Raw genomic sequence first — 57,129 nt, forward strand, 5'->3', positions numbered from 1 at the left:
CCCGAGCGCGGGCTGCGCGGAATTCAGCCGCGACGCGATCAGGAGCCCGGCGATCCCGCACACCGCGCCGCTGAACGTGTAGACGGCAATCTTCCACGCGTCGACGTTCACGCCGGACAGGCGCAGCGCTTCCTCGTTGCTGCCGAGCGCGAACGTGTAGCGGCCGAAGATGGTCCGGTTCAGCACGATCGACGCGCCGACCGCGACGAGGAACAGGATCAGCACGGCGTTCGGAATCGGCAACGCGGGAATCAGGCTGCCGATCAGCGAATCCTGCGCGATCGACGTGAAGCCCGGCGTGTCGTTGAAGTAGATCGGCCGCGTGCCCGAAATCACGAGCGACAGCCCCTTGAGCAGCATCATCATCCCGAGCGTCGCGATGAACGGGGGCACCTTCATCTTCGCGATCACGAAGCCCGACACGCTGCCCGACAGCGCGCCGAAGCACAGCGCGGCCAGGATGCCGAGCGGCAGCGGCATGCCCCAGTTCGTCAGCACGACGCCGGCCATCACCGCGCAGAACGTCATCAGCGTGCCGACCGACAGGTCGATGCCCGACGTGATGATCACGTAGGTACACGCGACGGCCAGCACGCCGTTCACGGCGGTGGCCTGCAGGATCGCCACGAGGTTGTCGACTTCGAGGAAGTTCGACGACGCGAAGCTGAAGAACACGATCAGCAGCACGAGGCTCGCGAACGCGAGCAGCTTCTGCCGCGCGGCCGGGTTGAAGAAGCGCGACTTCAGGCTCGATGCGGCGGCCGGCGAGTCGCCGGTGGCAAGGGGCGGGACGGGATGCGTATCGTTTGACATGGTCGGTAGGCCTAAGGATCGGCGTCTGAATCAGGACAATACGGTCGACTCGCGCTGCGTCGCGAGCTGCATGATCTTTTCCTGCGTGGCGTCGGCCGCGCGCAATTCGCCGGTCACGCGCCCTTCGCACATCACGAGAATCCGGTGGCTCATGCGCAGCACCTCGGGCAACTCCGACGAGATCATCACGATCGCCTTGCCGTCGGCGGCGAGCGCGTCGAGCAGCTTGTAGATCTCGCTTTTCGCGCCGACGTCGATGCCGCGCGTCGGCTCGTCGAAGAACAGGATGTCGCAGTCGCGCAGCAGCCACTTCGCGATCACGATCTTCTGCTGGTTGCCGCCCGACAGCAGGCGCGCCGGCTGCGCGACCGACGGCGTGCGGATCGCGAGCTGCCGCACGTACGACTGCGCGGTGTCGCGCATCCCGCGCGCATCGAGGAACATGCCGCGGCGCACGAAGCGCTGCATGCTCGACAGCGCGATGTTGTTCTGCACGTCCATCCCGACCGCGAGCCCGAAGTGCTTGCGGTCTTCCGACAGATAACCGATCCCGTGCGCGACCGCGTCGGCCGGCGTGCGGATCGTCACGGTCTTGCCGTGCACGCGAATCTCGCCCGCGTCGACCGGATCCGCGCCGAACACCGCGCGCGCGACCTCGGTGCGGCCCGCGCCCATCAGCCCCGCGAAGCCGAGAATCTCGCCGCGTCGCACCGTGAAGCCGACGTCGCGGATCGCGCGGCCGCGCGACAGCCCGCGCACTTCGAGCGCGACCTCGTTGGCCGACGTATCGGGCGGCGTGCGGAACGTCGTATCGAGCTGGCGGCCGACCATCATCGCGATGATCGCGTCCATCGACGTGTCCGCCATCGGCATGGTCGCGACGTACTTGCCGTCGCGCATCACTGTCACGCGATCGGCGATCTGGCGCAGTTCGTCCATCTTGTGCGAGATGTAGACGATGCCGACGCCGTGCGCGCGCAGGTCGCCGATGATGCGGAACAGCTCGGCGATCTCCGCGTTGTTCAGCGCGGCGGTCGGCTCGTCCATGATCAGCACGCGCGAGTCGAACGACAGCGCCTTCGCGATCTCGACCATCTGCTGCTTCGCGACCGTCAGCCGGCCGACCGGCGTGCGCGGATCGAGATCGAGCCGCATCCGCGCGAAGATCGCGGCCGCGTCGCGGTTGAGCTGGTCCTCGTCGACGAACACGCCGAAGCGGCCGCGCGGCTCGCGCCCGATGAAGATGTTCTGCGCGACGCTCAGGTGGTTCATCAGGTTCAGTTCCTGATGGATGATGCCGATGCCGAGCGCCTGCGCGGCGCGCGGATCGTCGATCTCCACCGCGCGGCCGTCCATCCGGATCTCGCCTTCGTCCTTCTGATAGACACCGGCGAGAATCTTCATCAGCGTCGACTTGCCGGCGCCGTTCTCGCCCATCAGCGCGTGGACTTCGCCGGCATGCAGGTCGAACCGGCAATCGTCGAGCGCCTGCACGCCCGGAAAACGCTTGCCGATGCCGGTCAGCGCAATCAGCGCGGCGGGTGCGGCGGTCGGGTTCAGATCGGGTTGCATGGCTCGATGCCCTCAGCCGATCGCGCGATCGAGATGCGTATAGCCGCCGTCGACGAACAGCCACTGGCCCGTCGTGTGCGACGCGCGGTCCGACAGCAGGAACACGGCCGTGTCGGCGATCTCGTCGGCGGTCGTGAAGCGCTTGCCGAGCGGCACCTTGCCGGCGATTTCCGCGAGCTTCGCTTCGGGATCGTCGAAACCGGCGATCCAGGTCTGGTAGAGCGGGGTCATCACCTCGGCCGGAATCACGGCGTTCACGCGCACGCCGTCGTCGCGCAATGCGACGGCCCATTCGCGCGTCAGGGCGAGTTGCGCGCCCTTCGATGCGCAATAGCCGCTCGTGTTGCCCTGCCCGGTGACGGCCGTCTTCGACGAGATGTTGACGATCGCGCCGCGCGTCGCCTTCAGATGCGGCACGCAGTAATGCGCCATCACGTAGTAGTGGACCAGGTTGCGTTCGAGCGATGCGACGAACGCGTCGCGCCCGGCATCGAGCCCGACGCCGTCGTTGATGCCCGCGTTGTTGACGAGGCCGTCGATGCGGCCGAAGCGCGCGATGGTTTGCGCAACCGCGTCGCGGCACTGCGCGTCGTCCTGAAGTTCGACGGACATGCACGCGGCGCGCGGCTGCTTGCGCGTGAGTTCGCGCCAGAAGCCGTCGTCCGGCGAGTGGCGCGCGAATACCACCGGAATCGCGCCTTCGCCGGCCAGCCGCATCGAGATCGCGGCGCCGATGCCCGACGCGCCGCCCGTCACGATCACGATCTTGTCTTGCAGATTCAAATCCACTTCGCGTCTCCGTCGTTCATGTTGTCGCCGCGCGGGCCGCGCGCGGTGCATCGCGCGTTCTCGTGCCGCATGCCGCGTGCCACGCGCTTCAGCCGCGGAATCGATACCGTTCCAGCGATTCGGGCTTCATCTCGATCGAAAAGCCGGGCGCCGTCGGCGGCAGGTACGCCGCGCCGCGCACGACGCACGGTTCGACGAAATGCTCGTGCAGGTGATCGACGTATTCGGTCACGCGCCCTTCCTTCGTGCCGGAGATGCACACGTAGTCGATCATCGACAGATGCTGCACGTATTCGCACAGCCCGACGCCGCCCGCATGCGGACACACCGCCAGCCCGTACTTCGCGGCCAGCAGCATCACCGCGAGAATCTCGTTCACGCCGCCGAGCCGGCATGCGTCGATCTGTACGACGTCGATCGCGCCGCGCGCGATGAACTGCTTGAACAGCACGCGGTTCTGGCACATCTCGCCGGTCGCGACCTGCACCGGCGCGATCGCCTCGCGGATCTTGCGATGCCCTTCGACGTCGTCGGGGCTCGTAGGCTCCTCGATGAACCACGGTTTCGCGAAGGCCAGCTCGCGCACCCAGTCGATCGCCTCGTCGACTTCCCACACCTGGTTCGCGTCGATCATCAGCTTGCGGTCCGGACCGATCACCTCGCGCGCGATCGTCACGCGACGGATGTCGTCCTCCAGGTTCGCGCCCACCTTCAGCTTCACGTAGTCGAAACCGGCGTCGACCGCCTCGCGGCACAACCGGCGCAGCTTGTCGTCGCTGTAGCCGAGCCAGCCCGCCGACGTCGTGTAGCACGGGTAGCCTTCGCGCTCGAGCGTCGCGATCCGCTCGGCCTTGCCCGGCGCCTGCCGACACAGCAGGTCGAGCGCCTCGTCCTGCGTCAGGCAGTCGGTCAGGTAGCGGAAATCGATCGCACGCACGATTTCCTCGGGGCTCATGTCCGCGACGAGCCGCCAGAGCGGTTTGCCGACCGCCTTCGCCCACAGGTCCCACACCGCGTTGACGACGGCGCCCGTCGCCAGATGGATCGCGCCCTTGTCGGGGCCGATCCAGCGCAACTGGCTGTCCGACGTCACGTGCCGCCAGAAGCGGCCCATGTCCTCGCGGATCCAGTCGAGGTCGAGGCCGACGACGAGGTGACGCATCGCGTCGATCGCCGCGCAGCAGATTTCGTTGCCGCGCCCGATGGTGAACGTGAGCCCGTGGCCTTCGAGCCCGTCGTGGTCGGTTTCCAGCACGACGTACGCGGCCGAATAGTCGGGGTCCGGATTCATCGCATCGGAGCCGTCGAGCTGCTGCGAGGTCGGGAAGCGCACGTCGAGGACGCGCATCGATCGAATGATAGGCATGACGAACGGTCCGTAAAAGGAAATCAGGCCTGCACGGTGCGCTGGCGCTGCTCGCCGAGCCCGTCGATGCCGAGCGTGATCACCTGCCCGGCGCGCAGATAGACCGGCGGCTTCTGCCCGAGGCCGACGCCCGGCGGCGTGCCGGTCGAGATCACGTCGCCCGGCTGCAGGCTCATGAAGCGGCTCAGATAGCTGATCAGATGCGGCACGCGGAACACCATCGTCGCGGTCGTGCCGTTCTGGTAGCGGTGGCCGTCCACCTCGAGCCACAGCCGCAGCGCGTGCGGATCGGGCACTTCGTCGGCCGTCACGAGCCAGGGCCCAAGCGGGCCGAACGTGTCGTTGCCCTTGCCCTTGTCCCACGTGCCGCCGCGCTCGAGCTGGTATTCGCGCTCCGACACGTCGTTCACCACGCAGTAGCCGGCGACGTGCGACAGCGCGTCGGCCTCGTCGATGTAGCGGCCGCCCTGGCCGATCACCACGCCGAGCTCGACTTCCCAGTCGGTCTTCTCCGAGCCGCGCGGAATCTCGACGTCGTCGTTCGGGCCCGAGATCGCGCTCGTCCATTTGCCGAACACGACCGGCTCCTTCGGGACTTCCATGCCCGATTCGGCCGCGTGGTCGGAATAGTTGAGCCCGATGCAGATGAACTTGCCGACGCGGCCGACGCACGCGCCGAGTCGCGGCGCGCCTTCGACGAGCGGCAGCGACGACGGGTCGATGTCACGCAGCCGCGCGAGCGACGCGGGTGTGAGCGCATCGCCGGCGATGTCGTCGATCACGCCCGACAGGTCGCGGATCTTTCCCTGCGCATCGAGCAAGCCGGGCTTTTCGTGGTGTTTGTCGCCAAATCTCAGCAGTTTCATGTCGTGTGAGGAAACGGAAAGTGAATGGAACGGCGCGGTCGGCCAGACGCGGTCAGTTCGACCAGCCGCCGTCGATCAGGTGAATCGCGCCGGTCGTGAACGACGCCTCGTCCGACGCGAGATACAACGCGAGCGCGGCCACTTCGTCCGCGGTGCCGATACGGCCCATCGGCTGGCGCGCGACGAACGCCTCGCGCACGGTGTCGGTCGACACCTGACGCGTGCGCGCCTGCTCGGCGATCCGCTGTTCCAGCGACGGCGACTCGATCGTGCCCGGGCAGATCGCGTTGCAGCGGATGCGCTGCTCGACGAAATCGGCGGCCACGGACTTGGTCAGGCCGATCACGGCCGCCTTGGTGGTGCCGTAGACGAAGCGGTTCGGCACGCCCTTCACGCTCGACGCGGCCGACGCCATGTTGATGATCGACGCGCCGCCCGCCGCCAGCATCGCCGGCAGCAGCGCGCGGATCAGCCGGTACATCGACGTGACGTTGAGGTTCAGCGAGAACGCCCACGCGGCATCGTCGCAATCGAGGATCGAGCCGTGGTGCACGAACCCCGCGCAGTTGAACAGCACGTCGAACGCACGCTCCTGCGCGGCGAGTGCCGACACGTCGCCCGCATCGGTCACGTCGAGCCGCCGCGTGGCCAGCCTGCCGCCCGCGCGTTCGGCGTCGGCCGCGAGTTGCGCGAGCGCGGCTTCGTTGATGTCGGTCGCCAGCACGTCGGCGCCCTCGCTTGCGAACCGCAGCGCGGTCGCGCGGCCGATACCCTGCCCGGCCGCCGTCACCAGCGCGCGCTTGCCCTGCAATCTCATAAGCACCACTCCTGTAGAAGCCGGCCGAGCCGACCAATTGGCACAAAGGACCAAAGGTCCAACCAATCATAGGAACAGATTCCGGATTTGTCACGATCGCGTGATTCAGTATTTTCCCGAACGGCAAAATCGGGCCGGCGGGCGGTGCGAGGTACTTCGGTTACCGTCTTTTTCCGATTCCGGAGCGCAATCACTTGCCCCGCAAAGCCAATGCCGGCGCGGGTTTGCGCCGGCCTCGGGCGCCTGTGTCGCGCCGCCGTCGCGGCGAAACTGACAAAAAAGTCATGTTCCCGTCAGGGTGTCAACGGGGGACGCGCGCGATCATGGCGTTGCCGGACCGCGCTGCCCGGACCACCGCACCCCGCCCGTCGCAGATCCCTGACGGGCACCTCCGTCCCCCGCGGTGTCCACGTGACTGAGCGAGCAGACATGGTGGCGCGGGCCGATTTTCCGCCCCGGGCGTTCGCGTCCGGGGCGCTTTTGTCGTTGGTTTTTCAAGAAAATGCGCGTCGATTGTTTCTAAATCGGCAAAAGGTAATTTGAGCCAGACAGGATGTTTTTTCCGGTCACAGACGCTTACATTTAGCGCACCACTCATGGAAACCGCTACGGAATCGCCGTTGGGTAGTGACATCCACTGCCACGGCCGAAACCGCACGAGCTTTAGGAAACGGCAAATGAAGGCCTCCAAATCCCTGCCTGTGCTCGATCCCGCCGACGTCCACGTCGAAATTCTGGAACGCTCCGATACGCTGCTCGTCGTCCGCTGGGTCGAACCCGGCCGCTGTCACTACGGCGAACAGCGCTGGCGCCGCCGCTTCGCGCAGCGCACCGGCACCTGCGCGCTGTCGCGCCAGGTCATCCAGCGCGGCGACGAAGTCTTCCGCCCGGCCGAGCGCCCGGCACCGGCAAACGCGGCCGCGATGATCTCCGCCGCCGAAGTGCTCGCCCTGGCCGGCAGCCGGTAACGCCCGTCGCGCGACGCGCAAGCCGGCCTAGAACCGCCGGTCTAGTTCCTCCGCTTGTCTGCCCCGCCCGCGCGGACTATCGTTACAGCATTCAATGTAACGATTACACGTCGTGGCGCACCGGCCACGCCGATGGAGGCAGACATGCATGCATGGAGCGCGCGCCACGTCCCGGCGCAAGGTGGCAAAGTCGCGGTCGTGACCGGCGCCAACAGCGGACTCGGCTGGCAGATCGCGGAAACGCTGGCCGCCAAGGGCGCGACGGTCGTGATGGGCTGCCGCGATGCCACGCGCGGCGCGCAGGCCGCCGATGCGATCCGCCGATTCCATCCCGCTGCCCGGGTCGAAGTCGATCCGCTCGACCTCGCCGATCTCGCGTCGATCCAGCGCTTCGCCGCCGACGTCTCCGACCGCCACGGCCGCGTCGACATCCTCTGCAACAACGCCGGCGTGATGTTCCTGCCGCTGCGACACACGCGAGACGGCTTCGAGATGCAGTTCGGCACCAATCACCTCGGCCATTTCGCGTTGACCGGGCATCTGCTGCCCGCGCTGCGCGCCGCGCGGCGCGCGCGGGTCGTGACGATGTCGAGCGGCTTCAACCGCGGCGGCCGGATCCGCGTCGACGACCTGCGGGCCGAGCGCGGTTACAACCGTTATCTCGCCTACTGCGACAGCAAGCTCGCGAACCTCGTGTTCGCGATCGAACTGCAGCGCCGCTTCCAGCGCGCGGCGTTCGCGGGCATCAGCGTCGCCGCGCATCCCGGCTATGCGGCGACCAATCTGCAGTTCGCGGGCCCCGCGATGGACAGTTCGCCCACGCGCGCCGCGTTGATGCGCGCGGCGAACCGTTATCTCGCGCAACCGGCCGATCAGGGTGCGCTTCCCGCGATTCACGCGGCGACGTCGCCCGACCTCACCGGCGGCTCGTACATCGGACCGTCCGGCTGGTTCGAGTCGCGCGGCCTGCCGGCGCCGGCGAGCGTGCCGCGCGCGGCGCGCGATGTGGCGACCGCCGCGCTGCTGTGGGAGGCCTCCGAAGCCGCAACGGGCGTGCATTTCCTGAGCTCCGGCGTGGCCGCGGGTCGCCCGCCCGCCACGCCGTTCGACACGGCGACCGAGGTGCGTTGAATCACGCGCAGTTCTCCTCAACATTTGCCATGCTTATTACACTCGCAGAAATGAAAGCTTGGTGAAAGCATGGTTGAACGGCTGACTGTTACCAGTCCGGAAACAATCTATCGTCAAAATCAGCGTTTACCCTGCACGACCCGGTGACTAAGATTTAGTCAATCGCTGCAGACATGGTGTCGAAAGCGAACCCAATAAAACACCGGAGGTCATCATGAAATCGCTCGTTTCCGCAGTCGTTGCCGCTGTCGCCCTGTCCGCTTCGTTCGGCGCTTTCGCACAAAGCACCGTGACCCGCGCGCAAGTCCGCAACGAACTGGTCCAGCTCGAACAAGCCGGCTACAAGCCGGGCGTGTCGAGCCCGTACTACCCGAACGACATCCAGTCGGCGGAAGCGCGTGTTCATGGTGCCGACGCCAGCGGCTACGGCGCGCAACCGGTTCCGGTCGTCCACTCGGGCGCCCCGGTCGCCGCAGCGTCGTCGAACGCGCGCGACTCGATCTTCTTCGGCCAGTAAGCCGACGCGCCCCTGGCAGGCGCATCGCGCATCGCGCGACGAAGCTGTACCCGGACGAGCCCCTGATGCGGGCTCGTCTTGTTTTGTGAAACGCATACCTCCGCCGCCCGGCAGCGGGTGGCTTCGCCCGGGCGCGCTGCGTCCGGGCGCTTTTTCCACGGCGAGGTATGCGTGGCGTTGCCGTATGCGCCGGTCAACGCCCCGCGGCGGCTGCAGGCGCCGCACGCGACAGCACACGCCAGCGCGACAGCAGTTCGTCGCGATCGACGTAGCAGCCCTGCAGATGCCGGCGGCCCGTCGACGGATCGAACTCGGTGCGCGCATGCAGCACGCGCCGGTTGTCGAACGCCCACATGTCGCCCGCCCGCAGGCGGCGCTGCACCCGGAAACGCGGCTCGCGCGCGAGCGCGAGAAACCGCCGGTACGCGCGATAGACGGCCGCGACCGATCCGGCCGGCGCATCGAGCGGCCCGCGCAGGAAGTTCGCGACGCGCACTTCCGTCACGTTGCCGTGTGCATCGAGGCCGATCACCGGCGCCGAGCAGCGGTAGTCGCTGTTCGCACTCTTGTTCCAGAACTCGAACGGCGTCGAGGCAAGGTATTCGAAATCGGCCGGATAGTCGCGCCGCAGTGCTTGCGCGAGCGCAAAGCCGTCGAGGAAGATGCTGTCTCCGCCCGTTGCGTCGTTCGCGAGGCAATGCAGGAACTGCACGCCCGGCTGCAATTCGCGCGTCGGCAGGTCGGTGTGCGGCGGCAGGTTGAGCGACGTATAGGCATTGCTGTCCGGTCGCGGCTTCGATTCGACATCGAACAGCACGCCGAAATTGCTTTCGCGGATCAGGCCGACACGACGCGCGATCTGGTCGACCCGGCCGCGTTCGGCCGGCACGCCCTCGACGAGCGTCAATCCCGTGCGCTGCAACGCGGCGAGCCACGCGCGCAACGCGCCGTCGTCCTCCATCACGTCACGCCACGCGAACACGCCGATCGCCGTCGCATCGTCGCCGGCCCATACGTGCCGCCCGTGCTCGGCCTGGCGTTCCGCGCGCGACGCATCGTCGTATGCATGCGCGCGCAACCATCCCGGCGACCAGGTGCTGCGATGCCCGTCATTCCACTCGACGTGCAGCGCGCCGTCGGTCTCGACATGCACGGCGAGCGCCGACAGATCCTCGCGCGCGTCGGCGATCTCGAACACCTGTTCGCGCGTGAGCGCGTGCACGCACGCGGAACACGCGCAGTTGTCGCGCAGCCAGTCGAAGTGAAACGGCGATCGTCGCGTGTCGCTCCACTCGACGTCCACCGTTCCATCGCCGATCGTCGCCGCCGCAATGGCCGCGTCGGCGGAAAAGGTCCGCCAGTCCTCGATACGGTGTTGCGCTGCCTGCATCGTTGCCTCCCGGAAACGCCCGCTACGCGTGTGGTGCGAGCAGAAACCCGCCGATCATCCGGTGCATCCGCGCCGCCTGCGGGCTCGTTCCGAGCGCGCGCCAGCAGCCGTGCACCAGCCCCTCTCCCCTCCAGTAACGCGCGGCGCCGCCGGCCGCAAGGGTCCGTTCGACGTAGACGCGCGCATCGTCGCGCAGCGGATCGTGTTCCGCGCCGATCGCGAGCACGGGCGGCAGCCCGTCGAAGCGCGACGCCGCGAGCGGCGCCGATGCGCGCAGCAGCGGATCGTCGTTCAGCGCGGTTTCATCCGCATCGCCCCAGTACAGCGCGCGATAGCGATGAACGTCGTCGAGCGTCAGCATCGGCGCGTGCGCTTCCGTCTCGCGCGCCGGCGCTTGCGGTTCGATGCCGAGCATCGGATACACGAGTGCGATCCCGTCGATGCCGCCTTCGCCCGCGTCGCGCAGCGCGGTCGCGACGGCCGCCGCGAGATTGCCGCCCGCACTGTCGCCCGCGAGCGTCAGCGGTCGTGCGCACGAGCCGAACGGCCAGCGGGTTGCATCGCGTGCGGCGCGCGTGACGGCCAGGCAATCCTCGAGCGCGGCCGGCGCACGATGCTCGGGCGCGAGCCGGTAGTCGACCGCGATCACGGCCAGCCCCGTGTCGGCCGCCAGTTGCGCGGTGATCAGCGCGTGACTGTCGAGCGAGCCGACGACGAAGCCGCCGCCATGAAAGAACAGCACGGTGCCGCGCGGCTCGCCGTGCGCAGGCGCGTAGCGCCGGAGTGCGATGGCGCGTCCGTCCGGCGCGTGCCACGCGGCGTCCTGCTGCACGATGCCGGGCGGCAGTTCGGCGGGCGTCCATGCGGCCGCGAAGCGGTCGTAGACGCGGCGTTGCTCGACGGGCGAGCGCGCCGCCGCGTCGGCCGGATACCACGCGTCGACGGCTGCAACGAACGCCGCGATTTCCGGTTCGAGCATCGTGTGCGCTCCGCGGTCGAAGAATGAACGCTGAAACTTGAACGTTGAACGTCGACGCTAGCGACGCGGCGGCAGTCCGATCACGCGCCCCGCATACGCGGGCGCCGCGCAATCGCGCTGCAACGCATGCAGTTCGGCCACGCGCGCGGCGACGTCGTCGTCGAACGGCGCCGATTTCGCGCCGTCGCGCGTATCGACGTGCAGCAGCATCTGCTCGCTCGCCGACACCGCGCCGTCATGGCCGTCCGCGAACAGCTCGAGATACAGGTGCAGCCGCTTCGCGTCATGCGCGAACACCCGCGCATCGACGCGCACGCGCGTGCCTTCCTTGATCTCCTGCAGATAGTTCACGTGCGCTTCGAGCGTATAGACCGAGCGGCACCGCTCGCGACGCGCGGCGTCGTCGAGACCGATGCGGTCGAGCAGCGCATCGGTCGCGAAGCTGAAGATCAGCAGATAGAACGCGTCGCGCAAATGGCCGTTGTAGTCGACCCACTCGGGCCGCACGACGTCGTGGTAAATCGTCAGCGGGGTATCGCCGGTCATGTTCGTTCAGTCCTCGAATCGCATCCCGTGCCGCGCCTTCACCGCGGCGATCGCCTTCAGCACCTCGGTGATGCACTCGTCGCGATAGCGTTCGAGTTCCTTGATGCTGCGCGTGCCCTGCTGCTCGCGCGTGCCTTCGACGACGCTGTCGATCAGTTCGTCGGTCAGTTTCGGCGCGACCAGCTTCGTCCATGGCAGTTCGAGCGCGGGGCCGAACTGCTGCATGAAGTGTCGCATGCCGGCATCGCCGCCGGCCAGCGTGTAGGTCAGGAACGTGCCCATGAACGACCAGCGGATGCCCGCGCCGAAGCGGATCGCATCGTCGATCTCGCCGGTCGTCGCGACGCCTTCGTTGACGAGATGCAACGCCTCGCGCCACAGCGCTTCGAGCAGCCGGTCCGCGATGAAGCCCGGCACCTCCTTGCGCACGTGCAGCGGCCGCATGCCGAGCTTGCGATAGATCGCCATCGCGGCCTCGACCGCTTCCGGCGACGTGCGCGCGCCGCCGAGCACCTCGACGAGCGGCAGCAGGTAGACCGGATTGAACGGATGGCCGACCACGCAGCGCTCCGGGTGCGTCGCACGCGCGTAGAAGTCGGTCGGCAGCAGCCCCGACGTCGACGACGCGATGATCGCGTCAGGCTTCGCCGCGCGGCTGATCTGTTCGTGCAGTTCGAGCTTCAGCGACTCGCGCTCGGGCGCGCTTTCCTGGATGAAATCCGCGTCGGCGACGCAGGCCTCGATCGTCGACTCGAAGCGCAGCCGCGCGGGATCGGCGCCCGGCGCGAGGCCGACGCGTTCGAGCGCGGGCCACGCATTCGCGACGTTCGCGCGCAACCGCTCCTCGGCGCCCGGCGCGGGGTCCCACACGACCACGTCGAGACCGTGCGCGAGCGCACGGCAAATCCATCCGCTGCCGATCACGCCGGTGCCGATCGCGGCGAACGTCTTGATGTCGGTCTTCACTGCCATGTCACGCATCCTTCAAATCGAGTGAAATCGGACGGCGACCGCGCCCGTGCGCGCCGCCGCATTGAATCGGAATCAGCCTTGCAAACTCACGCGAATTCGGTCACCGCGCGGCGTTCGAGCGGACGCTCGCCGCGCGCCGGCAAGCCGAGCTTGCGACGCCCTTCGGCCGGCGTCAGCACGCGGCCGCCGAGGCGTTCGACGATTTCCCGCGCACGCTCGACGAGCGTGCCGTTGGTCGCATGCACGCCGCGATCGAGCCAGATGTTGTCTTCGAGGCCGACGCGCACGTGACCGCCGAGCAGCATCGCCTGCGCGACCATCGGCATCTGCATGCGGCCGATCCCGAAGCCGGCCCAGTGCGCGCCCGGCGGCAGGTTGTCGACCATCGCCTTCATCGTGCCGGTGTCGGCCGGCGCGCCCCACGGAATGCCGAGGCACAGCTGGAACAGCGGCGGATCGTCGAGCAGCCCTTCCTTCAGCAACTGCTTCGCGAACCACAGATGGCCCGTATCGAAGATTTCCAGCTCCGGCTTCACGCCGAGTTCCTGGATGCGTTTCGCGCCGGCGCGCAGTTGCGCGGGCGTCGATACGTAGATGTAGTCGCCGTCGCCGAAATTCAGCGTGCCGCAGTCGAGCGTGCAGATTTCCGGCAGCAGTTCCTCGACGTGCGCGAGGCGCGTGAGGCCGCCGACGAGATCGGTGCCCTTGCCGAAGCGCATCGGGTCCTCGCCCGGGCCGATCTCCAGATCGCCGCCCATGCCGGCCGTCAGGTTGATGATCACGTCGACGTCCGCCGAGCGGATCCGGTCGACCACTTCGCGGTACAGGTTCGGGTCGCGGCTGCCGCGGCCCGTCTGCGGATCGCGCACGTGGCAGTGCGCAACCGTCGCGCCGGCCTTCGCCGCTTCGATCGCGGCGGCCGCGATTTCCTTCGGCGTGACCGGAATCGCCGGATGCTTGCCGACCGTGTCGCCCGCGCCGGTGACCGCGCAGGTGATGATGACTTCATGGTTCATGCTGAATGCCCTCGCTTGATGCTGTTCGTGTCGCTCGTTTTCCGTCGTACTGCAGATTATTTGTCGCTGCGCGCCGTCCGCTTGCGGCGCGCGCGGGCCGTTACAGGCCGAGATACGCCTTCACGGCAGGCAGGCCGTCCTTGCCGTCGAACGTCTTGACGCCGGCGAGCCAGGCATCGAGCACCTGCGGATTCTTCTTCAGGTACGCCTTCGCGGCGTCGGCCGGCTTCGTCTTGTTCATCACCGACTGCATCAGCTGGTTCTCGAGCTGCGTCGTGAAGCGCAGGTTCTCGACGAGCTTGCCCGCGTTCGGGCAGCGCGCGATGAAGTCGGGCGCCGTCAGCGTGTACACGCGCGCTTCGCCGTAGTTCGGGCCGAAACTCGCATCGCCGCCGGACAGGTAGTTCATGCTGATCTGGATGTTCATCGGATGCGGTTCCCAGCCGAGGAACACGACCCACTTCTTCTCGCGGATCGCGCGCTCGACCGTCACGAGCATCCCCGCCTCGCTCGATTCGACCAGCTTGAAGCCGCCCAGACCGTACTGGTTCGTGTCGATCATCTTCTGGATCGTCGCGTTCGCGCTGCTGCCCGGCTCGATCCCGTAGATCTTGCCGTCGAGTTCCGCGCGGTGTTTCGCGATGTCATCGAAGGTCTTCAGGCCGGCCTGGTATTCATAGCTCGGCACCGCGAGCGTCGCCTTCGCGCCCGACAAATTCGGCGTCTCGACCACGTTGATCGACTTGCTGTCGAGGAACGGCTGGAGCTGCTTTTGCTGCACCGGCCACCAATAGCCGAGCGAGATGTCGAGCTGCTTGCTCTTCAGGCCGGCGAACGAGATCGGCACCGATGCGATCGTCGTCGTCGGCTTGTAGCCGAGCCCTTCGAACACCGTCGACGCGAGCGCCGTGGTGGACGTGATGTCGGTCCAGCCGATGTCCGCGAAGCGTACGTTGCGGCAGGTCGCTGCTTCCGTTTCGGCGTGCGCCGCGGTCGCGAATGCGCCGGTCGCCAGCACGGCCGCGACGAACGCGGCGATCTTTGTCGACTTCATGGTTTCTCTCCCGATTGGACCGATGTCCGACGGGTTCGCGGAGTGCGTCCCGGCCTGCATCGTGGGAGTAAAAGTAACGAGCCATATTGGTCGAAAGACGACCGGCGGCGACCTTTTCTTGACTATTTGCGACTATGAGTGGAAACCACTATGCGCGAGCAATGGCTTGTGTGGCGGGGGTTTGAGGCGAATTTCGGTGAAGCGGGGGTTGTCCGGATGCGGCGTGACGGATGCCGACGGAGCGTGCTTCGGCGGTGGCGCCGGAACGCGCGTGATGTCGATTCCGGCCGGGCCGGTGCGGGCCGGCGCCCGACACGTCATCGCGGTACCTCGACATAGGTTTCCCTGCAGATCTCGCGCAACGCCTGGACCAGCAGATCCCGCGTCGGCGCATGCGATTCGGCGGCGCGCGTAAACAGCGCGATGGGCGGCAGCGTCCAGACCAGCGAGTAAGGCACGATCGCCACGCCGGCGATGCGCACCATTTCTTCGGCGATATCGGCCGGCACGATCGATACGGCGTCGTCGCTCGACGCGATCATTTCGCCGATCAGCTTCGACGAGTAGCTTTCGACGATCGGCACGGGCGGCGCGATGCCGGCCGACAGGAACAGGTCCGTCACCTGCTCCCGCATCGGCGTATGCGGCGCGCCGAGAATCCAGTCCAGTTCGCGCAGCTTCTCCCAGTCGAGCTTCATGCGCGCCAGCTTCGCGGCGAGGCGCCGGCTCGCGATCATCCGCGGCTGCTGCTGGTACAGAACTTCGAAGGAAACCTGCCCCAGATCGACCGCCGACGACGCCCGCCCGATCACGAGATCGACGCTGTGGTCCTTGAGCTGGAGCAGCAACTGGTCGCTGGTGCCTTCATGGATCGTCACGGTCAGGCGGCGTTCCATCCGGGATTGCAGCCGCTTGAGCGCCGCCGACAGCATCTGGCCCGAAATAAACGGAATCACGCCGATATGCAGGTGGGCCGCGTGGCCGGCGGCGACCGCCTCCATCTCGCGGGCGAGATGGTCGAGGTCCTTCAGCATCGCCCGGGCGCGCTCGAGCACGACCGAGCCGAGCGCGGTCGGCCGCATCCCGCGCGACGAGCGCTCGAACAGCGGCGTGCCGAACATGCTTTCCAGCTCGGACAGCGCGTTCGTCACGGCAGGCTGGCTGCTGGCCATGTGCTCCGCGACGCGTGTCAGCGACCCGTGCTGCTGGATCTGCAGCAACAGCATCAGGTGCCGCATCTTCAGGCGCGCACCGAGCCGCCGGACCACGTCGTTCGCGTCGAATGTCATTGCCGAACCGCCATACCATCATGAAAAAGTGATGGACCGATATTAAAACAGAATCATCTCCTTATGGCTGATCCCTAGAATCACCTCATGGATCGCGTCGGGACTGGCCTGGCGCGCACGCCCGGACCCAAAAACATGAAACAGACAGAGACTCAGCAGCAGGCCGCGTACGACTATCACGAGTTTCCGACCCCGGGGAAGATCTCCGTCGTCGCCAGCAAGCCGCTCGTGACGCAGCGCGATCTCGCGCTCGCCTACACGCCGGGCGTCGCCAGCGTGTGCGAATCGATCGCCGCCGAGCCGCTGAACGCGCATCGCTTCACGAGCCGCGGGAATCTGGTGGGCGTCATCACCAACGGCACCGCCGTGCTGGGTCTGGGCAACATCGGCGCGCTCGCGTCGAAGCCGGTCATGGAAGGCAAGGCCGTGCTGTTCAAGAAGTTCGCGGGGATCGACGTGTTCGACATCGAGATCAACGAGACCGATCCGGACAAGCTCGTCGACATCATCGCCGGCCTCGAGCCCACTTTCGGCGGGATCAATCTCGAAGACATCAAGGCGCCGGAGTGCTTCACCGTCGAGCGCAAGCTGCGCGAGCGCATGAAGATTCCGGTCTTCCACGACGACCAGCACGGCACCGCCATTACCGTGGCCGCCGCATTCATCAACGGGCTGAAGGTGGTCGGGAAGTCGATTTCCGAGGTGAAGGTCGTGACCTCGGGCGCCGGTGCCGCGGCGCTGGCCTGCCTGGACCTGCTCGTCGACCTCGGGCTGCCGGTCGCGAACATCTGGGCGACGGATATCGAAGGCGTCGTCTACCGCGGCCGCACCACGCTGATGGATCCCGCCAAGGAACGCTTCGCGCAGGAAACCGACGCGCGCACGCTGTCCGAAGTGATCGGCGACGCCGACGTGTTCCTCGGGCTGTCGGTCGGCGGCATTCTGAAACCGGAGATGCTGAAGGCGATGGCCGCGCGTCCGCTGATTCTCGCGCTCGCCAATCCGACGCCGGAAATCTTCCCGGAACTCGCGCATGCGACGCGCGACGACGTCGTGATCGCGACGGGCCGCTCGGATTTCCCGAACCAGGTCAACAACGTTCTCTGCTTCCCGTACATTTTCCGCGGCGCACTGGATGTGGGCGCAACGACGATCACCCGCGAAATGGAAATCGCCGCGGTTCACGCGATTGCCGGCCTCGCGCAGGAAGAGCAGAACGACATCGTCGCGGCGGCCTATGGCGGCGATGAAGTGTCCTTCGGTCCGCAATACCTGATTCCGAAGCCGTTCGATCCGCGCCTGATCGTTCGCATCGCGCCGGCCGTGGCCAAGGCCGCGATCGAAGGCGGCGTGGCGACGCGCCCGCTCGCGGATCTCGACGCGTACGTCGAGCAGCTGCAGCAGTTCGTCTACCACTCGGGCGCGTTCATGAAGCCGCTGTTCGCGACCGCGCGTCAGCTCGTGCGTGATGGCGGCAAGGCACGCATCGTGTTCACCGAGGGCGAGGACGAGCGTGTGCTGCGCGCGGTGCAGGTCATCGTCGACGAGAAGCTCGCGCGTCCGATCCTGGTCGGGCGTCCGGAAGTGCTGCTCGCGCGTATCGAGCGGTTCGGCCTGCGCCTGCGTCTCGGTCAGGATGTCGAAGTGACCAATCCGGAATATGACGAACGTTTCCCGCAATACTGGACGACGTATTGGGAATTGCGCTGCCGCGACGGCATCTCGAAGGAAATGGCGCGCGTCGAAATGCGGCGCCGCCTGACGCTGATCGGCGCGATGATGGTGCGGCTCGGCGATGCGGACGGGATGATCTGCGGGACGGTCGGCGAGTATCACAATCACCTGCGGTTCGTGGACGAAGTGATCGGCAGGAAGCCCGATGCGTCGACCTACGCCGCGATGAACATCCTGCTGCTGAATCAGCGGACGGTCGCGCTGGTCGATACGCACGTCAACGACAACCCGGATGCGGAGCAGATCGCGGAATTCACGATCGCGGCCGCGCGGCAGATGGAGTGGCTGAATCTCTCGCCGAAGGTTGCGCTGCTGTCGCGGTCGAACTTCGGGTCGGGGAGCGCGGCTTCGGGCGTGAAGATGCGCCGGGCGCTGGAAATCATTCGCGCACAAGCGCCGGATATCGAGGCGGATGGCGAGATGCACGGCGACTGCGCGCTCGACGAGGCGCTGCGTGCGCGGCTGCTGCCGATGTCGCCGCTGAAGGGTGCGGCGAACCTGCTCGTGTGTCCGAACGTCGATGCGGGGAATATCGCCTATAACCTGCTCAAGACCGAGGCCGGCAGTAACGTTGCGGTCGGGCCGTTCCTGCTGGGCGTCAACGGGCCGGTGAACATCCTCACGTCCAGTGCGACCGTGCGACGGATCGTGAACATGACGGCGTTGACGGTGATCGAGGCGAATCGCAACGCGGCCGTGTAATTGCGCTTGATGCGGGGTCGGCTACGGCCGACCTCGTCGGTCAGCGGGTTGCGGTCTGCACCGCAACCGGCGCGGACATCGCGCTGGCCGACGAAATTACTGCGCATGACGGCTGCCGGAACGAAGCGGCCGTCACGGATTCGATGCACGCGTTTCGCCAGAGCTCCATCAGAAGCACAAGATTTACGGATGGAAGGTTTCACCGCGGTTCAGCATGTCGACGAATTCCGCGATTTTACGCGCCCGTGTTTCCGGCTTTTTCGCATTCTGTATCCGGAACAGGATGGCGTAGCGGTTGCGGCTATTCAGCGTTGCAAAGAACGCCTTGGCTTTCGAATTTGCGTCCAACGCCACCTGCAGGTCGTCCGGCACGGTCGAGTTGCTGGCCGACGTATAAGCAGCCTTCCAGCGGCCGTCCTGCCGCGCCTTCTCGATCTCGCGCATGCCGGACGCACGCATTCTGCCTGCGGCGATCAGCGCTTCGGCCCGGTCCTTGTTGAGTTTGGACCAGATGCTTTTTGCGGAGCGCGGCGTGAAGCGTTGTAACCAGTACGTCTCGCTCTCAGCCCGTTTCTGGCCATCGATCCAGCCATGGCAGAGCGCGCTTTCCAACGCCTGGTCGTAGGTGACGGTTCGGTGCGTGGCGCCCTTTTTCGCCAGACGCAGCCATACTCCGCTCGAAGTGCCGCCGTTTTGCGCCAACCAGCTTTCCCATTCGGTTTGACTGGCAAATGTCAGAGCGCATTCGGTCATGTCACTGTCCAAAATCCGGCTTGTTTGGGTCGGAAGCCGCCGCCGGGTTTGGCGGCTTCCGACCTCGGCCGATCGAAAACGCGCGCTACAGAACGCGTTCCAACGCGTCAGCAAATCGTCCGACCGCCGCATCGACATCATGCAGCTTGTCGAGCCCGAACAAGCCGATCCGGAACGTCTTGAAATCCGCCGGCTCATCGCATTGCAACGGCACGCCGGCCGCGATCTGCATGCCGACGTCGACGAATTTCTTGCCGGACCGGATGTCGTCATCGTCCGTGTAGCTCACGACGACGCCCGGCGCCTCGAAGCCTTCCGCCGCCACGCTCCGGAACCCCTTCTCGGCCAGCAACGCGCGAATCCGCGTGCCGAGCTCGAGTTGTTCCGCCCTCACCTTGTCGAAGCCGTACGCTTCCGTTTCCTTGATGACGTCGCGCAGCGTCGCGAGGCTGTCCGTCGGCATCGTCGCGTGGTACGCGAACCCGCCGTTCTCGTACGCTTCCATGATCTGCAGCCACTTGCGCAGATCGCACGCAAAACTGGTGCTGGTCGTCGCGTCGATTCGCTCGCGCGCAAGCGGACTCATCATCACCAGCGCACAGCCAGGCGACGCGCTCCAGCCCTTTTGCGGCGCACTGATCAGCACGTCGACACCGCTCGCCTCCATGTCGACCCAGATCGTCCCGGACGCAATGCAATCGAGCACGAACATGCCGCCGACCGCATGCACGGCGTCGGCCACCGCGCGCAGATACGCGTCGGGCAACATCATCCCGGAGGCGGTTTCGACATGCGGAGCAAAGACCAGATCCGGCTTGTGTTCGCGAATCGCGGCGACGACTTCCTCGATCGGGGCCGGCGCGAACGCCGCCTGCCTGCCCGGCTCGACCGGGCGCGCCTTCAACACGATCGACTCGGACGGAATGCGGCCCATGTCGAAAATCTGCGACCAGCGGAAGCTGAACCAGCCGTTGCGGATGACCAGACACTTCTTGTCCGTCGCGAACTGGCGCGCAACGGCTTCCATGCCGAACGTCCCGCTGCCCGGAACGATCGCCACCGCCTTCGCGTTGTAGACCTTCTTCAGCGCCGCGGAAATATCGCGCATGACGCCCTGAAAGCGCTGCGACATGTGATTGATCGACCGGTCGGTGTACACCACCGAATATTCGAGAAGCCCGTCACGGTCGACATCGGGAAGTAAGCCTGGCACGTTCGCCTCCGGTAAAGGATGAACCATGGGATGAGCGCGAGCGGCATTCGCGTAGTGGATACCGCCGCACCGATGCATTTCTGCGCTTGTACCTGAACGATGATCGATTCTAGCGAAAGCCGTCTGACGTCAGGGGATTTTGGTGTGGCGTATGGCGCACTGCGGCAATCGATCACTTCGGCCATCGCCAGGACGGATCCGACAGATGTTCGGCGAAGTAGTCGGACAGCGCGGCAACCTTCGCGGGCCGTGCGCGCGCGGACGGCGTGACGAAGTAGAGGCCGCCCCGCGTCAACGACCAGTCGGTCAGGATCGCTTCGAGGCGGCCATCGGCCAGATATTCGCCGGCGATGAATTCAGGCAGCTCCGCAATCGCGAGACCGGCGAGCAGCGTCGGCAACAGCGCATCGGCATTCGTCACGCGCAGCGGACCATTCGGCATGACCGCCTCCTCGTCACCCGCGTCGTTCGTGAAACGCCACACATCGCTATGCGCCCGATACGCGTACGAGAGACATGGCCGCCCCGCCAGTTCGCGCGGATGCGCGGGCCGTCCTTCGCGCTTCAGGTATGCAGGCGACGCCACCACGTATTGCGTCACCGCACACAACCGCCGGGCCACCAGCGACGAATCCGGCAGCGCGGCGATGCGCAATGCGGCATCGAAACCGTCTGCGATCAGGTCGACCGACGCATCCGACAGATGCAGGTCGATCGACACGTCCGGATAGGCACGAAAGAAACCGGGCAGCAGCGGCGCGACCCAGCGCAACCCGAACGACATCGGCACCGCGAGGCGCACCAGCCCGCGCGGCTGCACGGCCATCTCGCGCGCGGCACTTTCCGCTTCTTCGGCATGGCGATACACCTCGCCGGCCTTTTCGCAGATCGTCCGGCCGAACTCGGTGAGCGCCAGTTGACGGGACGTCCGGTTGAAAAGTCGTCCGCCCAAACGGTCTTCCAGACGGGCGACGCCGCGCGAAACGGTCGCCACGGATACGCCCATCGCGCGCGCCGCCGCCGCGAACGATCCTTCCTCGGCGACCTTGGCGAACATCGCGAGCCCTTCGAAGTCAGGCAGCCTGGCCATTTCCCCTCATCTTTTCATTTATGCAACGTTGACTTGCGATCAATTCTATTTCGAAACGAATGGCGCGTCGATATTCTCCTTACATCGCAGCACGCAACACCGAAACGCAGTCACCCACTCACTGAACGAAAGGAGAAACACCATGGCACGCAAGCTCGACAACAAGATCGCACTCGTCACCGGCGGCACCAGCGGCATCGGCCTCGCCACCGCGCAGCGCTTCGCGGCGGAAGGCGCGCACGTCTACCTGACCGGCCGCCGCCAGGCCGAACTCGATGCCGCGGTCAACGCGATCCGCGAAGGCGGCGGCAACGCGACGGGCGTACGCGTCGACTCCACGAAGCTCGACGAACTCGACGCGCTCTATGCGCAAATCAACGAAGAACACGGGCGCCTCGACGTGCTGTTCGCGAACGCCGGCGGCGGTTCGATGCTGCCGTTCGGTAGCATCACGGAAGAACACTTCGACGACACCTTCAATCGCAACGTGAAAGGCGTGCTGTTCACGGTGCAAAAGGCGTTGCCGCTGCTCGCCGACGGCGCATCGGTGATCCTTACCGGCTCGACGGCCGGCAGCGCGGGCACCGCTGCATTCAGCGTGTATTCGGCTTCGAAGGCAGCGGTGCGCGCGTTTGCTCGCAGCTGGATTCTCGATCTGAAGGAGCGCCGCATCCGCGTGAACACGATCAGCCCGGGCGCAACCCGCACGCCGGGCCTGCTCGACCTCGCCGGCCAGGACGCCGCGCAACGGCAAGGTCTCGCCGATTACCTGGCCGCGCAGATTCCGATGGGGCGTCTGGGCGAGCCGGAAGAGATCGCGGGCGCCGCACTGTTCCTCGCGTCGGACGACGCGAGCTTCGTGAACGGCATCGAGCTGTTCGTCGATGGCGGCCAGCAGCAGATCTGAGCGTGGCGCAGGGTGCACGGGGTGCGGTGCGATCGTCTACGATCGCACCGAACCGATGTGCCTGCGCGTCCGCCCGACGCAGATCATGATCGAACATCGTGCCTTTCCGTCGCTTGGCGCAATCAGACGCGCGTGGCTCGACACACGGCTGCATTTCCGTTTCGGCGAGTTCGGATGCGCCGACCATGCACCACTCGACGCGCTTTATCTGTGGAACGACGATGCGCCCGCGCCGCATTCCGGCTTCTGCCTGCATGCTCACCGGGACGTCGAGATCGTGACATGGGTGCGCTCAGGTGCCATCACCTGCGAAGACGGTGCCGGCAACCGCTACACCGGCGCCCAAGCGCCATCGGCAAAGCCGATCAGTACCGCTCGGACACACCCTCGATTCCGCGCTCGTGCAGTGCGCGAACCAGCCCGGCGCGTACCGTCGCGACGTCCGAAAACGCCGGACGCCGATGCGCGGCGACTTCGGCGGCGGTATAAGGCTTGAAGTCGTGCGGCAGCGCATCGCGGTTCATCGTCGTGAGCACCCAATTCAGCACGTCGGCGAGATCCTCGTCCGACAGCGCCGAATTCGACGCGCCGGGCACGCGCATCACGTACTCGCGTCCCGCCGGCAGATGTGTGAAATAACCGAGCGAATTCGCGAGCGGCGGCACCTTGCCCGGAATGCCGCCGCCCGCCGCCGTGTGGCAGCCCATGCAGTTGAGCACCCAGTGCTGTCGCGCGAGCGTCGCGTCGATCACGCCATCGGCATGCGCGGGTACGGCAATCGCGAATGCGGCAGTGACAAGCATCGAAGACAGGCAACGTGCCATGAACGAACCGTTCGGGCACGCCGCCGCGCGCCGGCCGCCACGCAAGCCCATGCGCACGGCATTCAAAGCCCCAGCCCCTTCGTCACGACCGCACGCTGCGCATGAACGGCCGTGCCGTCCATCTCGTTCGCGCGCGCCGCGCGAATGTCGGCCGCCGTGAACGGCTTCGCGTCGCCGTGCTTGTCGTTGAGATCGAACACGACATAGTTCAGCACGTTCGCGATATCGTCATCGCTCGCACTCGCGAACGACGGCATCTTGAAGTTGTAGCGCTTGTCGTGCACCGTGATCTCGCCGAACATCCCGTGCAGCAACGTCGCGACGAGCTGCACGCGGCCCGCGTCGGCCGTTGCATACCTGCCCGGATACTCGGTCAGCGGCGGCGCGAGGCCGTCCTGCCCCTTGCCGCCCGCCTGGTGACACACCGCGCACTGCGCATCGAACAGGCTCTTGCCCGCCGGGTAGTGGACGGCCTGCTGCGCATCGGCGAAACCCGGCAACGCAAAACCCGCGACAGCCGCCATACACGCGACAACGAACTTTCCACCATGCTTCGTTTTCATTGCTTCGCCGCTCCTAGCAGGACCGAAACCGAACAGTGGTAGTTCGAGTTTCCGTTCGCCATGCACCAGTTGATGTCGTTGTTCAGCGACAGCTTGTACAGCGGCTTCTCGCGCTCGTTGCGGTTGCAGAAGCACTTTCCGCACGATGTCTTGCCGCAGCAATCGTTGTACGACACGATGTAGTCCGACCCGTCGTGCGGGTTGCGGCACGTGCCGATCCACGTGATCGGCGATGGCGTCGTGCCCGGCGGGCAACTGCTCGACGTACCGCCGCAGCAACTGCACAGCCAGCCGTCGATCGCGCAGTATTTCCAGTAATCGCAGCTCATCGGGTCGTCGCTCGCACCCGGCGCGGCAGCACCCGAAGCCGCCGATGCGCCCGACGCCGCATCCGCTGCATACGCGGTGCGATCGACGGGCAAGAGCGGCAGCATCGCCGATCCGACCAGCACCTTGCCGAGCTTCGCCATCGCGCTACGCCGCGAACTATGCTGCGCGACGCCGCGCGCCGACCGCTCGAACCATGAATCAAACAGGCCCATGTGGTTGTTCTCCGTTGACGTTGAAAGAGGGTCGGCCGGTCACGCGTGCTGCGCGCGCCCTTCGTGACCGCCATGGTCGTGATCGCCGTGCACGAACTGCTGCAGCGATGCAACGCCACGCTCCTTCGCTTCGAACAGGCTCTCGAGATGCTCGCGGGTGTTGACGAGCCCCTTTGCGCGCACGGCACCGGTGTCGTCGAGCAGCACCGCGTACGGCAGCTTGCCGATCTGATACGCAAGGCCCAGCTCCTGCGACAGCACGTACGGGAAACGTGCGAGGTCGTGCTTCCGTGCGAAGCGCGCGTGTTCGTCGAGATCGCCGTCGCTCGCGAGCACGATGTTCACCGGCGTCGATTCACTCGCCTGCAACGACGGCAACAGCGGTAGCAGCTTCTTGCAGACCGGGCACGTCGGCGACAGGAAGAACAGCAGCGTCGCCTTGCCCGATGCATCAATGCCACCGACCTTCACCTGCGAGCCGCGAATGTCGGTCAGTTCGAACGTCGGCGCGATCGCGCCGACCGCCGGCCCCTTGTCGATCATCAATGCGCCGGCCGGCATGATGCGTTCGTACAGGATGCCGATCTGGCGCACGAGCGCGAGGCAGATTGCGCCGAGCGCGAGAACGGCGACCCACAGCAAGGCTGTGGAAACGGTGAGAGCGGTTTGCATCATGAATTCCTCAGGTGGGAAAGGCGTGGTACGTTGGCGAGCAGCACGTCGACGGTGAGCAGCGCGCAGACGATCAGCAGCACGGAAGAGAACAGCGTCAGGTAGTCGAACCACACGACCGCGCGGCTGCCCGGTTCGATGAACGCGGTCGCAGTCAGCACGATGAGCAGCAGCACGCGCGCGACATGCAGCCAGCCGATGCCGCGCGGCGCGTCCGCGCGCGCGGCGGCGAAACCGGAGCAGCCGCAGTCGATATCGGTATGGCCGCGCAGGATGTTGATCGCGATGCCGGCCGCGAATACGAGCAGCAATGCGATCAAGCCGAGCGCGCCGGTCGTGCGCGTATCGGGAAACAGCAGCGCTACGGCGCAGACGGCTTCCGCAAGCGGAATCGCGAATGCGACGGGCGCGGTGAGCGCATCGGGCAGCAGGCGATAGCCGGCGAGCGCCTGCCGGAACGTCGCAGGCCGGCGCATCTTGGCGAAGGCGCCGAGCAGCACGACGACGGCCGCGCCTGCCTGTGCGCTGGTGACGAGTACGGGATCGAGCATCATTGCGGCCTCACGGGTTCACGAGCAGCGTCGACGTGCTGCCGATCTGCTTCTCGACGTGCCGCGGCTTGCCCGTTTGCGCGTCCATCACGACGAGATCGGACGTGCCCGTCAGTCCGTAGAACAGCGGCTTCTCGTCCTCGCTGACCTGGATCGACACGAGCGGATCGACATTCAGCTGCGCGAGGTCCCAGCGCGCGACACGCTGTTTCGACTTCAGGTCGTACACCCAGACCTGCGTGCCGGGATCCTTGTGCGTGCCGCCTCCGCCCTTGTGCATCAGCACGTAGTAGCGGTTCTGCCCGACCTGCACGGCCGTCTGCTGCATGCCGCCCGGGCGCCAGCCTTCGGCGCGCTCGGCGTCGCTCAGCAACGACCACGACTTGCCGAACGTCGGCTTGTCGCCGCTGAAGTCGGCGCTGCGCACGTTGCCGTGGTACGTCGTGAATAGATAACCGCCGTGGTAGCGCGAAGCGTTGATGAAGGCCGGATCATTTTCGACGTCGATGAATGCGTCGGACATCGTGCGCTTCACCTCCTTGCCGTTGGCGTCGAGTGTGACGGTGAGCGCCTTGCCGCTCTCGCACAGCGCGGTGAAGCGATCGTTCCCCGACGGATAGGCGAGCACGCATGCCGCGGTGTCGATCTCCGACAGCACCTTCCTCGATACCGCATCGATCACCGTCACCGACGCGGCCGGCGTGATGTTCGCGACGTACAGCAGCTTGCCGTCCGCGCTGAACGCCGTGTTGTACGGTGACGGCACGTGCTGCCCGTGCTTCGCCGGAATCACGATCTCGCCTGCGTGGTCGAGCGTCGTGTTGTCGGTTATCTCGACGACGTCGGTGCGCGTGCCGTGCGAGCCGCGCGAGAAATAGGTCGTCGCAACGAAGCTCGTCTTGCGGTCGGGCGAGATCGCGAAGCCGGGCGCGAAACCGCCGTCAATCTGGCCGAGCAGCTTCTTCGCATCGGCGTCGTACACGAAGATGCGTCCGTCGGTCATCGTCGGCATTGCGATATCGACGACGTACACCTCGTGCGGATGCCACGGCGGCATCTTCTGCACGACCAGTTCTTCGGGCTTTTCCGTCGCGTATGCGCTGCCGGCCCACGCCGCCGCGAACGCCAGCGTCGCCGCGAAAGCCGCGGTGCGTCGCCTTGTTCTCATGTCGCCTCCAGTTGGGATTCACGTTATGTGGGGCGACTGTAGTTCGACAATAAATCCGCTCAGCACCCGTACCGGCAACGCGTGCGTGCCGATTCGGGATATTGGAAAACCGCCTGAAAGGCACCCGAGGTCGACATCTTCCGCCCCCTCTAAAACCCCACGGAAATAGCGCTCATCCGTATTGCACCGACCGTGCGGTCGGTTTAATCTTGCGCGGTCCGAACGACCGCCGGAGGCGCCATGCTCGTGTTTCATCAGATGTTCGACGACGCGGACCGGCATGCCGAGGCGCTGCGTGGTTGGGACCAACGCTACGACCAGATCGGCTCCGGCTCGTATCGCAGCGCGGTCAAGCAAGTGGAGTTCGACGGCGTGCAACTGTTCCAGGAAGCGGCGAACGTGCGGGTCATCCAGCGCGGGCGCCTGCCGCACGGCCATACGGTGTTCGGCATGCCGCTCACCGGCTCGGGCACCTTCGCATTCGGCGATGCGCGCATCGAGGGTGGCACGATCGTATTGGCGCGCGGCGGCTCGCCTTTCGAACTCCATTCGCCCGACGACATGTCGCTGATCGGCGTGGTCGTCGATTCCGAGCTGATGCAGCAAATCGAGGATGCTGCCGATCTCCGGCTCGACGAGCGCGCGCTGCGGCGCGGCGTCGCCGACGTGCCGGTCGCCGCGCGCGAACGCGCGAGCGTGCAGCTCGCGACGCTGCTCGAACGCGTGCTGTCGGCGCCCGATACGTTCGACACGGCGCGTGCGCAGTCCGTGCTGCGCAGCGATGTCGCGAACGTGCTCGTCGATCTGCTCACGTATCGAATGCCCGAGCCTTTGAATCGTCTGACGCATGCGTGCCATGCCGACATCGTGCGGCGCGTGCACGACTACGTGATCGAGCACCCGGAGGCGCCCGTCGACATCCTGAGCCTGTGCACGCAGTTGCGCGTGAGCCGGCGCACGATGCAGAACAGCTTCCAGTCGGTCGCGCAGACCGGTCCGCTGAACTACACGCGCTCGCTGCGCCTCTCGCAAGTGCGGCGCCTGCTGCTCGACACACGGCAATCCGACCTGCCGATCAGCGAAGCGGCCGCGCGCTGGGGGTTCATCCACCTCGGGCATTTCGCGAACGCGTACAAGGCCCAGTTCGGCGAGCTGCCTTCGACGACGGCGCGCCGGACGGTGCGCGGCGCAAAAACGCGCTGAGCACCCGCAAAACCGCGATAATCGGGCGTTGAACGTTCGGCTTGCGCGAGCCGGGCGCGGCGCGCGTATGTCCGGTCGCACGCCGCGCCGCGCCGCATCGCGCCCGTCCGTGACGACCACCCGATTCCACCCCACGCCCCGATGCCCGAGGATTTCCACTTCCTGTTGCTGCCCGGCTTCTCCGCGCTCGGCTTCATGTCGGCGGTCGAACCGCTGCGCGTCGCGAACCGCTTTCGCACCGAACTGTACCGCTGGCACGTGATCAGCGCGGACGGCGCGCCCGTCGCCGCGAGCAACGGCATCCCGGTCGCCGCCGAAGCCGCATACGCGGACGTCGCGCAGGTCGAGACGGTGTTCGTCGTCGCCGGCTTCGATCCGCTCGTGTGCTACGACCGCGCGCTCGGCGACTGGCTGCGCCGCCAGAACCGGCACGGCGCGACGCTCGGCGGCATCGACACCGGCAGCTTCGTGCTGGCGGAAGCCGGGCTGTTCGACGCATCGCAAACGCTCACGCTGCACTGGGAAGCGCTCGCCGCATTCCGCGAACGCTACCCGGGCCTGAACGCGACGCAGGAACTGTTCGAGATCGACGACCGGCGCATCACCTGCGCGGGCGGCACCGCGTCGATCGACATGATGCTCGACCTGATCGGCAGGCGGCACGGCGCCGACCTCGCGGCGGCGATCTCCGAGCAGTTCGTCGTCAGCCGCATCCGGCAACGCTCGGACAGCCAGCGGCTCGAGATCGCCGCGCGCTACGGCGTGCACAACCGCAAGCTGATCCAGGTGATCGACACGATGCAGCGGCATATGGAAAGCCCGCTCGGCTCCGACGCGCTCGCGCAGGACGTGTCGATCACGCGGCGCCAGCTCGAACGGCTGTTCAGCGCGACGCTGAACGACACGCCGACGCGCTTCTACCTGAACCTGCGCCTCGATCGCGCCCGCGAGCTGCTGCAGCAGACCGACATGAGCATCACGTCGGTGTGCGTCGCATGCGGCTTCGAATCGCCGTCTCATTTCTCGCGCACGTATCGCGCGCGTTTCGGCGTGAGCCCGCGCAGCGACCGCCGCGCGACGCGCTGAGCGGAGCCGCTTTTACGTACAATCCGGCGCGCTATTGCGCGCTTCGGCAGCGTTTCGCGTCAATCGATGAACAATGCCGCCGATTGATCGACGGACCGAAGCGGCCTTCGAAAATAAATTGCAATGTCGTCGAAAATATTCTGTAACATACCTCGCAATTAGATAGGCAGCCCTAAGGAGATGAGAGCCCGGGCCTGCGCACGTCGCGCCACGCGGGCTGCCAAACCGCCATCAATGCCGATCCGAGGGGTATGACATGACGATGCTCGCTTCGCCGTCGCCGCACCTGCCTGCCGTTCGCTTCCCCGCCGCCTTTCCGCTCCGATTCTTTTCGACCTGACGCTTAGTTCTCCTCAGTCAGTCGAATCTCCCTGCACCGCTTCGTCGCACCGGTTCCATCGAGCCGGCGCGCGGGCCGTGTCGTGCCTGCTCGCCACGAGCGCGCGGGCGTGTCCAACCGTTGAGATGAGGATCACGTATGCAGACATCACGCAAAGCATTGCCGCTCGCCCTGGGTCTCGCGCTCGGTTTCGGCATCGTCGGCGGCAGCGCGGCCGATACCAAGGTCGCGAATCCGCAGGCGTCGAGCCTGCGCGAAAGCCTGACGCGCGGCGTGGCACCGGCCGCGGCCAAGGCCGATACGGCCGCCGGCCAGTTCCGCGCGGACGGCGTCGCCGTCACGCTGTACAACCCCGCGTATCGCGCGAAGAAGGCTGCCGCCACGCCCGCCGCCACCGCGCGCGATTTCGTCGCATCGCAGGCGACGCAGCTCGGGCTCGATCCGGCCGCGCTCGCGAGCCTCGCGGTCACGTCGGAGCGCGACGACGCCGATTTCACCGTCGTGCGCTTCCAGCAGCAGGCGGCCGGGCTGCCCGTGTACGGCAGCGACATCGCGGTGACGGTCGCGAAGGACGGCCGCATCCTGTACGTCGCGAGCAACACGATCAACGGCGTGGTCGCCACCGCGCGCAAGGCGCTGGCCGTCGACCAGCAGCAGGCGCTCGACCGCGCGCGCGCGTATCTCGGCGTCGGCGGCTTCACGAACCTCGACGCGCAGCTCGTCGCGTTCGTCGACAAGGCCGGCACGCATACCGCATGGAAGGTGCGCGGCCGCCCGCAGGACGGCCCGAAAGGCGACTGGGAACTGCTGATCGACGCGAGCAGCGGCGAAGTGCTGCGCGCCGAGGACAAGGCGTTCTATGCGACCGACGGCACCGGTTTCGTGTTCCGGCCGGATCCGCTTTCGTCGACGAAGAGCAGCTACGGCAGCACGGGCTACAAGGACAACAACGACGCGGACTCCACGCAGCTCACGGCCTCGCGCGTACGCGTGACGCTGAAGGATCTTGCGCAATCGAATTCACGCTACGTGCTGTCGGGCCCGTATGCGTCGTGCGTCGATTTCGATGCGCCGCGCGACAACGCGTGCCCGGCACAGGCGACGCCCGCGTTCGAGTTCACGCGCGGCAATCTGTACTTCGAGGCGGTGAACACGTATTACCACATCGACACGTTTCTTCGTTACGTGAACCAGACGCTCGGCATCAAGGCGATGCCGTATCAGTACACGGGCGGCGTGCAGTACGACCCGCACGGCGAATCGGGCGACGACAACTCGTCGTATTCGTCGAGCAGCGGCCGGCTCACCTTCGGGCAGGGCGGTGTCGACGATGCGGAAGATGCGGACGTCGTGATCCACGAGCTCGGCCACGGCATCCACGACTGGGTGACCAACGGCGGTCTGTCGCAGCAGGAAGGCCTGTCGGAGGGCACGGGCGACTATCTCGCCGCCGCGTACAGCCGCGACTTCAATCAATGGAGCCCGTCGGACGCGCAGTATCACTGGGTCTACAACTGGGACGGCCACAACGAATACTGGGGCGGCCGCGTGACGAACTGGAACGTCGGGCGCACCTACGCGCAGGCACGCGGCGCGGAGATCCACACGGCCGGACAGTACTGGGCGTCGTGCAACCTCGTCGCGCGCGACGCGATCGGCGCACAGGCGATGGACAAGGCGTTCCTGAAGGGGCTGTCGATGACCAACAGCTCGACGAACCAGAAGGCCGCCGCGCAAGCGGTGCTGACGGCCGCCGCCGCGCTCGGCTACAGCAGCGCGCAGCTCACGGCGATCGGCAACGCTTACAACAAGAGCTGCACGTACGGCGTAACCGTGCCGCAGAAGTCGTAATTCCGCAGCAGGCGGGGCGGCGTCGCACGACCTGCGGCGCGCCCTCTTCCTCGACATCGCCATCCTCACGAGATCGAACATGCCTACTCTGACATTGACCCGCCTGAGCGCCGCGCTGGGCGGCATGCTGCTGACCGCCGCCGCGCACGCGACGCCGGTGTGGATCACGCTCGGCGACACCGCTTTCCGCCAGCTTCAACACATCGATGCGAGCGCGACCGCGCAGTACAGCACGACGGTCGACGCCGGCAAGACGGCCGACGGCGCCGCCCGCCGCGAAACCGTGCACGTCGTCGAGATCGACGATGCGCGGCTCGGAGAACTCGCCCACGCGGTACACCATGCGCGCGGCCACGGGCCCGGCTACATCGTGCACGACTCGTTCGACGACGCACGCCAGGCGTTGCAGCCGATACCCGCGACGCTCGCGAAACAGGCGGCCGCGACCGCTTACACGGTGTCGAACGCGCCGCAGATCAAGACCTGGATCCAGCAACTGCAGGCCAGTAACATCGTCGGCACGATCACGTCGATGTCCGGCTTCACGAACCGCTACTACACGACGTCGCACGGCGTCGCCGCATCGGACTGGCTCGCGCTGCGGTGGAAGCAATTGGCCGGCTCGCGCACCGACATCGCCGTCGAACAGTTCGCGCATACGGGCTTTCCGCAGAAATCCGTCATCCTGACGATCCGCGGCAGCGATCCCGCCGCGGGCACGGTCGTGCTGGGCGGCCACCTCGATTCGACGGTCGGCCGCACGACGGAAAACACGCGCTCGCCCGGCGCCGACGACGATGCGTCCGGCATTGCCAGCCTCACCGAAGCGCTGCGCGTGCTGCTCGCGAACGGCTACCGGCCGAAGCGGACGATCAAGTTCGTCGGCTACGCGGCCGAGGAAGCCGGTCTGCTCGGATCGAAGGCGATCGCCAAGCAGTTCCGCACGCAGAATGCGAACGTGGTCGGCGTGCTGCAGCTCGACATGACGAACTACAAGGGCGATCCGAAAGACATCTACCTGATCACCGACTACACGAACGCCGCGCAGAACACCTATCTGACGAATCTGGCGAAGACCTACCTGCCGGAACTCGCGATCGGCACGTCGCAGTGCGGGTATGCCTGTTCGGATCACGCGTCGTGGAATGCGCAGGGCTATCCGGCGTCGTTCCCGTTCGAGGCCGACCAGAACGACAGTCCGTATATCCATACCGTGAACGACACGCTGGAGAATTCGGACCGGCAGGCGAACCACGCGCTGAAGTTCGGCAAGCTGGCGCTCGCGTATGCCGTCGATCTCGGCGGTGACGGCACTGCGACCGTCAAGCACTGACGGGGCCGCGGTCGCTCAACGCCTCGCCGAACGGGCGCGCGTCATGCGCGCTCGTTCGAGCGCGTTTCCCGTTCCGGATAGAATCGTCGTCCGATCACTTCCGCGACACGGTGCACCTCCATGACCGACTTCTCCCGCTCCGCCGACGATCTCTCGCCCGAGCGCGTCACGACCGCGTTCGACCTGCCCGGCCACACGACCGTCCGTTCGCTCGGCGTCGCGCAGGGCATCATCGTGCGTTCGCGCTCGATCGTCGGCTCGTTCGGTGCCTCGCTGCAAACCATTTTCGGCGGCAACATCACGCTCTATACGTCGCTGTGCGAGAAGGCGCGGCAGCAAGCGTTCGACAAGATGCTCGCCGACGCGCGCAAGCTCGGTGCGAACGCGATCGTCGCGATGCGCTACGACTCGACCGATATCGGGTCGGGCATCACGGAAGTCATCTGCTACGGCACGGCCGTGCGCGTGACGCAGGACGCCTGACGCGCGTCACACGTCGCGTTCGAGCGACTTCATGTTGGTCAGCTGAGGAAACAGCTTCATCCACGTCAGCGCGACGGCGATCGTCGCCGCGCCGCCGACGACGATCGCGGCCGGCGCGCCCCACCACGCCGCCGTCACGCCCGATTCGAATTCGCCGAGCTGGTTCGACGTACCGATGAACAGCGAGTTGACCGCGCTCACGCGGCCGAGCATGTCGTCGGGCGTACGCAGTTGCACGAGCGACAGGCGCACGACGACGCTCACCACGTCCGACGCCCCCAACGCCGCCAGCGCGACGAGCGACACCGCAAAATGCCTCGACAGCCCGAATACGATCGTTGCGATGCCGAACGCGATCACGCCGCCGAACATCGCGCGGCCCGGCCGCCCTTTCAACGGAAAACGCGTGAGCCACAGCGTGCCCGCGAGCGCGCCGACCGCGGGCGCCGCGCGCAACGCGCCGAGCCCCCACGGCCCGACCTGCAGGATGTCGCGCGCATAGATCGGCAACAGCGCGGTCGCGCCGCCGAACAGCACCGCGAACAGGTCGAGCGACAGCGCGCCGAGGATCGCCGGTTCGCGCCGGATGAACGCGATACCGGAAAACACCGAACGCAGCGTGACCGGTTCGCGCGCGGGGGGCGCGCTGCGCAGCGGAATCGTGCCGCTCAGCACCGCCGCGATCGCGAACGCGACGACGCTCGTACCGAACGCGGCGGGCGCGCCGACGCCATACAGCAGCCCGCCGAACGCCGGCCCGAGAATCTGCGCGGCCTGGTTCGCGGACGTCGACAGCGCGGTCGCGCGCGGCAGGTCGCCGCGCGGCACGACGGCGGGCAGCAGCGACGACACCGACGGCGATTCGAACGCGCGCGCGGTGCCGACGATCGCCGCGAGCGCATACACGCCCGGCGCGGTGAGCCCCCCTGTCGCGGCGCCGAGCAGGAACACGCCGGCGGCCAGCGCCTCGGCGCTCTGGCAGATCGTCGCGATGCGCCGGCGATCGTAACGGTCGGCCACCTGCCCGACGACCAGCGTCAGTGCGAACATCGGCACGAACTGCGCGAGCCCGACGAGACCGAGCGCGAACGCGCTGTGCGTGAGCGCATAGACGTACCAGCCGATCGCGACCGACAGGATCTGGAACGCGAGCGACGACATCACGCGCGTGCCCCAGAAGCGCTGGAACGGTGCGTGGCGAAACAGGTTGGCGGGTAACGGCGACGGCGAACGGGATTCGGGTAACGGGGCGGTCATCGGAGGGATGTGCGAGAGCGGGCGATCGGCGAGACGCAGGGCGCGTCAAACCGCGATGATATCGCCAACCGCCCGAAACCGCGTCTCGCGCGCGTCCGTCATGCGCGGCAGCCCGCCTTACAAAAAAAAGCGCGAACCGCAGTTCGCGCCAAAGAGAGACCTCGCTGAAGACGTCGAATGAACTACCCTGCCCCCGCTCAGAACGAATGCCGCATCCCGATCCGCACGTCGGCCTGCGTCTGCGTCGTCGACGGCGTGAAGCTGTAGCCGATCACCGCGTCGACACCCTGCGAAGCACGCAGGTAGTCGCCGGAGATGTACACGTCGGTGCGCTTCGACAGCAGGTAGTGCAGGCCGGCCGTGCCCTGGTTCCAGTGGTGCCCTTCGAAACGCGTGTGCTGGTAGCCCGCGATGAAGCTCAGCGCCGGCGTGAACTGGTACAAGCCGCCGCCTTCGTAGACCTGCATGTGCGACGACTGGCCGAAGCCCTTGATCGTCGTGTACGAGAAGTTCGCGTCGAGCGACAGCTTGCCGATCGTGTAGCTCGTGCCGATGCCGAACGTGCCCTGGCTGTCGACGTCCATCGCGGTGTTCGCGAACAGGTCGGTGCGCGCGCCGGTCGCCGGATCGACGGTCACGGTCTGCTGGCCGAGGAACGTATGCGTGCCGATCATCGCGTACGGGTCGAACGCGTAGATGCCGTTCGGGTTGTTCAGGCGCGTGTAAGCGGCGCCGATCGAGAAGTCGCCTTTCGTGTAGCTTGCGCCCGCGCTCCATGCGCTGTTGCGATGGAAGTTGCCGGCGACGTTGCCGAACGAGTACATCGCGCCGAACTTGAAGCCACTCAGGTCGTTCGACAGGAACTTGACCGAGTTCGGCAGGCGGTCGCCGTTGAAGCGGTCGAAGTCGCCCTGGTGGATCGCGTAGCCGCTGCCCCATGCCGAGATGTTGTAGATCGACACGAGCTCGTTGGTGATGTCCAGCTGGTTGCCGAACGACAGCGTGCCCCAGTCGTTCTGGAGACCGACATAAGCCTGTCGTCCGAACTCCGCCCCGCCGAAGCCGAGCTGCCCGTTGCCGAGGTGGAAGCCGCTCTCGAGCGCGAACACGGCCTTCAGGCCGCCGCCGAGATCTTCCGTGCCTTTCAGGCCGAAGCGGTTCCCGTAGGAGACGCCGTCATCGAACTTGACCACGTGCGAACCGCCCGTGTTGTTCACGTACGTGATGCCCGCATCGAGAATCCCGTACAGCGTCACGCTGCTCTGCGCGTGGCCGATGGCGGGAATACAGGCCGCGCATGCCAGCGCGGCGGCTACGGCAACTTTCTTTTGCTTCATTGTCGACCACCCTCCCTGAACCCTTCGATGGAAAGAACCGTGGCCTGGCGCGCGCAGCAATACGCCGGCTGATTCGAATTCGGTACGTCCGCTGGCTTCGGCATTTCGTTTTCCGCAATAACGGAGCCATTGGCGAAAAATACAAACCCATATTTCAGGCCACCCGTCTGAAGGCGACACTAAATGGTCTTGATGCGACGGTTCGGGAAAACACGGAGACGGGCGGCACGGCAAAAACCGGCCGCCCGGAGGCAGGTCAGCGGGCGTCGAGCGCCGCGCGCACGGCCGGGAGTGCCGGCGTGCCGGATGCGGTCGTGACGCCGTCCAGCCAGCCCTCGACGAGCGCCGGATCGGCCTTCAGCACGTGCTGCGCCGCGAGCGCGGGCGACGTCTTGTTGTCGAGCATGTCGGCGATCATCCGGTTCTCGACGTCCACGGAGAACGTCATCTGCCGGAACAGCCGCGCCAGGTTCGCGCACTGGCCGGCAAAGCCCGGGCGCGTCACCGTGTTGACGATCGCGCCGCCATAGTTCGGGCCGAAATACGCGTCGCCGCCCGACAGGTAGGTCAGGTGGAACTTCGTATTCATCAGATGCGGCTCCCACGCGAGAAAGACGATCCAGCGCTTGTCCCGCACCGCGCGCTCGACCTGCGTGAGCATCCCCGTCTCGCTCGATTCGACGAGCGACCAGTTCGCGGACCCGAGCACATGGTCGGACAGCATCCGCTTGATGTTCTGGTTCGCGGGCGCGCCGGGCTCGATCCCGTAGATCTTGCCGCCGAAGCGGTCCGCGTAGCGCGCGAGATCGGCGAACGTGTGCACGCCCGCGGCCGCGACGTAGTCGGGCACGGCCAGCGTGAACTTCGCGCCGCTCAAGTTCGCGTGCAGCACGTCGATCGACTTCTCGTCGACGAACGGCTTCACCAGCGGCGCCTGCGCGGGCATCCAGTTGCCGAGGAACACGTCGACCTGCCCTTTCTTCAAGCCCTGGTACGTGATCGGCACCGACAGGTTCGCGACGTCCTGCCGGTAGCCCAGCGCCTTCAGCACGACGCCGGCCATCGCGTTCGTCGCGTCGATGTCGGTCCAGCCGGGCGCCGCCATCTTCACGTCGCGACACGTCTGCGGATCGGCCGCGTGCGCGGACTGCATCGCCACCACGCACGCGGTCGCGGCGAGCGCCGTGCCGAGCCTCCGGATTGCTGCATTGCATTGTCGTTTCATGATTCGCTTCCTCCGTCGTTCGTCAATGACCGCGATGCGGTACGTTCAGCGCCCGACGCGCGGAAAGCGCGCCATCGCTTCGAGCGTGTCGAGTTCGATGTGATTGCGCATGTAGCGCTGGCTCGCATCGGTGAACGGCTGCCAGTCCCATGCCTGGATGCGGCCCTGCGTCGTCGCCGCGTAATGGAAGCGGCGCCGCCGCTGGCTCGCGCGCACCTGGGCGTCGAGTTCCGGCAGGTTCCAGCGCCGCGCGGCCTCCGTACGGAACGCGGCGAGCACGTCGGCGGCTTCGGGCAGGCCGGCGAGGTTCGTGCGCTCGCGCGGATCGTCGGCGAGGTTGTAGAGCTGGTCGGGATCGGCCGGGCAATGCACGTACTTCCAGTCGCCGCGCCGGATCATCACGACCGGCGCGACCGCCCCTTCCGCGAGGTATTCGCCCAGCGCGACGTCGTGCGCCGGCGCGCCCCGCAGATGCGGCACGAGGCTCGCGCCGTCGACCGGGTCGGGCCAGCCGCCGGCCGGCGCCGCGCCGGCCAGGTCGACGAGCGTCGGCATCAGGTCGACGTGCGACACGGGCCCGCGCACGCGCGCGGCGTCGAAGCGGCCCGGCGCGTGAACGATCAGCGGCACGCGGCAGCCGCCCTCGAAGAACGTCATCTTGTACCAGAGTCCGCGCTCGCCGAGCATGTCGCCGTGGTCGGACGTGACGATCACGATCGTGTCGTCGGCGAACCCGCATTGCTCGAGCGCGGCCAGCACGCTGCCGAATTGCGCGTCGACGTAGGACGTCGCGCCATAGTAGGCGCGGCGCGCGGCGCGGATCTGCGCGTCGGTCGGCGGCGTGCGGTCGTTTTCGCAGACGAAGCGCAGCCGCTGCGAATGCGGATCGCTTTCGGCCGCATCGAGCCGCACGGCCGGCATGTCGATCTCGTCGTCGCTGTACAGATCCCAGTATTCGCGCGTGATCGCGTACGGATCGTGCGGATGCGTCAGCGACACGACCATGCAGAACGGCCGCTCGTCATGCCCGGCCGCACGCTCGCGCGCGACGTCGTACAGCTTCTGCTTCGCCGCGAACGTGACCTCGTCGTCGAAGTCGAGCTGGTTCGTGCGCACGCACGGGCCGGCCTCGAGCACCGAGCTCATGTTGTGATACCAGCTCGGCCGCTCGGTCGGGCGGTCCCAGTCGGGCACCCAGCCGAAGTCGGCGGGATAGATGTCGGTCGTCAGCCGTTCCTCGAAGCCGTGCAGCTGGTCGGGGCCGCAGAAATGCATCTTGCCGGACAGCATCGTGCGGTAGCCGCCCGCGCGCAGGTAATGCGCGAAGGTCAGCGTTTGCGCCGGCAATTCGGCGGCGTTATCGTAGGCGCCGATACCCGACGGCAGCTTGCCGGTCAGCAGCGAGAAACGCGATGGCGCGCACAGCGGGCTCGCGCAATACGCGGCATCGAACACCACGCCTTGCGCGGCGAGCCGGTCGAGCGTCGGCGTGCGTGCGACGCGATTGCCGTAGGCCGGCAACGCGAACGGCGTCAACTGGTCGGCCATCAGGATCAGGATGTTGGGAGTCGGGTTCGTCATCGGCGGTCGTGGGGAAATCGGTGTTCGAACGGAACGGTGCGACGCTTGGGCAGCGGCGCGGCCAGCATGGCGGACGCAGCCTGAAGAAAGTGCCGCGCGCACCGGCCGCGACTGGCTAGAATCGCGGAAGAACCGGCACGGTGCCGTGCCGTCCGAAGCACTATCCCCCGCCCGAATTCGCGCGGGAAGGCGTCCGGCCCTTATGGGGCCATTAGAGAGACTTATGTCGAAATCCGAACCGTTACCGTCGATGCAGGCGCTGCGCGCGTTCGAATCGGCCGCCCGTCTCCAGAGCTTCACGGCCGCCGCGCGCGAGCTCGGCTCGACGCAGCCGGCCGTGAGCCAGCAGGTGTTCCAGCTCGAGGCGGAACTCGGCGTGCCGCTGTTCGAGCGCAGCCCGCGCGGCGTCACGCTGACGAGCGACGGCCAGTGCCTGTACGAAGCCGTGCGGGTGAGCCTCGACACGCTGCGCGGCGCCACCGCGACGCTGCGCGCGCGCCGCGAGCATGGCGCGCTCACGATCGTCACGGATTTCGGTTTCGCGACCTACTGGCTGATGCCGCGCCTCGCGGGCCTGAAGCGCGTGATGCCGGACGTCGACGTGCGGGTCGTCACGTCACAGGATTACGATGCACAGCGCGACCACGCCGACATCGCGATCCTGTTCGGCGACGGTCACTGGCCGTCGTGCACCGCCGCGCGGCTCTTTCCGGAATCCGTCACGCCGGTCTGCTCGCCCACGTTCCGCGCCGCGCATCCGCACGTCGCCCGGCCCGACCATCTGCGTGCGCTGCCGCTGCTGCACGTGCAGCCGACGCGCCCCGAACGCTGGCTGTCGTGGGCCGGCTGGTTCGACGCGCATGGCCTTGATGCGCCGGCCGCCGCGCGCGGCGTGACCTTCAACAGCTATGCGCTCGTGATCCATGCCGCGCTGCTCGGCGAGGGCGTCGCCCTCGGCTGGTCGCCGCTCGTCGACGAACTCGTCGCGTCCGGGCAGCTCGTGAAGCTCGTCGACGCGCCCGTCGTCACGTCGCGCGGCTACTTCCTCGTGCGTCCGCCGCAACGCCCCGAGCCGGACGCGACCCACGTGTTCCGGCGCTGGCTGCTGGATGCGTGCGCGCCTGCGTGAACGGTCGTCCGGCGTCCAGCGGATATTCTCTTGACGCCGGCTGGGTTGGCGATGACCGCCCCGCTTGACGCCCGCCGCCCGCGCTGGCGCGCCGATACCAGCCACACGGCGGGTTGGTTCTATCCGCGCCAGAAACGTCCTGATTTACTTGAGTCTCCCGCTACCCGCGTAGCCTGGCGCCCCGGTGCGCCGCCGCGCGGGTTTGCGCTCCATGACTCCGAGGAATTTCATGACCGCCGACTCACGCCCCGATCAATTCGTCCTGACGCTGTCGTGCCCGAGCGCGGCCGGCCAGGTCGCCGCCGTCGTCGGCTTTCTCGAGCGCCATCGCTGCTATGTCGATGCGCTGAACGTGTTCGACGACGATCTCAGCAACCGCTTCTTCGTGCGCTGCGTGTTTCATCCGACGGATGAGACGCTGCAGATCGACGCGTTGCGCCAGGAGTTCGGGCCGATCGCGACCGCGCTCGGCGGCGGCGGTGAAGGCGACACGCAATGGGCGATCCACGACGTGAACGCGCGCCCGAAAGTGCTGATCATGGTGTCGAAGCTCGAGCACTGCCTCGCCGACCTGCTGTTCCGCTGGCGGATGGGCGAGCTGAAGATGGACATCGTCGGCATCGTGTCGAACCATCCGGATTTCGAGCCGCTCGCCGTGCAGCACGGGCTGCCGTTCCGCCACTTCCCGATCACGGCCGACACCAAGGCACAGCAGGAAGCGCAATGGCTCGACTTCTTCGAATCGAGCGGCGCCGAACTCGTGATCCTCGCGCGCTACATGCAGGTGCTGTCGCAGGAAACCAGCGCGAAACTCGCGAACCGCGCGATCAATATCCATCACTCGTTCCTGCCCGGCTTCAAGGGCGCGAAGCCGTATCACCAGGCGCACGCACGCGGCGTCAAGCTGATCGGCGCGACCGCGCACTTCGTGACCGACGATCTCGACGAAGGTCCGATCATCGAGCAGGTGGTCGAACGCGTCGATCACGCGCTGCGTCCCGAACAACTGCTCGCGGTGGGCCGCGACGTCGAATGCATCACGCTTGCACGCGCGGTGAAGGCGTTCATCGAGCGCCGCGTGTTCCTGAACGGCGACCGGACGGTGGTGTTTCCGTAAGCGCATCCGTTCGGCGAGCCGCCAACAAAAAACCCGACCGGCAGCAGCCGGTCGGGTTTTTTATCGCCTGGCGTTCGACGCTTCGCGCGACGGCCCCGGGTGCGGTGTCCGGGTTCGTCGCGCGAAGTGCGTGCCGCGATCAGGGGCTTACTTCACCCACGCGAAGTAGTACGACAGCCAGATCGTCAGCGCCGCACCGATCAGCGCCGCATACGGCATCAGGTTCAGCCACATCGCGCGCTTCGGCACCTCGAGTTCCATGTCGCGCTGCATCTGCGCGGGGAAACGGCCGCGATCCTGCCAGTAGTGGCGATAGAGAAACACCGGCACGATCAGCAGCATCGCGATCAGCCCGTTGCGCAGCGTGCCTTCGCCCTGCAGGTTCGCACCCGCACCGACATAAACGAGGTTCGCGTAGCCGCAGATCGAACCGGCGACGAGCAGCCAGGTCGGGCAGCGGAACGGCCGATCCCAGTTGCCGCGATCCATCCGGTGGATCCAGCCGGACTGAAGGTTCAGGAATACGAACAGCATGTAGCAGACGTTCGAGATCGACAGCACCGTCATGTAGTCCGACATCATCAGCAACACGAGGTTGAAGCCGAGATCGGTCCACATCGCGCGCGTGGGCGAGCCGTGCTCGTTCACGTGCGACAGGTACTTCGGCAGCCAGCCGTCGACCGATGCCTGGTACAGCGTGCGCGACGAGCCCATCATCGACGTCATCACGATCAGCAGGATCGACAGCATCAGCATCACGACGACCGCATTCGCGACCCATGCGCCGCCGCCGACGATCTTCGCCATCGCGGCCGCGACGCCGGTGCCGTCGCCGATCGACGGATCGAGCATCGCCTGCGTGCCGAGCGCGCCCTGGAACGCCATCGGCACGAGCGTCATCACGACGAGACACAGCGCGCCCGACCAGAAGATCGCCTTCGCGGTGTCGCGACGTGGATCGCGGAATTCACGCGTATAGCAGACGGCCGTCTCGAAGCCGTACGACGCCCAGCCGGCCATGAACATCGCGCCGAGCGCCATCGTGACGCCCTGCCCGTTCCACGAGCCGAAGGTCGCGGTCGTGAGGTTGCCTTGAGCGTCATGGCCGAGCGGCAGCAGCGGGAGCAGGTTCGACATCGGCACGTCGCCGGTGACGAACGGCACGATGCCGACGATCAGGAGCGGCGTGAGCGACGCGATGCCGAGAATGCGCTGCGTGCGTGCCGCCTTCGACGCGCCGCTGTGCTGCAGTTTGAACGTGATGAGAAGCAGAATCGTCGCGATGATGAACGTCGCGTTGATTCGCAGCGAAAGCCCCGGCTTGATGAAGCCGAGATCCGCAACCTTGAGCTGCCAGTGCAGCACCGCCGCATCGGCGGGAAAGAGACTCGTGAGCGCATAGCTCGCCGCGAGGCCGCAGCCGAGCGCGAGCATCGGCGACCACGCGAGCCAGTTGCACCATACGGAAACCGGGGCAATCAGCTTGCTGTATCGGACCCAGCCGATCGCGCCATACACCGACGCGCCGCCCGATTTATGAGGAAATAGCCCCGATATTTCCGCATAAGTCGCGCTTTGAATCAGCCCCATCGTGATCGCGGCGATCCAGATCGCCCACGCGGGCTGGCCGATCGTCGCGCATACGCCGCCGATCGTGAACAGTACGCCTGCCGGCACACCGCTCGTCACCCAGAATGCGTCTTTCCAAGTCAGGCCACGGTGCAGCGTGTGGCCCGTCGAATCATGTGAGATGTCTGCCTCAACATCACTGGTGCGATTAGCACGCAGTCCTGCCTGACTCATCCAATTCCTCCTCTCGATCAGAGTGAGCGCTTCAGCGCTTACTCTCGTCCGATACAAAGCAGATGACTCCGCACGAGGGCGCTAGTGTAACAACTTGCGCGCATTTTTGCAGAATCGGAAAAAGAAAACCGGGATATGGCCGCATGAACTCACGATTATTTCGGATTCCTGCAAGTCATTCCCGGCGTGTTGTTTTATGATTGCGCGCGATGAATCGCCGCGGTATTACTGCACGCCTTCAGTCCACGAATTCACGCGGTCCGCATGCGCCGCGATCCATGCATCGGCGGCCGCTTCCGGCTTCGAGCCGTTCTGGATCGCGAGCATCACGCTGTCGATCTCGCCCGGCTTCCACTGGAACTTCTTCAGGAACGCGACGACCGGCTTGGCCTTCGTTTCGAGCTGCGGGTTCACGACGCTGTCGACGTGCTCCGCGCCGCCGAACACCTTCTTCGGATCCTCGAGGAAGCGCAGCTTCCACTTCGCGAACATCCAGTGCGGCGCCCAGCCGGTCACGATCACCGGCTTGTTCGCGCCGACGGAGCGCGACAGCTCGGCCGTCATCGCGCTGCCCGAGCTCGGCATCAGCGTGTAGTTCAGGCCGTAGCTCTTGATCGCTTCGTCGGTCTTGCGCATCACGCCCGCGCCCGCGTCGATGCCGACGATCCGGCCGCCGAAGCTGCCTTTCTCGGCATTCAGGTCGTCGATGCTCTTCGCCTTCACGTAGTCGGGGACGATCAGGCCGATCTTCGCGTCGGGGAAGTTCGCGCCGAGATCGACGACCTTCGCCTTGTATTCGCCCCAGTAGGAACCGTGCGTGACGGGCAGCCACGCGGACAGCGTCGCGTCGAGATCGCCGCGCGCCACGCCCTGCCACATGATCCCGGCAGCGACCGGTACGAGCTGGACCTGGTAGCCGAGCTTCTTCTCGATCACGCGGGCCGCGACGTTCGACGTCGCGACGCTGTCGTCCCAGCCTTCGACGTAGCCGATCTTCAGCGTGGGCTTCGTATCGGCGAGCGCCGACGCGCTCAGTGCCACCATCGCCGACAGTGCGCCGGTCCACAACAGTTTGCCGAACAACTTCATGGTCGATCTCCTTGAAATGCGCACCGTGCGCGTTGTCTCTCTAGGTTCTTCAACCACAATTCCGCGGTATCGTTGTTTTCCGACGGATGCTTGTCCGGACGCGACGCGTCGCGGCCGGACGAGCGATGGCTTGTTTTGACTACTTGTCGATCACCAGATCCGACAGCGGCTTGCTGCAGCACAGCAGCACCATCCCCTGATCGATCTCGCGCTGGCGGATGCCGCCGTTGTGCTTCATCTCGACCTGCCCCGACACGAGCTTCACCTTGCAGGTGCCGCACATGCCCTGCGTGCACGACGCCGGCAGCCGCACGCCCGACTGGCGCGCCGCGTCGAGCACGTGCTGCTCCGAGCCGCACGAAATCTCGCGGTTGCTCTTCGCGAAGCTGACCGTGTATTGCTTCGTCGCCGCGTCCGCACCGTCGGCGGCCGGCACGAGTTCGGCGAGCACGTCGTCGCTCGCGGTCTGCGCGAGCGTTTCGAACGAGAAGCTTTCCTCGTGATACTGCTTGCGATCGAAGCCGGCTTCGTCGAGCAGGTCGCGCACGGCCTTCATGTACGGCGCGGGACCGCACGTGAAGATCTCGCGCTCCATGAAGTCCGGTGCGATCAGCTTCAGCAGCGGCAGCGTCAGGAAGCCCGTGACGCCCGGCCAGTTGGTGCGTGCACCGACGCGCTCGACGACGAACGACGTGCGGAAGTTCGTATGGTTCGATGCGATCAGATCGAGTTCGCGCGCGAAGATGATGTCGTCCGGCGTACGTGCGCTGTGCACGAACAGGATGTCGCGATCCTCCGCGAGATCATGGTGCGCGCGGCTCATCGACATCAGCGGCGTGACGCCCGAGCCGGCCGACAGGAACAGATACTTGCGCGCCGGATGCCGCGCGCACGTGAATTCGCCGGCCGGGCCGAGCACGCGCACCGCCGCGCCCGGCTGCAGGTTGTCGTGCAGCCAGTTCGACACCTTGCCGCCCGGCACGCGCTTGACCGTGATCGAGATCGTGTGCGGCCGCGCCGGCGACGACGAGATCGTGTAGCACCGGTTGATCGTCTCGCCTTCGATGTCGAGCTCGAGCGTGATGAACTGCCCGGGCTCGAACGAGAACGCACGGCCCTGCGGCGAACGGAAGAAGAAGCTCTTCACGTCGTGGGTTTCCTGCCGCACGTGGCAGCACACCAGCGTTTCCTCGACGTCGCTCGTCCAGCGCTCGGGGAGCGCGTTCCAGAAGGCCGGGTGCGTAACCCGGCTGTCCGCCGGCTCGAAATTGGCCGCATCTCGCATCATGTGTGACTCCGCTTGCTGTTCCGCTGACTACTACGCGCCGGTTTTTTCGGCGAGCCGGCCGATGTACCAGGCCGAGAATTTTTCGACGAGACCTTCCGTGTACGGCGAATACGGGCCCGGCTCGTACGCGCTGCTGGTCGCGCCGCGCTGCGAGAACTCGACGAGCGCGCGATCCTGGTCGTTGGTCGCGTTCCACACGGCCGTCAGGTTCTTCACGTCGTAGTCGATGCCTTCCTTCGCATCCTTGTGCACGAGCCACTTGGTGCGCACGAGCGTCTTGCCGGCCGACAGCGGAATCACCGAGAACGTCACGATGTGATCGCTCATGAAGTGGTGCCACGAGTTCGGTTGCGTCCAGAACGACAGGCCGCCGAGGTCGGCCTGGTCGAACTTGCCGAGTAGCTTCTTCGATGCGACCTTCGCGTCGAGCGTCTGCGATTCGCCGTGGCGGTCGAGCGGCAGGCGCTGCGTGCGGAAGCCCGTCACGTCGAGCAGCTTTTCGATTTCGGCGGACGGCAGGCCCATTTCGGCCCACTCCTTGCCACGGCGCACGCAGGTTTCCGCGAATGCGTCCATGCCCTCGGCGTTCGCTTCGGAACGCTGATAGCCGAAGCCGTATTCGTACAGCGAGATCGTCAGCTCGGGATGGTTCGCGACGCAGTGATAGCACTCGCGGTTGTTCTCCATCGTGAGCTTCCAGTTGCCTTCCTCGATGATGTCGATCTGTGCGGCGATCTTCGTGCTCGGCAGATCGTGCGGCAGCAGATACGGCTCCATCTGGGCGCGCAGCTGCGCGAAATCGACCGGCGGCTCCTCGGCGAGGCAGATGAAGATCAGGCCCGCGAGATTCTGCACGTGCACCGACTTCAGGCTGTGCTTGCAGCGGTCGAACTTCTCGCCCATGTGCTCGGCGAACATCAGCTGACCCGTCAGGTTGTAGGTCCAGCTGTGGTACGGGCACACGATGTTGCCGACCGAGCCCTTGTCCTCGTTGCACAGACGCGCGCCGCGGTGACGGCACACGTTGTGGAACGCGCGGATTTCCATGTCGTCGTCACGCACGATCAGGATCGAGTCGCTGCCCAGTTCCACGGTCACGTAGTCGCCCGGCTCGGGAATGTCCGGTTCGACCGCGACCTGGATCCAGTGCTGGCGGAAAATCGCCTCCATGTCGAGGGCGAAGATTTCCTCGCTCGTATAGAACGGCGCCTCGAGGCTGTAACCTTCCTTGCGTCGTTCGATCAGTGCGCGAATGTCTGCCGATACTTTCATCGTTTGCTCCGGATTCCTTGCGTCCCAGTGTGGTTGCCGACAGGCATCAAAATCAGTAGTCGATGAGCTGATGCTCGCGCAAATACGCGAGGATCACTTGTGCTTTTTCGACTGAACTCCCTTCATTTACGACGTTGCCGCCGCGGCTTTCGGTCGTCGTCGCCGACAGCATCCGGGCATGCCCGGAGCGCTTCTCGGCGGCGACCAGCTTTACGGGTTTACGCTCGATCCGGCCGACCTTCCACGCGGCGGCATCGGCATCCGCGCCGGTCGACGTCAGCGCCGGGCGGATCGCGCCGGCCCGCAGCCGCGCATACGCGTAGCGCGGCGCCACGTTGGCGAGCGGATGGACCGCGACGACGGCGGGCAGCGCCGCGTCGACGCGCCGCCGCAACCCTTTCGGCAAGAATTGCCGGACCGCCGCGCGGCCGCCGTCGACCGTCACGTCGACGGCCGAGCCGACGAGCGGATAGCCGAGCGTCGCGGCAACGCGATACGGCAGCATCCCGGTGTCGTACGCGCCCTCGGCGCGTGTGCCGGTCAGCACGAGGTCGTAGCCTTCGACGCGCGCGGCGAGCGCATGCGCGGCATCGTCGCCGTCGTGACAGGCCAGCACCTCGACCTGCCGCGCACCGAGCGCGAGGTATTCAGCAAGCGCTTCATTCGCGGGGTCTCCCGCATGGAGCACGTCGAGCTGCGCGCGATGCCGCTCCGCGAGCTGACGGCCGACCTCGAGCGCGGCCGCGTCGTTGCGGCTGTAGCGCGCGGTGCCGCTGACCGGGTGCCGGCCCACGGAGACGAGCACCGCGATGCGTTGCAACTGGCGGGGGGCGTTCATGCTGCGACTCCTTCGGATTCACGTGCGCCGACCGCGGTCGGCGATTGTCCGCGCGACGCGCGTGCGGCCTGCACCTGTTCGATCAGCGCAGCGATCGTCGCCTGCGCGTCGCCCACCACTGTCAGGTTCGCGCGCTTCGCGATCGGCGCGCTGCCGTCGAGGTTGACCGCGATCACGTGACGGCAGTCCTTGATCCCCTGCAAGTGCTGCACCGCGCCCGAGATGCCGAACGCGATGTACACGCTGGCCTCGACCGTCTTGCCGGTCGCGCCCACCTGCTTGTCGCGCGTGAAGTGACCGTTGTCGACCGCGACGCGGCTCGCGCCGATCGCCGCGCCGAACGCGCCGGCGAGCCGCTCGAACGCGCCGATGTCGGACACGCCGTTGCCGGCCGACACGATGAAGTCGGCTTCCTCCAGCGCGACTTGCGCCGCGTCGATTTCCTCGAGGCCGAGATCGCGGTACGGTTGCGCCGCGTCGCGGGCCGGGCGGATGAAGTCGGCGGCCAGGCGCTCGCCGGCGCCGACGAACGGCAGTTTCGCTTCGACCGCGTTCTGCGCGAGCAGGATCACGTCGGGCAAGCCGCGCGTCGCGAACGCACAGCCGGCCTGCGCATACGCGCCGACATGCTTCGCGTCGATCTCGACCACGTGGGTCGCGACGCTCGCGCCGGCGGCCGCCGCGTAACGCCGGCCGAGATCGCCGTCGCCGGTCGCGTTGTCGGGCACGAACACGTGCTTCGGCGCGAGCGCCGCGGCACAGGCCTGCAATGCTTGCAATTCGCTTTCGGGCGCGAAGGCGCGACGGTCGAAGTCGGCCAGCTCGATCAGCTTGTCGACGCCGAGCGCCGCTGCGTCATCCTTTAGTTCACCGAACGCCAGCAGCGCGACTTCCGTCTGCGCGTCGGCGAGCACCGCGGCGGCGGCGATCGCCTGCCGTGCATGGTCGTCGAGCGCGCCGCGCTCGGTGTGCGCCACCACCAGCATCACGTGCTTCGGGTCCTGCACCGCACGGCGCGGCTTCGCGGCCGCGGTGCCATGACCGTGCGCGGACCACTGCGCGGCGCTCGCATCGGCGCTGCCTTCCTCGCCCAGCGTGATGCGCTTCAGGCCCGCGGCCGTGATGATGAACGGCCGGCGCGGATCGATTCGTTTGATCGTGTTCATCGATTCACTCCAGCGAGGCGGCAACGAGTTCGGCCACGTCGAGCACGTCGGGGCGCGGGCCCACGACGCCTTCGAGCATCGCCGTGCAGTTCGGGCATCCGACCGCGACCACATCCGCGCCGATGGCGCGCGCGTCGGCGATGCGGATGTCGGGAATACGCTGCTTGCCCGGGATGTCGGTCAGCGGCGCACCGCCGCCACCGCCGCAGCAGCGGCCGCGCATGCCGTTGCGCTCCATCTCGACGACCTGGATGCCGATCGTCTTCAGCAGCTTGCGCGGCGATTCCGTCTCGCCGTTGTAGCGGCCGAGGTAGCACGGGTCGTGATACGTGGTGCGCTTCTCGCGCAGCGCGTCGACGGCCTTCGGCGCGATCTTGCCGCTGTCAGCCAGCTCGGCGAGGTACGTCGTGTGATGCTTGACCGTCACGCGCAGCCCGAGCGCGCGGTATTCGTTGCGCAGGCTGTGCATCACGTGCGGGTCGGCCGTCACGATCTGCTTGTACGACAGCGAGCCGAGCGTGCCGATCAGGCGCTTCGCCATCTGCTGGAACGTCGCTTCGTCACCGAGGCGGCGTGCGACGTCGCCGGTGTCGGTCTCGGTCCCGCCGAGCACGGCATAGTCGACGCCCGCCTTGTTCAGCACCTTCACGAATGCGCGCAGCGTGCGCTGGTAACGCATGTCGAACGCGCCTTCACCCGCGACGAACAACACGTCGACCGGCTTGCCGGGTTGTGCGACGGGTGCGTTCAGGTCGACCGACCAGTCGTAACGCGCAGCCGTGTCGTAGCCGCCCATCGTGCCGGTCTCGCGCAGGTTCGCGAGCACTTCCTGGCCCTTGCCCGGCACCGTGCCGTGCACCAGCGTGCGGTTGCGGCGCATGTCGACGATCGCGTCGACGTGCTCGATCAGCATCGGGCACTCCTGCACGCAGGCACGGCAGGTCGTGCACGACCACAGCGTCTGCTCCTCGATCAGGCCGGACACGATCGGGCCGTTCGGCTCGCCGCGATGCTGGCCGACCGCGAGGCCTGGCGTCGGGCTGCCGGCGTACGCGGCGTCGGTGCCGCCCGCCATGCCGACGACGAGATCCTGGATCAGTTTCTTCGGGTTCAGCGGCTGGCCCGACGCGAACGCGGGGCACGCGGCTTCACACTTGCCGCACTGCACGCATGCGTCGAAGCTCAGCAGCTGGTTCCAGCGGAATTCGACCGGCTTCGCGACGCCATACTCCTCGTGCTCGATGTCCGGCAGCTTCAGCGCGGTCGGCGGCGTGGCCGTGCCGTTACCCGTGAACGAATCGCGGGTGGCGGCGAAACGCTCCTGGCGCGGGTGGAACGCAAGGTGCAGCAGGCCGGCGATCGCATGCTTCATCGGGCCGCCCTTCGCGGCGCCGACGGTCATCGTGAATGCGCCGGCGCCGATCAGCAGCGCGCAAAGCACCGCGAACGCACCCGACATCGCGCCGGTCGGCACGACCATGAACAGCACGAGGCCGAGCGCGAACGAGCCGAGCAGCCAGGGCAGCGCGTTCCACGGGCCGCGCGACAGGCGCGCCGGCACGTCCTTGGCCGCGCGGCGGCGCCAGACGAACACCACGCCGACGAGCATCGCGAGCGCCGCGAGGAAGATCAGCTTGTCGAGCCACGGCGAGTAGATCGCCAGGCCGTAGTTGACGAACACCAGCGCGAGCGCGGCGATCGCGCCGCCGGCGGTCGCGACGTGGGTCTTCGCGATGTACGGATCGCGGGCAACCACGTGGTGCAGGTCGACGAAGTAACGCTTCGGAATCGCGAACAGGTTCGCGACGCCGAACGAGCCGGGCGCCGTCGCGCGCCCGAGACGCCAGTAGGACGAGCGCTTCGCGACCGCGAACGCGAGCCCCGCCACCGACAGCCACAGCAGTGCGGTAATGAGGAAAGCCGGATTCATCTTTAGAAATCCTTGACGAGACGCAGCGAGTCGTAGATCGCACCGTGGACGTTGTGCATCGAGATGCAGTCGCCGACACGGAACAGCAGGAAGCGGCCGTTGCCCAGTTCTTCCGACAGGCACGGCTGCGGCTCGGCCGCGAACAGCGTGTGCGGATCGATCTGGCCGCGGTTCACGGACTCCGGCTTGAGCTTCCAGTACAGCTCGTCATTCGGCGACGAACCGTTCTCGATCACCACCTGGTCGACCGCGCGCTCTTCCAGCTCCTCGGTATATTCGTTGCGCAGCACGGCGATCATCTTGCCGTCTTCCTCGTACACGCGATCGAGCATGGTGTTCGGCGTCGGGATCACGCCGAGCGCATACAGGCGACGATAGAAGATCGGGAACGTCGTGCCGCCGCAATCGTCGGCCACCTTCACGTCGGGCGTCACGACCTCGACCTTCGAGCCGCGGCTCGCCATGAAGTCGGCCACGCCGGCGCCCGCATGGGTGCTCACGCCGTCGAACAGCAGCACGTTCTGCTTCGGCTCGACCTTGCCGGTCAGGATGTCCCACGAGCTGACGGCCAGCCCTTCGGCCACGCCCCAGGCCGGCACCTGCCACGTGAAGCTCGAACCGCCGGTCGCGAGCACGACGATGTCCGGCTTCTCGGCCATGATCATCTTCTCGTCGGCGGCGACGCCCAGGCGGCGATCAACGCCCAGGCGCTTCGTTTCCATGTCGAACCAGCGGATGATCCCCGACATCTGTTCGCGCTGCGGCGCCTTCGCGGCGATCATCACCTGGCCGCCCACTTCGGTGTTCTTCTCGAACAGCACCACGTCGTGGCCGCGCAGCTTCGCGACGCGTGCGGCCTCGAGCCCTGCCGGGCCCGCGCCGACCACCACCACCTTGCGCTTCGGGCCGCGCGACTTCTCGATGATGTGCGGCATCGTCGCTTCGCGCGACGTCGCGGCGTTCTGGATGCAGAGCACGTCGAGGCCGTTGTACTGGCGGTCGATGCAGTAGTTCGCGCCGACGCACTGCTTGATTTCGTCTTCCCGGCCGTCGCGGATCTTGATCACCATGTGCGGATCGGCGATCTGCGCGCGCGTCATGCCGACCAGGTCGATCATGCCGTTCGCGAGCAGGCGCTCGGCCTGGCCCGCATCGCGAATGCTCTGCGCGTGCATCACGGGAATCTTCACCACCGACTTGATGCCGGCCGCGAGGTGCACGAACGGCTCCGGCGGCAGCGCCATCGGCGGCATGCAGTTGGCGATCGTGTTGTGCGTGTCGCCGCCCGACCCGACCACGCTCAGGTAGTCGATCAGGCCCGTCTCCGACATCGCCTGCGCGATTTCCTTCAGCGCCTCGTGATCGAGACCGTCCTCGTGGAATTCGTCGCCGCACATCCGCAGGCCGACGCAGAAGTCCTTGCCGACCGCTTCGCGCACGGCCGTCAGCACCTCGATGCCGAAGCGCAGACGGTTCTCGAGGCTGCCGCCCCATTCGTCGGTGCGATGGTTCGAACGCTTGCTCCAGAACTGGTCGATCAGATGCTGGTGGGCGGCGGAGATTTCGATGCCGTCCATGCCCGCTGCCTTCACGCGCTTCGCGGCCGCCGCGAAGTCGCCGATGATGCGGCGGATTTCCTCAATCTCGATGATCTTCGCGTTACCGCGGTGCACCGGCTCGCGCACGCCCGACGGCGACATCAGATGCGGCCAGTGCTCGCCGTGGAACGACGAGCGGCGCCCCATGTGCGTCGCCTGGATCATGATCTTCGCGCCGTGCTTGTGCATCGTGTCGGCGAGACGCGTGAGCGGGTCGATGATCTTGTCGTTCGACAGGTTCACCGACTTCCACCAGCCCTGCGGGCTGTCGATCGACACGGGGCTCGAGCCGCCGCAGATCGCGAGGCCGACGCCACCCTTCGCCTTCTCTTCGTAATAGCGGATGTAGCGGTCGCCCGGCAGGCCGCCCGGCTCGGCATACACCTCCGCGTGCGCGGTGCTGACGATCCGGTTGCGCAGCGTCAGCTGGTTCAGCTGCATGGGTTTGAACAGGTGGGGATAACGCATCGCAGGCGACCTCTGGCGTTCGAATGTCTCGTGTTGCGGGTGTTGTTGTGTTGCTGTGTCGTGATGTCAGCGCATCAGTGCGCGATCGGCGACACTTCGAAGACGCAGTGGTCGTGGTGCTCGGCCGCACACTGCACTTCCTTCGATTGCGCGCGCGGCGCGCCCTTGCCTTCCGGCGTCGTGTCGTTGACCCAGTCCATCGCGCCGGCGAACCAGCCCGCGAACATGTAGCAGAGCTTGCCTTCCTTGCCCGGCTGCTGGAGCACGAACGACGAGTGGCGCAGCTCGATCTTCGCGCGCGCGCTGGCCGGATCGGCCTCGATGATCGAGAACAGGCCCCAGCCGCGTTGCGACAGGCGCTTCAGGTAGTGCTCGAACACGGCCATGCCGGTCAGCCCGTGCAGCTTCGCTTCCTTGTCGCACCAGTGGTATGCGGACTTGTAGCCGGCCTTGTAGAGGATCTCGGCATACGCCTCGACGCCGAGCGCTTCCTCGACGGCGACGTGGTTGTTCGTGAAGAAGTGGCGCGGCACGTACAGCATCGGCAGCGCGTCGGTGGTCCAGACGCCGGTATCGGGATCGACGTTGATCGGCAGTTGCGGTTGCATCGTGGTGACTCCGTGGGGAAAAAAAAGCCGCGCGGCTCGGGTCCAGGCGCGACATCGTCCGCGTGCCCGCGCGACAGGCGCCGGCACGTCCCGATTGTTCTTGTGTTGAATCGTGGGTGGCGGTTCGGTTCGGCGTGCGCTTACGCGCCCCACACGTCCTTGAACACGCGCACCCAGTTCTCGCCCATGATCTTGCGGATGCGCGATTCCTTCCAGCCGTGGCGTTCCATCGCCGCGGTCAGGTTCGGGAATTCGCCGATCGTGCGGATGCCGTCCGGGTTGATCACCTTGCCGAAGTTCGTCAGCTGGCGATAGCGGCCCTTGTCATGCGTCAGCATGTCGAAGAATTCCTTCGCGAAATCCTGCGTGAAGTCCGTGCCGATGCCGACCGCGTCTTCGCCGATCAGGTTCACGACGTAGTCGATCGCCTCGATGTAGTCGTCGATGTTCGCCTCGATACCGCGCTTCAGGAACGGCGCGAACATCGTCACGCCGACGAAGCCGCCGGCGTCGGCGATTTCCTTCAGCTGCGCGTCGCTCTTGTTGCGCGGATGTTCCTTCAGGCCCGACGGCAGGCAGTGCGAGTAGCACACCGGCTTCTTCGAGAACGCGATCGCTTCCGACGACGTGTTGCCGCCCACATGCGACAGGTCGACCATGATGCCGACGCGGTTCATCTCGGTGATCACTTCGCGGCCGAAGTCCGACAGGCCGCCGTCACGCTCGTAGCAGCCCGTGCCGACCAGGTTCTGCGTGTTGTAGCAAAGCTGCACGACGCGCACGCCCATGTCGGCGAACGCCTCGATGTAGCCGAGGTTGTCCTCGAACGCGTGTGCGTTCTGGAAGCCGAGGATGATGCCGGTCTTGCCTTCCTTCTTCGCGCGGAAGATGTCGTCGGTCGTGCGCACGAGCGTCAGCAGCTCGCCGTTCTCGCGGATCTTCTGCTTCATCACGCCGATGTTGTCGACGGTCTTGGTGAAGTTCTCCCACACCGACACCGTGCAGTTCGCGGCCGTGATGCCGCCCTTTCGCATGTCCTCGAACACCGGCTTCTCGAACTTCGAGATGTTCAGTCCGTCGATGATGATGCTGTCCTGATGCAGCGTGCTCATATCTGTCTCTCGCTCCAGTGTTGTCGGTGTCGATCAGTAAATCGGGAAGCGCTCGCACAACGCGAAGATCTCGCGGCGCACACGCTGTTCGGTTGCGTGGTCGCCTTCCGGGTTCGCGCGCAGCGCGTCGAACACTTCGAGAATCAGGCGGCCGATCTCGCGGAACTCCGCGACGCCGAAGCCGCGCGTCGTGCCGGCCGGCGTGCCGAGGCGGATGCCCGACGTGACGGTCGGCTTCTCGGTATCGAACGGAATGCCGTTCTTGTTGCAGGTGATGCCCGCACGTTCCAGCGCCTGCTCGACCGGCGCGCCCTTCAGGCCCTTCGGGCGCAGGTCGACCAGCAGCAGGTGGTTGTCGGTGCCGCCGGTGACGAGGTCCACGCCGCCCGCCTTCAGCACTTCGCCGAGCGCCTGCGCGTTCGCGAGCACGTTGTCGATGTAGGTCTTGAAGTCCGCGTGCAGCACTTCGCCGAACGCGACGGCCTTGCCGGCGATCACGTGCATCAGCGGGCCGCCCTGCAGGCCGGGGAACACGGCCGAGTTGATCTTCTTCGCGATCTCTTCGTCGTTGGTCAGCACGAAGCCGCCGCGCGGGCCGCGCAGCGTCTTGTGCGTGGTCGACGTGACGACGTGCGCGTGCTCGACCGGGTTCGCGTGGCGGCCGGCGGCGATCACGCCCGCGATGTGCGCCATGTCGACCATCAGCTTCGCGCCGACGCTGTCGGCGATCGCACGGAAGCGTGCGAAGTCCAGCGCGCGCGGGTACGCCGAGAAGCCAGCGATGATCAGGCTCGGCTTGTGCTCGTGTGCAAGCGCTTCGACCTGGTCGTAATCGATCCGCATCGTGTCGCGGTTCACACCGTATTGCACGGCGTTGAACCACTTGCCCGACAGCGCCGGCTTCGCGCCGTGCGTCAGGTGGCCGCCGGCGTCCAGCGACATGCCGAGCACCGTGTCGCCCGGCTTCGCCAGCGCGAGCATCACCGAGCCATTCGCCTGCGCGCCCGAGTGCGGCTGCACGTTCGCGTAGCCGGCGTTGAAGATCTGCTTCACGCGCTCGATCGCCAGCGCCTCCACCTCGTCCGCGAATTCGCAGCCGCCGTAGTAACGCTTGCCCGGGTAGCCTTCCGCATACTTGTTGGTCAGCACCGAACCCTGCGCCTCCAGCACCGCGCGCGACACGATGTTTTCCGACGCGATCAGCTCGACTTGCGACTGCTGGCGCTCGAGTTCCTTCAGGATGGCGCTGCGCACCGGCGCGTCGCGCTCGGCAAGGGGCTGCGAGAAGAAAGGCTGGGTGTTCGACATAGTGCGTCCGTGACGAAGAATAAAGGGCGTGTAACCGAAGCTCGAGGCCCGCCATACCTGGGTTTCCAGCGCATCCAGTGCAAGGCTGCCGACGGCTCTATTCTTGTCGTTCGGATTTTCGGCGGATTGATGAATTTAGACGCGTTCTTTGCCTTTTCCGCCATGCGCGTCCGTTTTGTACAAGTGACCGGTCGTGCTTTTTCAGATGACCCGGCAAACCGCCGCGTGTGGTTCATCCATGGACAGGCACTTCGCCGGTGCCTGCGCTGCGCGCCGAGGTGCAGCGCAGCCCGCTTACGGTGCAGTGCAGCATCCGCCTTGGGCCCATACAACGTATGGAGCTAGGGTTTAGCCGTATGGCACGCTTGTTGCGCTCGCTCACACAATACGGCAGCCCGATCCGTGCCTCTCGGGCCAAAAGCTATTAGAGATTCAAGGAACGCTCCCCATGTCCCCCGACCGCACAGCGTCGCTGTCCCACTTCGCGTTCATGCCCTTACCGGACTTCACGATGATCGCGTTCACCAATGCGATCGAGGTGCTTCGGATGGCGAACTACCTGAGCGGCCAGCCGCTCTATCGCTGGTCGATCATCAGCCCGGACGGCGGCCCGGTCACGGCGAGCAACGGCCTCACGGTCGACACGGGACCGGCCGAATGCGTGGGGCAGCCGGATATCGTATTCGTGTGCGGCGGTGTCGACGTGCAACGCGCGACCACGCCGGCCCATCTGTCGACGCTGCGCCGCTTCGCGCGCATGGGGCTGCCGCTCGGCAGCCTGTGCACGGGCACCTATGCGCTCGCGAAGTCGGGGCTGCTCGCGGGCTATGCGTGCGCGATCCACTGGGAAAACATGTCGGCGCTGAAGGAAGAGTTTCCGGACACGCGCTTCCTGAAGGAACTGTTCGTGGTCGACCGCGACCGTATCACGTGCACGGGCGGCGTCGCGCCGCTCGACATGATGCTGAACCTGATCGCCGCGCGCGTGGGCACCGCGCGCGTCACGCAGATCGCCGAGCAGTTCATCGTCGAACACGTGCGCGACACGAGCGCGCAACAGCGGATGCCGCTCGTCGCGCGGCTCGGCTCGGCGAACAAGTCGCTGTTCGAGGTGATCTCGCTGATGGAGAACAACATCGAGGAGCCGCTGTCGCGCGAGGAACTCGCACGACTCGCGAACATGTCGCAGCGCCAGCTGCAGCGTCTGTTCCGCGAGCATCTCGGGATGACGCCCACGCACTATTACCTGACGCTGCGGCTGCGCCGCGCACGCGAGTTGCTGCTGCAGACCGACATGTCGATCATGCACATCACGATGGCGTGCGGCTTCCAGTCGGCCTGCCACTTCAGCAAGAGCTATCGCGATGCGTTCGGCGTCGCGCCGACGCGCGAGCGCCGCAAGCAGGTCGCACCGCTCGCGCAGGGCGCGGCGGCTACCGCACCGGCATTTCCGGCTCATCTGATTCATGCGTGACGCGGGCGCGGCGCGATAAAAAAGGCGGCCTCGAAGGCCGCCTTTTTGCTGGTGCTTACGATCCCCACACCTGCATTTCGTCGAGCGAGTAACCCCACTGCGTCGCCCGCTTCGTGCCGAGCATCCGCACGTAGCGGCCCTGCGCGTTCAGGTTCGGCAGCGTGACGTGACCGTACGACACGCCGTTGTTCGTCGAGTAGACCGTCGTCCAGTTCGCGTTGTCGGTCGACGTCTGGATCTGGTAGACGAGCGCGCCCGCGTCCCAGTAGAGATCGACGCTGCTGATCTTCTTCACCGCGCCGAGATCGACGGAGATCCATTGCGGATCGACACCCGCGCCTTCCGGCGAATCCCAGCGCGTGCTCGTCGTGTTGCCGTCGAACGCCTTGTCCGGCGTCAGCGATGCGTTGTAGCTCGCCGACGCGGCGG

Annotated in this window: 51 protein-coding genes and 1 pseudogene (2 of these 52 running past the window's edge); 14 read left to right on the forward strand and 38 right to left on the reverse strand. The window is 66.4% G+C overall.

Translation table 11 applies throughout. The features are described from left to right. From WS45_RS25515 to WS45_RS25540, 6 genes are all read right to left on the reverse strand, one after another. Positions 1-813, reverse strand: the 5' portion of a protein-coding gene (locus tag WS45_RS25515) for an ABC transporter permease (protein WP_059702309.1). 225 nt of this gene lie to the left of the window's left edge; the window shows 813 of its 1,038 coding nt (coding positions 1-813); it begins with the start codon at positions 811-813; its stop codon lies beyond the left edge, outside the window. Between the two features lie 30 nt (positions 814-843). Further along, complete coding sequence (locus WS45_RS25520) at positions 844-2,385, reverse strand: sugar ABC transporter ATP-binding protein (RefSeq protein ID WP_059702311.1); 1,542 nt, start codon at positions 2,383-2,385, stop codon at positions 844-846. 12 nt (positions 2,386-2,397) lie between these two features. Then, positions 2,398-3,174, reverse strand: a complete 777-nt coding sequence (locus WS45_RS25525; protein WP_059702313.1) for an SDR family oxidoreductase — start codon at positions 3,172-3,174, stop codon at positions 2,398-2,400. 88 nt (positions 3,175-3,262) lie between these two features. After that, positions 3,263-4,540, reverse strand: a complete 1,278-nt coding sequence (locus WS45_RS25530; protein ID WP_059702316.1) for an L-fuconate dehydratase — start codon at positions 4,538-4,540, stop codon at positions 3,263-3,265. Between the two features lie 23 nt (positions 4,541-4,563). Next, positions 4,564-5,406 carry an ureidoglycolate lyase gene (locus WS45_RS25535; RefSeq protein WP_059692054.1) on the reverse strand — a complete coding sequence of 281 codons (843 nt, stop codon included), beginning with the start codon at positions 5,404-5,406 and terminating at the stop codon, positions 4,564-4,566. A gap of 52 nt (positions 5,407-5,458) precedes the next feature. Beyond that, positions 5,459-6,223 carry an SDR family oxidoreductase gene (locus tag WS45_RS25540; protein WP_059534356.1) on the reverse strand — a complete coding sequence of 255 codons (765 nt, stop codon included), beginning with the start codon at positions 6,221-6,223 and terminating at the stop codon, positions 5,459-5,461. A gap of 677 nt (positions 6,224-6,900) precedes the next feature. Here WS45_RS25540 and WS45_RS25545 point away from each other — a divergent pair. From WS45_RS25545 to WS45_RS25555, 3 genes are all read left to right on the forward strand, one after another. Then, positions 6,901-7,191: a DUF3331 domain-containing protein gene (locus WS45_RS25545; RefSeq protein WP_044847789.1), complete on the forward strand. Its 291-nt coding sequence runs from the start codon at positions 6,901-6,903 to the stop codon at positions 7,189-7,191. Between the two features lie 144 nt (positions 7,192-7,335). Next, on the forward strand, positions 7,336-8,322 hold the full coding sequence (locus WS45_RS25550) for an oxidoreductase (protein WP_059702445.1): 987 nt from the start codon (positions 7,336-7,338) through the stop codon (positions 8,320-8,322). A gap of 214 nt (positions 8,323-8,536) precedes the next feature. Beyond that, the gene (locus tag WS45_RS25555; RefSeq protein ID WP_059534248.1) at positions 8,537-8,839 is read left to right on the forward strand and encodes a DUF4148 domain-containing protein; all 303 of its coding nucleotides are present in this window, start codon (positions 8,537-8,539) and stop codon (positions 8,837-8,839) included. 193 nt (positions 8,840-9,032) lie between these two features. Here the strand turns inward: WS45_RS25555 and WS45_RS25560 are convergent, their stop codons facing one another. From WS45_RS25560 to WS45_RS25590, 7 genes are all read right to left on the reverse strand, one after another. Further along, a complete protein-coding gene (locus tag WS45_RS25560; protein ID WP_059702317.1) occupies positions 9,033-10,229 on the reverse strand; it encodes a TauD/TfdA family dioxygenase in 1,197 nt (398 codons plus the stop codon). A gap of 22 nt (positions 10,230-10,251) precedes the next feature. Continuing rightward, positions 10,252-11,208 carry an alpha/beta hydrolase gene (locus WS45_RS25565; RefSeq protein ID WP_059702319.1) on the reverse strand — a complete coding sequence of 319 codons (957 nt, stop codon included), beginning with the start codon at positions 11,206-11,208 and terminating at the stop codon, positions 10,252-10,254. 57 nt (positions 11,209-11,265) lie between these two features. Next, positions 11,266-11,754 carry a thioesterase family protein gene (locus WS45_RS25570; protein ID WP_059534242.1) on the reverse strand — a complete coding sequence of 163 codons (489 nt, stop codon included), beginning with the start codon at positions 11,752-11,754 and terminating at the stop codon, positions 11,266-11,268. 6 nt (positions 11,755-11,760) lie between these two features. Next, on the reverse strand, positions 11,761-12,726 hold the full coding sequence (locus WS45_RS25575) for an L-carnitine dehydrogenase (RefSeq protein ID WP_059702321.1): 966 nt from the start codon (positions 12,724-12,726) through the stop codon (positions 11,761-11,763). A gap of 86 nt (positions 12,727-12,812) precedes the next feature. Further along, complete coding sequence (locus tag WS45_RS25580; RefSeq protein ID WP_059534240.1) at positions 12,813-13,742, reverse strand: 3-keto-5-aminohexanoate cleavage protein; 930 nt, start codon at positions 13,740-13,742, stop codon at positions 12,813-12,815. 100 nt (positions 13,743-13,842) lie between these two features. After that, positions 13,843-14,796 carry a choline ABC transporter substrate-binding protein gene (locus WS45_RS25585; RefSeq protein ID WP_059692048.1) on the reverse strand — a complete coding sequence of 318 codons (954 nt, stop codon included), beginning with the start codon at positions 14,794-14,796 and terminating at the stop codon, positions 13,843-13,845. Between the two features lie 317 nt (positions 14,797-15,113). Next, complete coding sequence (locus WS45_RS25590; protein ID WP_059534236.1) at positions 15,114-16,085, reverse strand: LysR substrate-binding domain-containing protein; 972 nt, start codon at positions 16,083-16,085, stop codon at positions 15,114-15,116. A 135-nt stretch (positions 16,086-16,220) separates the two neighbouring features. Between WS45_RS25590 and WS45_RS25595 the strand changes: the two genes are divergently transcribed. Next, positions 16,221-18,521 carry an NADP-dependent malic enzyme gene (locus WS45_RS25595; RefSeq protein WP_059534353.1) on the forward strand — a complete coding sequence of 767 codons (2,301 nt, stop codon included), beginning with the start codon at positions 16,221-16,223 and terminating at the stop codon, positions 18,519-18,521. Between the two features lie 183 nt (positions 18,522-18,704). On the opposite strand, the gene WS45_RS25600 is transcribed toward WS45_RS25595, so the two are convergent. From WS45_RS25600 to WS45_RS25610, 3 genes are all read right to left on the reverse strand, one after another. Beyond that, complete coding sequence (locus tag WS45_RS25600) at positions 18,705-19,274, reverse strand: YdeI/OmpD-associated family protein (RefSeq protein WP_059702322.1); 570 nt, start codon at positions 19,272-19,274, stop codon at positions 18,705-18,707. 85 nt (positions 19,275-19,359) lie between these two features. Then, positions 19,360-20,487 (reverse strand): aminotransferase class V-fold PLP-dependent enzyme, encoded by a 1,128-nt coding sequence (locus WS45_RS25605; RefSeq protein ID WP_059534351.1) that lies wholly within the window; start codon positions 20,485-20,487, stop codon positions 19,360-19,362. A 172-nt stretch (positions 20,488-20,659) separates the two neighbouring features. After that, on the reverse strand, positions 20,660-21,577 hold the full coding sequence (locus tag WS45_RS25610; protein WP_059692046.1) for a LysR family transcriptional regulator: 918 nt from the start codon (positions 21,575-21,577) through the stop codon (positions 20,660-20,662). A 142-nt stretch (positions 21,578-21,719) separates the two neighbouring features. Here WS45_RS25610 and WS45_RS25615 point away from each other — a divergent pair, with 142 nt between their 5' ends. Together WS45_RS25615 and WS45_RS34055 are read left to right on the forward strand one after the other, a co-directional pair. After that, on the forward strand, positions 21,720-22,484 hold the full coding sequence (locus tag WS45_RS25615; protein ID WP_059702324.1) for an SDR family NAD(P)-dependent oxidoreductase: 765 nt from the start codon (positions 21,720-21,722) through the stop codon (positions 22,482-22,484). 85 nt (positions 22,485-22,569) lie between these two features. Next, a pseudogene (locus WS45_RS34055) lies at positions 22,570-22,755 on the forward strand (pirin family protein); the annotation flags it as partial. A 94-nt stretch (positions 22,756-22,849) separates the two neighbouring features. Here the strand turns inward: WS45_RS34055 and WS45_RS25620 are convergent. Genes WS45_RS25620 through WS45_RS25645 form a run of 6 tightly spaced genes read right to left on the reverse strand, consistent with a single transcriptional unit; the run spans position 22,850 to position 26,804 of the window. Beyond that, positions 22,850-23,359, reverse strand: coding sequence for a c-type cytochrome (locus tag WS45_RS25620; RefSeq protein WP_082722026.1), 510 nt, complete (start codon positions 23,357-23,359; stop codon positions 22,850-22,852). Between the two features lie 11 nt (positions 23,360-23,370). Then, positions 23,371-23,871, reverse strand: coding sequence for a c-type cytochrome (locus WS45_RS25625; protein WP_059534226.1), 501 nt, complete (start codon positions 23,869-23,871; stop codon positions 23,371-23,373). Beyond that, positions 23,868-24,413, reverse strand: a complete 546-nt coding sequence (locus tag WS45_RS25630) for a methylamine dehydrogenase light chain (RefSeq protein WP_059534225.1) — start codon at positions 24,411-24,413, stop codon at positions 23,868-23,870. The genes WS45_RS25625 and WS45_RS25630 overlap by 4 nt, the downstream gene beginning before the upstream one ends. 39 nt (positions 24,414-24,452) lie before the next feature. Further along, on the reverse strand, positions 24,453-25,088 hold the full coding sequence (gene mauD, locus WS45_RS25635) for a methylamine dehydrogenase accessory protein MauD (RefSeq protein ID WP_059702328.1): 636 nt from the start codon (positions 25,086-25,088) through the stop codon (positions 24,453-24,455). Further along, positions 25,085-25,639, reverse strand: coding sequence for a MauE/DoxX family redox-associated membrane protein (locus WS45_RS25640; RefSeq protein WP_059702330.1), 555 nt, complete (start codon positions 25,637-25,639; stop codon positions 25,085-25,087). Before WS45_RS25640 ends, mauD begins: the two co-directional genes overlap by 4 nt. 7 nt (positions 25,640-25,646) lie before the next feature. Next, the gene (locus WS45_RS25645; protein WP_059702332.1) at positions 25,647-26,804 is read right to left on the reverse strand and encodes an amine dehydrogenase large subunit; all 1,158 of its coding nucleotides are present in this window, start codon (positions 26,802-26,804) and stop codon (positions 25,647-25,649) included. Between the two features lie 240 nt (positions 26,805-27,044). Between WS45_RS25645 and WS45_RS25650 the strand changes: the two genes are divergently transcribed. From WS45_RS25650 to WS45_RS25670, 5 genes are all read left to right on the forward strand, one after another. Beyond that, the gene (locus tag WS45_RS25650) at positions 27,045-28,007 is read left to right on the forward strand and encodes a helix-turn-helix domain-containing protein (protein ID WP_059702334.1); all 963 of its coding nucleotides are present in this window, start codon (positions 27,045-27,047) and stop codon (positions 28,005-28,007) included. A gap of 141 nt (positions 28,008-28,148) precedes the next feature. Then, entirely contained in the window at positions 28,149-29,093 is a 945-nt protein-coding gene (locus tag WS45_RS25655; protein WP_059534215.1) for a GlxA family transcriptional regulator, read from the forward strand. A 478-nt stretch (positions 29,094-29,571) separates the two neighbouring features. Beyond that, on the forward strand, positions 29,572-31,284 hold the full coding sequence (locus WS45_RS25660) for a M36 family metallopeptidase (RefSeq protein ID WP_059702335.1): 1,713 nt from the start codon (positions 29,572-29,574) through the stop codon (positions 31,282-31,284). Between the two features lie 79 nt (positions 31,285-31,363). Next, positions 31,364-32,617 carry a M20/M25/M40 family metallo-hydrolase gene (locus tag WS45_RS25665; protein ID WP_059702337.1) on the forward strand — a complete coding sequence of 418 codons (1,254 nt, stop codon included), beginning with the start codon at positions 31,364-31,366 and terminating at the stop codon, positions 32,615-32,617. A 120-nt stretch (positions 32,618-32,737) separates the two neighbouring features. Further along, positions 32,738-33,100 carry a YbjQ family protein gene (locus tag WS45_RS25670; RefSeq protein WP_059692038.1) on the forward strand — a complete coding sequence of 121 codons (363 nt, stop codon included), beginning with the start codon at positions 32,738-32,740 and terminating at the stop codon, positions 33,098-33,100. Between the two features lie 6 nt (positions 33,101-33,106). Here WS45_RS25670 and WS45_RS25675 read toward each other — a convergent pair whose 3' ends face one another. The 4 genes from WS45_RS25675 to betC all read right to left on the reverse strand — a co-directional run bounded on the left by WS45_RS25675 (position 33,107) and on the right by betC (position 38,500). Next, complete coding sequence (locus WS45_RS25675; RefSeq protein ID WP_059702339.1) at positions 33,107-34,357, reverse strand: MFS transporter; 1,251 nt, start codon at positions 34,355-34,357, stop codon at positions 33,107-33,109. 197 nt (positions 34,358-34,554) lie between these two features. Further along, positions 34,555-35,694 (reverse strand): porin, encoded by a 1,140-nt coding sequence (locus WS45_RS25680; protein ID WP_059534205.1) that lies wholly within the window; start codon positions 35,692-35,694, stop codon positions 34,555-34,557. Between the two features lie 256 nt (positions 35,695-35,950). Beyond that, the gene (gene choX / locus WS45_RS25685; RefSeq protein WP_059702341.1) at positions 35,951-36,919 is read right to left on the reverse strand and encodes a choline ABC transporter substrate-binding protein; all 969 of its coding nucleotides are present in this window, start codon (positions 36,917-36,919) and stop codon (positions 35,951-35,953) included. Positions 36,920-36,964: 45 nt separating this feature from the next. After that, positions 36,965-38,500, reverse strand: a complete 1,536-nt coding sequence (betC, locus tag WS45_RS25690; RefSeq protein ID WP_059702343.1) for a choline-sulfatase — start codon at positions 38,498-38,500, stop codon at positions 36,965-36,967. A 202-nt stretch (positions 38,501-38,702) separates the two neighbouring features. On the opposite strand from betC, the gene WS45_RS25695 reads away from it, so the two are divergent. Together WS45_RS25695 and purU are read left to right on the forward strand one after the other, a co-directional pair. Further along, entirely contained in the window at positions 38,703-39,629 is a 927-nt protein-coding gene (locus tag WS45_RS25695) for a choline sulfate utilization transcriptional regulator (RefSeq protein WP_063896560.1), read from the forward strand. A 229-nt stretch (positions 39,630-39,858) separates the two neighbouring features. Then, positions 39,859-40,746, forward strand: coding sequence for a formyltetrahydrofolate deformylase (gene purU, locus WS45_RS25700; RefSeq protein WP_059451749.1), 888 nt, complete (start codon positions 39,859-39,861; stop codon positions 40,744-40,746). Between the two features lie 147 nt (positions 40,747-40,893). On the opposite strand, the gene WS45_RS25705 is transcribed toward purU, so the two are convergent. The 11 genes from WS45_RS25705 to WS45_RS25755 form a co-directional block, all read right to left on the reverse strand. Then, on the reverse strand, positions 40,894-42,549 hold the full coding sequence (locus WS45_RS25705; RefSeq protein ID WP_059702346.1) for an APC family permease: 1,656 nt from the start codon (positions 42,547-42,549) through the stop codon (positions 40,894-40,896). Positions 42,550-42,774: 225 nt separating this feature from the next. Further along, entirely contained in the window at positions 42,775-43,638 is an 864-nt protein-coding gene (locus WS45_RS25710; protein WP_059702349.1) for a glycine betaine ABC transporter substrate-binding protein, read from the reverse strand. 139 nt (positions 43,639-43,777) lie between these two features. Next, a complete protein-coding gene (locus WS45_RS25715) occupies positions 43,778-44,926 on the reverse strand; it encodes a hybrid-cluster NAD(P)-dependent oxidoreductase (RefSeq protein WP_059702351.1) in 1,149 nt (382 codons plus the stop codon). 30 nt (positions 44,927-44,956) lie between these two features. Next, a complete protein-coding gene (locus WS45_RS25720) occupies positions 44,957-46,198 on the reverse strand; it encodes an aromatic ring-hydroxylating oxygenase subunit alpha (protein WP_059534190.1) in 1,242 nt (413 codons plus the stop codon). 52 nt (positions 46,199-46,250) lie between these two features. Beyond that, positions 46,251-47,036 carry an electron transfer flavoprotein subunit beta/FixA family protein gene (locus tag WS45_RS25725; protein ID WP_059702353.1) on the reverse strand — a complete coding sequence of 262 codons (786 nt, stop codon included), beginning with the start codon at positions 47,034-47,036 and terminating at the stop codon, positions 46,251-46,253. Further along, positions 47,033-48,202: an electron transfer flavoprotein subunit alpha/FixB family protein gene (locus WS45_RS25730; protein WP_059702354.1), complete on the reverse strand. Its 1,170-nt coding sequence runs from the start codon at positions 48,200-48,202 to the stop codon at positions 47,033-47,035. Before WS45_RS25730 ends, WS45_RS25725 begins: the two co-directional genes overlap by 4 nt. A gap of 4 nt (positions 48,203-48,206) precedes the next feature. Further along, positions 48,207-50,132, reverse strand: coding sequence for a (Fe-S)-binding protein (locus WS45_RS25735; protein WP_059534184.1), 1,926 nt, complete (start codon positions 50,130-50,132; stop codon positions 48,207-48,209). A 2-nt stretch (positions 50,133-50,134) separates the two neighbouring features. Continuing rightward, positions 50,135-52,198, reverse strand: coding sequence for an NADH:flavin oxidoreductase (locus WS45_RS25740; protein WP_059534183.1), 2,064 nt, complete (start codon positions 52,196-52,198; stop codon positions 50,135-50,137). A gap of 74 nt (positions 52,199-52,272) precedes the next feature. Then, the gene (locus tag WS45_RS25745) at positions 52,273-52,806 is read right to left on the reverse strand and encodes a DUF5943 domain-containing protein (protein ID WP_006488993.1); all 534 of its coding nucleotides are present in this window, start codon (positions 52,804-52,806) and stop codon (positions 52,273-52,275) included. Between the two features lie 140 nt (positions 52,807-52,946). Continuing rightward, positions 52,947-53,918: a dipeptidase gene (locus WS45_RS25750; protein WP_044844362.1), complete on the reverse strand. Its 972-nt coding sequence runs from the start codon at positions 53,916-53,918 to the stop codon at positions 52,947-52,949. A gap of 33 nt (positions 53,919-53,951) precedes the next feature. Next, a complete protein-coding gene (locus WS45_RS25755) occupies positions 53,952-55,226 on the reverse strand; it encodes a serine hydroxymethyltransferase (protein ID WP_059692029.1) in 1,275 nt (424 codons plus the stop codon). Positions 55,227-55,674: 448 nt separating this feature from the next. Here WS45_RS25755 and WS45_RS25760 point away from each other — a divergent pair, with 448 nt between their 5' ends. Next, on the forward strand, positions 55,675-56,700 hold the full coding sequence (locus WS45_RS25760) for a GlxA family transcriptional regulator (protein ID WP_059692028.1): 1,026 nt from the start codon (positions 55,675-55,677) through the stop codon (positions 56,698-56,700). A 55-nt stretch (positions 56,701-56,755) separates the two neighbouring features. On the opposite strand, the gene WS45_RS25765 is transcribed toward WS45_RS25760, so the two are convergent. Then, positions 56,756-57,129, reverse strand: partial view of a discoidin domain-containing protein gene (locus WS45_RS25765; RefSeq protein WP_059702356.1) — the end only. It continues 1,039 nt past the right edge of the window; only the last 374 of its 1,413 coding nucleotides appear in the window; its start codon lies beyond the right edge, outside the window — the gene reads right to left on this strand; the stop codon is at positions 56,756-56,758.

Origin of the sequence: Burkholderia sp. RF2-non_BP3 (assembly GCF_001522185.1) — a bacterium.
Taxonomy (GTDB): Bacteria; Pseudomonadota; Gammaproteobacteria; order Burkholderiales; family Burkholderiaceae; genus Burkholderia; species Burkholderia diffusa.

Coding starts and splice junctions, on each gene's coding strand:
- WS45_RS25570 (WP_059534242.1), bottom strand. CDS start 11,754: ATGACCGGCGATACCCCGCTGACGATTTACCACGACGTCGTGCGGCCC.
- WS45_RS25615 (WP_059702324.1), top strand. CDS start 21,720: ATGGCACGCAAGCTCGACAACAAGATCGCACTCGTCACCGGCGGCACC.
- WS45_RS25640 (WP_059702330.1), bottom strand. CDS start 25,639: ATGATGCTCGATCCCGTACTCGTCACCAGCGCACAGGCAGGCGCGGCC.
- WS45_RS25725 (WP_059702353.1), bottom strand. CDS start 47,036: ATGAACGCCCCCCGCCAGTTGCAACGCATCGCGGTGCTCGTCTCCGTG.
- WS45_RS25580 (WP_059534240.1), bottom strand. CDS start 13,742: ATGAACCATGAAGTCATCATCACCTGCGCGGTCACCGGCGCGGGCGAC.
- WS45_RS25670 (WP_059692038.1), top strand. CDS start 32,738: ATGACCGACTTCTCCCGCTCCGCCGACGATCTCTCGCCCGAGCGCGTC.
- WS45_RS25555 (WP_059534248.1), top strand. CDS start 8,537: ATGAAATCGCTCGTTTCCGCAGTCGTTGCCGCTGTCGCCCTGTCCGCT.
- WS45_RS25540 (WP_059534356.1), bottom strand. CDS start 6,223: ATGAGATTGCAGGGCAAGCGCGCGCTGGTGACGGCGGCCGGGCAGGGT.
- WS45_RS25550 (WP_059702445.1), top strand. CDS start 7,336: ATGCATGCATGGAGCGCGCGCCACGTCCCGGCGCAAGGTGGCAAAGTC.
- WS45_RS25530 (WP_059702316.1), bottom strand. CDS start 4,540: ATGCCTATCATTCGATCGATGCGCGTCCTCGACGTGCGCTTCCCGACC.
- WS45_RS25735 (WP_059534184.1), bottom strand. CDS start 50,132: ATGAATCCGGCTTTCCTCATTACCGCACTGCTGTGGCTGTCGGTGGCG.
- WS45_RS25760 (WP_059692028.1), top strand. CDS start 55,675: ATGTCCCCCGACCGCACAGCGTCGCTGTCCCACTTCGCGTTCATGCCC.
- WS45_RS25590 (WP_059534236.1), bottom strand. CDS start 16,085: ATGACATTCGACGCGAACGACGTGGTCCGGCGGCTCGGTGCGCGCCTG.
- mauD (WP_059702328.1), bottom strand. CDS start 25,088: ATGATGCAAACCGCTCTCACCGTTTCCACAGCCTTGCTGTGGGTCGCC.
- WS45_RS25660 (WP_059702335.1), top strand. CDS start 29,572: ATGCAGACATCACGCAAAGCATTGCCGCTCGCCCTGGGTCTCGCGCTC.
- WS45_RS25740 (WP_059534183.1), bottom strand. CDS start 52,198: ATGCGTTATCCCCACCTGTTCAAACCCATGCAGCTGAACCAGCTGACG.
- betC (WP_059702343.1), bottom strand. CDS start 38,500: ATGACGAACCCGACTCCCAACATCCTGATCCTGATGGCCGACCAGTTG.
- WS45_RS25560 (WP_059702317.1), bottom strand. CDS start 10,229: ATGCAGGCAGCGCAACACCGTATCGAGGACTGGCGGACCTTTTCCGCC.
- WS45_RS25645 (WP_059702332.1), bottom strand. CDS start 26,804: ATGAGAACAAGGCGACGCACCGCGGCTTTCGCGGCGACGCTGGCGTTC.
- WS45_RS25585 (WP_059692048.1), bottom strand. CDS start 14,796: ATGAAGTCGACAAAGATCGCCGCGTTCGTCGCGGCCGTGCTGGCGACC.
- WS45_RS25610 (WP_059692046.1), bottom strand. CDS start 21,577: ATGGCCAGGCTGCCTGACTTCGAAGGGCTCGCGATGTTCGCCAAGGTC.
- WS45_RS25575 (WP_059702321.1), bottom strand. CDS start 12,726: ATGGCAGTGAAGACCGACATCAAGACGTTCGCCGCGATCGGCACCGGC.
- WS45_RS25595 (WP_059534353.1), top strand. CDS start 16,221: ATGAAACAGACAGAGACTCAGCAGCAGGCCGCGTACGACTATCACGAG.
- WS45_RS25675 (WP_059702339.1), bottom strand. CDS start 34,357: ATGACCGCCCCGTTACCCGAATCCCGTTCGCCGTCGCCGTTACCCGCC.
- WS45_RS25535 (WP_059692054.1), bottom strand. CDS start 5,406: ATGAAACTGCTGAGATTTGGCGACAAACACCACGAAAAGCCCGGCTTG.
- WS45_RS25625 (WP_059534226.1), bottom strand. CDS start 23,871: ATGAAAACGAAGCATGGTGGAAAGTTCGTTGTCGCGTGTATGGCGGCT.
- WS45_RS25715 (WP_059702351.1), bottom strand. CDS start 44,926: ATGATGCGAGATGCGGCCAATTTCGAGCCGGCGGACAGCCGGGTTACG.
- WS45_RS25565 (WP_059702319.1), bottom strand. CDS start 11,208: ATGCTCGAACCGGAAATCGCGGCGTTCGTTGCAGCCGTCGACGCGTGG.
- choX (WP_059702341.1), bottom strand. CDS start 36,919: ATGAAACGACAATGCAATGCAGCAATCCGGAGGCTCGGCACGGCGCTC.
- WS45_RS25745 (WP_006488993.1), bottom strand. CDS start 52,806: ATGCAACCGCAACTGCCGATCAACGTCGATCCCGATACCGGCGTCTGG.
- WS45_RS25650 (WP_059702334.1), top strand. CDS start 27,045: ATGCTCGTGTTTCATCAGATGTTCGACGACGCGGACCGGCATGCCGAG.
- WS45_RS25545 (WP_044847789.1), top strand. CDS start 6,901: ATGAAGGCCTCCAAATCCCTGCCTGTGCTCGATCCCGCCGACGTCCAC.
- WS45_RS25665 (WP_059702337.1), top strand. CDS start 31,364: ATGCCTACTCTGACATTGACCCGCCTGAGCGCCGCGCTGGGCGGCATG.
- WS45_RS25520 (WP_059702311.1), bottom strand. CDS start 2,385: ATGCAACCCGATCTGAACCCGACCGCCGCACCCGCCGCGCTGATTGCG.
- WS45_RS25710 (WP_059702349.1), bottom strand. CDS start 43,638: ATGAAGTTGTTCGGCAAACTGTTGTGGACCGGCGCACTGTCGGCGATG.
- WS45_RS25705 (WP_059702346.1), bottom strand. CDS start 42,549: ATGAGTCAGGCAGGACTGCGTGCTAATCGCACCAGTGATGTTGAGGCA.
- WS45_RS25600 (WP_059702322.1), bottom strand. CDS start 19,274: ATGACCGAATGCGCTCTGACATTTGCCAGTCAAACCGAATGGGAAAGC.
- WS45_RS25730 (WP_059702354.1), bottom strand. CDS start 48,202: ATGAACACGATCAAACGAATCGATCCGCGCCGGCCGTTCATCATCACG.
- WS45_RS25695 (WP_063896560.1), top strand. CDS start 38,703: ATGGGGCCATTAGAGAGACTTATGTCGAAATCCGAACCGTTACCGTCG.
- WS45_RS25620 (WP_082722026.1), bottom strand. CDS start 23,359: ATGGGCTTGCGTGGCGGCCGGCGCGCGGCGGCGTGCCCGAACGGTTCG.
- WS45_RS25750 (WP_044844362.1), bottom strand. CDS start 53,918: ATGAGCACGCTGCATCAGGACAGCATCATCATCGACGGACTGAACATC.
- WS45_RS25720 (WP_059534190.1), bottom strand. CDS start 46,198: ATGAAAGTATCGGCAGACATTCGCGCACTGATCGAACGACGCAAGGAA.
- purU (WP_059451749.1), top strand. CDS start 39,859: ATGACCGCCGACTCACGCCCCGATCAATTCGTCCTGACGCTGTCGTGC.
- WS45_RS25630 (WP_059534225.1), bottom strand. CDS start 24,413: ATGGGCCTGTTTGATTCATGGTTCGAGCGGTCGGCGCGCGGCGTCGCG.
- WS45_RS25655 (WP_059534215.1), top strand. CDS start 28,149: ATGCCCGAGGATTTCCACTTCCTGTTGCTGCCCGGCTTCTCCGCGCTC.
- WS45_RS25680 (WP_059534205.1), bottom strand. CDS start 35,694: ATGAAGCAAAAGAAAGTTGCCGTAGCCGCCGCGCTGGCATGCGCGGCC.
- WS45_RS25755 (WP_059692029.1), bottom strand. CDS start 55,226: ATGTCGAACACCCAGCCTTTCTTCTCGCAGCCCCTTGCCGAGCGCGAC.